52 protein-coding genes and 5 pseudogenes are annotated in these 56639 nt (G+C 67.4%); 32 read left to right on the top strand and 25 right to left on the bottom strand.

Annotated elements, in window-relative coordinates; all coding sequences use genetic code 11:
• Positions 1-110 precede the first annotated feature (110 nt).
• Both F1643_RS16515 and F1643_RS16510 read left to right on the top strand, forming a co-directional pair.
• Positions 111-3563, top strand: coding sequence for an ATP-binding protein (locus tag F1643_RS16515; protein ID WP_255542902.1), 3453 nt, complete (start codon positions 111-113; stop codon positions 3561-3563).
• Positions 3532-4470, top strand: coding sequence for a response regulator transcription factor (locus F1643_RS16510; RefSeq protein ID WP_194914310.1), 939 nt, complete (start codon positions 3532-3534; stop codon positions 4468-4470). The genes F1643_RS16515 and F1643_RS16510 overlap by 32 nt, the downstream gene beginning before the upstream one ends.
• A 285-nt stretch (positions 4471-4755) precedes the next feature.
• Here F1643_RS16510 and F1643_RS24995 read toward each other — a convergent pair.
• From F1643_RS24995 to F1643_RS16475, 7 genes and pseudogenes are all read right to left on the bottom strand, one after another.
• Positions 4756-4896: pseudogene (locus tag F1643_RS24995) on the bottom strand (MarR family transcriptional regulator); the annotation flags it as partial.
• 205 nt (positions 4897-5101) lie between these two features.
• Entirely contained in the window at positions 5102-5908 is an 807-nt protein-coding gene (locus tag F1643_RS16500; RefSeq protein ID WP_255542901.1) for a class II aldolase/adducin family protein, read from the bottom strand.
• Between the two features lie 26 nt (positions 5909-5934).
• Entirely contained in the window at positions 5935-6960 is a 1026-nt protein-coding gene (locus F1643_RS16495) for a ketopantoate reductase family protein (RefSeq protein WP_194914308.1), read from the bottom strand.
• Positions 6957-7706, bottom strand: a complete 750-nt coding sequence (locus tag F1643_RS16490) for an ABC transporter ATP-binding protein (RefSeq protein WP_194914307.1) — start codon at positions 7704-7706, stop codon at positions 6957-6959. Before F1643_RS16490 ends, F1643_RS16495 begins: the two co-directional genes overlap by 4 nt.
• Positions 7703-9577, bottom strand: a complete 1875-nt coding sequence (locus F1643_RS16485) for an ATP-binding cassette domain-containing protein (protein WP_206692530.1) — start codon at positions 9575-9577, stop codon at positions 7703-7705. Before F1643_RS16485 ends, F1643_RS16490 begins: the two co-directional genes overlap by 4 nt.
• Positions 9574-10611 (bottom strand): branched-chain amino acid ABC transporter permease, encoded by a 1038-nt coding sequence (locus tag F1643_RS16480; protein ID WP_194914306.1) that lies wholly within the window; start codon positions 10609-10611, stop codon positions 9574-9576. The genes F1643_RS16485 and F1643_RS16480 overlap by 4 nt, the downstream gene beginning before the upstream one ends.
• 103 nt (positions 10612-10714) lie before the next feature.
• Positions 10715-11869: an ABC transporter substrate-binding protein gene (locus F1643_RS16475; protein WP_370540648.1), complete on the bottom strand. Its 1155-nt coding sequence runs from the start codon at positions 11867-11869 to the stop codon at positions 10715-10717.
• An 828-nt stretch (positions 11870-12697) separates the two neighbouring features.
• On the opposite strand from F1643_RS16475, the gene F1643_RS16470 reads away from it, so the two are divergent.
• From F1643_RS16470 to F1643_RS16425, 13 genes and pseudogenes are all read left to right on the top strand, one after another.
• Positions 12698-13834: an amidase gene (locus F1643_RS16470; RefSeq protein WP_194914304.1), complete on the top strand. Its 1137-nt coding sequence runs from the start codon at positions 12698-12700 to the stop codon at positions 13832-13834.
• Between the two features lie 95 nt (positions 13835-13929).
• Entirely contained in the window at positions 13930-14340 is a 411-nt protein-coding gene (locus tag F1643_RS23585) for a hypothetical protein (RefSeq protein ID WP_255542900.1), read from the top strand.
• Positions 14250-15095, top strand: coding sequence for an acyl-CoA dehydrogenase family protein (locus F1643_RS16465; RefSeq protein WP_255542899.1), 846 nt, complete (start codon positions 14250-14252; stop codon positions 15093-15095). Before F1643_RS23585 ends, F1643_RS16465 begins: the two co-directional genes overlap by 91 nt.
• Before the next feature lie 21 nt (positions 15096-15116).
• Positions 15117-15476, top strand: coding sequence for an IacB protein (locus tag F1643_RS16460; protein WP_194914303.1), 360 nt, complete (start codon positions 15117-15119; stop codon positions 15474-15476).
• Positions 15473-16000: a nuclear transport factor 2 family protein gene (locus tag F1643_RS16455; RefSeq protein ID WP_194914302.1), complete on the top strand. Its 528-nt coding sequence runs from the start codon at positions 15473-15475 to the stop codon at positions 15998-16000. The genes F1643_RS16460 and F1643_RS16455 overlap by 4 nt, the downstream gene beginning before the upstream one ends.
• Positions 16001-16038: 38 nt before the next feature.
• A pseudogene (locus tag F1643_RS24990) lies at positions 16039-16674 on the top strand (aromatic ring-hydroxylating dioxygenase subunit alpha); the annotation flags it as partial.
• Positions 16560-17315 carry an SRPBCC family protein gene (locus tag F1643_RS16450; RefSeq protein WP_370540647.1) on the top strand — a complete coding sequence of 252 codons (756 nt, stop codon included), beginning with the start codon at positions 16560-16562 and terminating at the stop codon, positions 17313-17315. The pseudogene F1643_RS24990 and the gene F1643_RS16450, both read left to right, overlap by 115 nt.
• A 194-nt stretch (positions 17316-17509) precedes the next feature.
• Positions 17510-17986 (top strand): aromatic-ring-hydroxylating dioxygenase subunit beta, encoded by a 477-nt coding sequence (locus F1643_RS16445; protein WP_194914301.1) that lies wholly within the window; start codon positions 17510-17512, stop codon positions 17984-17986.
• 14 nt (positions 17987-18000) lie between these two features.
• Positions 18001-18741 (top strand): SDR family NAD(P)-dependent oxidoreductase, encoded by a 741-nt coding sequence (locus F1643_RS16440; protein ID WP_194914300.1) that lies wholly within the window; start codon positions 18001-18003, stop codon positions 18739-18741.
• Positions 18742-18753: 12 nt separating this feature from the next.
• Positions 18754-19095 (top strand): hypothetical protein, encoded by a 342-nt coding sequence (locus F1643_RS23580; protein ID WP_255542898.1) that lies wholly within the window; start codon positions 18754-18756, stop codon positions 19093-19095.
• Between the two features lie 26 nt (positions 19096-19121).
• Complete coding sequence (locus F1643_RS23575) at positions 19122-19715, top strand: flavin reductase family protein (protein WP_370540650.1); 594 nt, start codon at positions 19122-19124, stop codon at positions 19713-19715.
• A 19-nt stretch (positions 19716-19734) separates the two neighbouring features.
• Positions 19735-20247 carry a flavin reductase gene (locus F1643_RS16430; RefSeq protein WP_194914298.1) on the top strand — a complete coding sequence of 171 codons (513 nt, stop codon included), beginning with the start codon at positions 19735-19737 and terminating at the stop codon, positions 20245-20247.
• Between the two features lie 34 nt (positions 20248-20281).
• Positions 20282-20860 (top strand): hemerythrin domain-containing protein, encoded by a 579-nt coding sequence (locus F1643_RS16425; protein WP_194914297.1) that lies wholly within the window; start codon positions 20282-20284, stop codon positions 20858-20860.
• Positions 20861-20882: 22 nt separating this feature from the next.
• Here the strand turns inward: F1643_RS16425 and F1643_RS16420 are convergent, their stop codons facing one another.
• Positions 20883-22025 (bottom strand): LysR substrate-binding domain-containing protein, encoded by a 1143-nt coding sequence (locus F1643_RS16420; protein ID WP_255542897.1) that lies wholly within the window; start codon positions 22023-22025, stop codon positions 20883-20885.
• On the opposite strand from F1643_RS16420, the gene F1643_RS16415 reads away from it, so the two are divergent.
• From F1643_RS16415 to F1643_RS23565, 6 genes and pseudogenes are all read left to right on the top strand, one after another.
• Positions 21967-23049, top strand: coding sequence for a tripartite tricarboxylate transporter substrate binding protein (locus F1643_RS16415; protein WP_206692529.1), 1083 nt, complete (start codon positions 21967-21969; stop codon positions 23047-23049). The genes F1643_RS16420 and F1643_RS16415 overlap by 59 nt on opposite strands.
• Positions 22968-23453: a tripartite tricarboxylate transporter TctB family protein gene (locus F1643_RS16410; RefSeq protein ID WP_206692528.1), complete on the top strand. Its 486-nt coding sequence runs from the start codon at positions 22968-22970 to the stop codon at positions 23451-23453. The genes F1643_RS16415 and F1643_RS16410 overlap by 82 nt, the downstream gene beginning before the upstream one ends.
• 16 nt (positions 23454-23469) lie before the next feature.
• Positions 23470-24957: pseudogene (locus F1643_RS16405) on the top strand (tripartite tricarboxylate transporter permease); the annotation flags it as partial.
• 184 nt (positions 24958-25141) lie between these two features.
• The gene (locus tag F1643_RS16400) at positions 25142-25834 is read left to right on the top strand and encodes an HpcH/HpaI aldolase/citrate lyase family protein (RefSeq protein ID WP_255542895.1); all 693 of its coding nucleotides are present in this window, start codon (positions 25142-25144) and stop codon (positions 25832-25834) included.
• A 120-nt stretch (positions 25835-25954) separates the two neighbouring features.
• Positions 25955-26317: a tripartite tricarboxylate transporter substrate-binding protein gene (locus F1643_RS23570; protein ID WP_194914295.1), complete on the top strand. Its 363-nt coding sequence runs from the start codon at positions 25955-25957 to the stop codon at positions 26315-26317.
• A complete protein-coding gene (locus F1643_RS23565; RefSeq protein WP_255542894.1) occupies positions 26217-26861 on the top strand; it encodes a UxaA family hydrolase in 645 nt (214 codons plus the stop codon). The genes F1643_RS23570 and F1643_RS23565 overlap by 101 nt, the downstream gene beginning before the upstream one ends.
• 253 nt (positions 26862-27114) lie before the next feature.
• On the opposite strand, the gene F1643_RS23560 is transcribed toward F1643_RS23565, so the two are convergent.
• Positions 27115-27288 carry a hypothetical protein gene (locus F1643_RS23560; protein WP_255542893.1) on the bottom strand — a complete coding sequence of 58 codons (174 nt, stop codon included), beginning with the start codon at positions 27286-27288 and terminating at the stop codon, positions 27115-27117.
• Here F1643_RS23560 and F1643_RS24985 point away from each other — a divergent pair.
• The 8 genes and pseudogenes from F1643_RS24985 to F1643_RS16345 all read left to right on the top strand — a co-directional run.
• Positions 27251-27514: pseudogene (locus F1643_RS24985) on the top strand (MHYT domain-containing protein); the annotation flags it as partial. The gene F1643_RS23560 and the pseudogene F1643_RS24985 sit on opposite strands and share 38 nt — an antisense overlap.
• 173 nt (positions 27515-27687) lie before the next feature.
• Positions 27688-30597 (top strand): response regulator, encoded by a 2910-nt coding sequence (locus F1643_RS23550; RefSeq protein ID WP_255542891.1) that lies wholly within the window; start codon positions 27688-27690, stop codon positions 30595-30597.
• A gap of 53 nt (positions 30598-30650) precedes the next feature.
• Positions 30651-31760: an HD-GYP domain-containing protein gene (locus tag F1643_RS16370; protein WP_194914293.1), complete on the top strand. Its 1110-nt coding sequence runs from the start codon at positions 30651-30653 to the stop codon at positions 31758-31760.
• Positions 31681-32259, top strand: a complete 579-nt coding sequence (locus F1643_RS16365; protein ID WP_255542890.1) for an ATP-binding cassette domain-containing protein — start codon at positions 31681-31683, stop codon at positions 32257-32259. The genes F1643_RS16370 and F1643_RS16365 overlap by 80 nt, the downstream gene beginning before the upstream one ends.
• Positions 32259-32864 (top strand): annotated as a pseudogene (locus F1643_RS16360) (ABC transporter permease); the annotation flags it as partial. The gene F1643_RS16365 and the pseudogene F1643_RS16360, both read left to right, overlap by 1 nt.
• Before the next feature lie 247 nt (positions 32865-33111).
• Positions 33112-33780, top strand: a complete 669-nt coding sequence (locus F1643_RS23545) for a pyridoxal-phosphate dependent enzyme (RefSeq protein ID WP_370540646.1) — start codon at positions 33112-33114, stop codon at positions 33778-33780.
• Between the two features lie 923 nt (positions 33781-34703).
• On the top strand, positions 34704-35984 hold the full coding sequence (locus F1643_RS16350) for a hypothetical protein (RefSeq protein ID WP_194914292.1): 1281 nt from the start codon (positions 34704-34706) through the stop codon (positions 35982-35984).
• 11 nt (positions 35985-35995) lie between these two features.
• Positions 35996-37180, top strand: coding sequence for a hypothetical protein (locus F1643_RS16345; RefSeq protein WP_194914291.1), 1185 nt, complete (start codon positions 35996-35998; stop codon positions 37178-37180).
• Between the two features lie 58 nt (positions 37181-37238).
• Here the strand turns inward: F1643_RS16345 and F1643_RS16340 are convergent, their stop codons facing one another.
• Positions 37239-37874: an SGNH/GDSL hydrolase family protein gene (locus tag F1643_RS16340; protein WP_194914290.1), complete on the bottom strand. Its 636-nt coding sequence runs from the start codon at positions 37872-37874 to the stop codon at positions 37239-37241.
• A gap of 431 nt (positions 37875-38305) precedes the next feature.
• Here F1643_RS16340 and F1643_RS16335 point away from each other — a divergent pair, with 431 nt between their 5' ends.
• Positions 38306-39058 (top strand): DUF2279 domain-containing protein, encoded by a 753-nt coding sequence (locus tag F1643_RS16335; RefSeq protein WP_194914289.1) that lies wholly within the window; start codon positions 38306-38308, stop codon positions 39056-39058.
• A 28-nt stretch (positions 39059-39086) separates the two neighbouring features.
• Here F1643_RS16335 and F1643_RS16330 read toward each other — a convergent pair whose 3' ends face one another.
• Genes F1643_RS16330 through F1643_RS16285 form a run of 10 tightly spaced genes read right to left on the bottom strand, consistent with a single transcriptional unit; the run spans position 39087 to position 50358 of the window.
• A complete protein-coding gene (locus F1643_RS16330) occupies positions 39087-39794 on the bottom strand; it encodes an ABC transporter ATP-binding protein (protein WP_194914288.1) in 708 nt (235 codons plus the stop codon).
• A 5-nt stretch (positions 39795-39799) separates the two neighbouring features.
• Positions 39800-40582, bottom strand: a complete 783-nt coding sequence (locus F1643_RS16325; RefSeq protein WP_255542888.1) for an ABC transporter ATP-binding protein — start codon at positions 40580-40582, stop codon at positions 39800-39802.
• A 5-nt stretch (positions 40583-40587) separates the two neighbouring features.
• Positions 40588-41622, bottom strand: coding sequence for a branched-chain amino acid ABC transporter permease (locus F1643_RS16320; protein WP_194914286.1), 1035 nt, complete (start codon positions 41620-41622; stop codon positions 40588-40590).
• Complete coding sequence (locus F1643_RS16315; RefSeq protein WP_194914284.1) at positions 41615-42508, bottom strand: branched-chain amino acid ABC transporter permease; 894 nt, start codon at positions 42506-42508, stop codon at positions 41615-41617. The genes F1643_RS16320 and F1643_RS16315 overlap by 8 nt, the downstream gene beginning before the upstream one ends.
• A 27-nt stretch (positions 42509-42535) precedes the next feature.
• A complete protein-coding gene (locus tag F1643_RS16310; protein WP_194914283.1) occupies positions 42536-43720 on the bottom strand; it encodes an ABC transporter substrate-binding protein in 1185 nt (394 codons plus the stop codon).
• A 58-nt stretch (positions 43721-43778) separates the two neighbouring features.
• Positions 43779-44588, bottom strand: coding sequence for an enoyl-CoA hydratase/isomerase family protein (locus F1643_RS16305; RefSeq protein ID WP_370540645.1), 810 nt, complete (start codon positions 44586-44588; stop codon positions 43779-43781).
• Entirely contained in the window at positions 44585-46150 is a 1566-nt protein-coding gene (locus tag F1643_RS16300; protein ID WP_194914281.1) for an AMP-binding protein, read from the bottom strand. The genes F1643_RS16305 and F1643_RS16300 overlap by 4 nt, the downstream gene beginning before the upstream one ends.
• Positions 46143-46673, bottom strand: coding sequence for a (2Fe-2S)-binding protein (locus tag F1643_RS16295; RefSeq protein ID WP_194914279.1), 531 nt, complete (start codon positions 46671-46673; stop codon positions 46143-46145). The genes F1643_RS16300 and F1643_RS16295 overlap by 8 nt, the downstream gene beginning before the upstream one ends.
• On the bottom strand, positions 46661-47497 hold the full coding sequence (locus F1643_RS16290; RefSeq protein WP_194914278.1) for a xanthine dehydrogenase family protein subunit M: 837 nt from the start codon (positions 47495-47497) through the stop codon (positions 46661-46663). Before F1643_RS16290 ends, F1643_RS16295 begins: the two co-directional genes overlap by 13 nt.
• Positions 47494-50358 carry a molybdopterin cofactor-binding domain-containing protein gene (locus tag F1643_RS16285; RefSeq protein WP_370540644.1) on the bottom strand — a complete coding sequence of 955 codons (2865 nt, stop codon included), beginning with the start codon at positions 50356-50358 and terminating at the stop codon, positions 47494-47496. Before F1643_RS16285 ends, F1643_RS16290 begins: the two co-directional genes overlap by 4 nt.
• Before the next feature lie 23 nt (positions 50359-50381).
• On the opposite strand from F1643_RS16285, the gene F1643_RS16280 reads away from it, so the two are divergent.
• Positions 50382-51458, top strand: a complete 1077-nt coding sequence (locus F1643_RS16280) for an IS5 family transposase (RefSeq protein ID WP_194913242.1) — start codon at positions 50382-50384, stop codon at positions 51456-51458.
• Between the two features lie 95 nt (positions 51459-51553).
• Here the strand turns inward: F1643_RS16280 and F1643_RS16275 are convergent, their stop codons facing one another.
• The 4 genes from F1643_RS16275 to F1643_RS16260 all read right to left on the bottom strand — a co-directional run bounded on the left by F1643_RS16275 (position 51554) and on the right by F1643_RS16260 (position 54084).
• Positions 51554-51829: a hypothetical protein gene (locus tag F1643_RS16275; protein WP_206692527.1), complete on the bottom strand. Its 276-nt coding sequence runs from the start codon at positions 51827-51829 to the stop codon at positions 51554-51556.
• Positions 51830-51947: 118 nt separating this feature from the next.
• Complete coding sequence (locus tag F1643_RS16270; RefSeq protein WP_194914277.1) at positions 51948-52823, bottom strand: AraC family transcriptional regulator; 876 nt, start codon at positions 52821-52823, stop codon at positions 51948-51950.
• Between the two features lie 353 nt (positions 52824-53176).
• Positions 53177-53827, bottom strand: a complete 651-nt coding sequence (locus tag F1643_RS16265) for a DedA family protein (RefSeq protein WP_194914276.1) — start codon at positions 53825-53827, stop codon at positions 53177-53179.
• Positions 53821-54084 (bottom strand): hypothetical protein, encoded by a 264-nt coding sequence (locus F1643_RS16260; protein WP_194914275.1) that lies wholly within the window; start codon positions 54082-54084, stop codon positions 53821-53823. The genes F1643_RS16265 and F1643_RS16260 overlap by 7 nt, the downstream gene beginning before the upstream one ends.
• An 84-nt stretch (positions 54085-54168) precedes the next feature.
• Here F1643_RS16260 and F1643_RS16255 point away from each other — a divergent pair, with 84 nt between their 5' ends.
• On the top strand, positions 54169-55182 hold the full coding sequence (locus F1643_RS16255; RefSeq protein ID WP_194914274.1) for a hypothetical protein: 1014 nt from the start codon (positions 54169-54171) through the stop codon (positions 55180-55182).
• Positions 55183-55302: 120 nt separating this feature from the next.
• Here the strand turns inward: F1643_RS16255 and F1643_RS16250 are convergent, their stop codons facing one another.
• Positions 55303-56538 (bottom strand): hypothetical protein, encoded by a 1236-nt coding sequence (locus tag F1643_RS16250; RefSeq protein WP_194914273.1) that lies wholly within the window; start codon positions 56536-56538, stop codon positions 55303-55305.
• Positions 56539-56639: the final 101 nt, after the last annotated feature.

Here is a 56639-nt window from a genome sequence, read left to right as displayed (position 1 = left end):
CTACCGATTTATTTTTGCAAGACTGCGTACACTAGGAAATTCATTGCGAACAAGGCCCGGAGCAGCAGAAAGAAATAATCCGTCGAGCAAACAATCTGTCGGGAGGGTGAATGGGGCCGATGGCGGGGCGCCAGAGGGTGGTCGCGGTCCGGCGGACCTACAACAGGTGGGTCGCCAACCAGACTCTTGAGGATTACGCGCTGCGCTTCACCGCGCGCAAGGCGCGGCGCTGGTCGCCGTCGCGGGTCGCCAACACCGCGCTGGGCTCGATCTCCTTCCTGGCGCTGGAGGCCATCGGCGGATCGATCACGCTCGGCTACGGCTTCACCAACGCGGTGCTCGCCATCCTGGCCGGCGCCCTCCTGATCTTCGCCAGCGCGCTTCCCATCAGCTACTACGCCAGCAAATACGGCGTGGACATGGATCTGCTGACGCGCGGCGCCGGCTTCGGCTATATCGGTTCCACCATCACCTCGCTGATCTACGCCTCCTTCACCTTCATCTTCTTCGCCATCGAGGCGGCGATCATGGCGACCGCGCTGGAGATGGTGGTCGGCCTGCCGCTCGCCGCCGGCTATGTCGTCAGCTCGCTCGTGGTGATCCCGCTGGTCGCTTACGGCTTCACGGTCATCAGCCGCATCCAGCTGTGGACACAGCCGCTGTGGCTGGCGCTGCACGCCCTGCCCTTCCTGTTCATCGCGATTCAAGACGACGGTGCCTTCACCGCCTGGACCGGTTTCACCGGACGGTCCGCCGAGACGGGCGCCGGCGGTTTCGACCTGATGCTGTTCGGTGCCGCGGCGTCGGTGGTGTTCTCGCTGCTGGCGCAGATCGGCGAGCAGGTCGATTTCATCCGCTTCCTGCCCTACGACCCCGACGCCCGGGGACGCAGGAAACTGTACTGGTGGGCGGCGCTGGTGGCGGCCGGACCGGGCTGGATCGTCATCGGCACGATCAAGCTTCTGCTGGGATCCTTCCTGGTGGTGCTGGCGCTGCAGAACGCGGTGCCGCTTGAACTGGCCGCCGAGCCGACGCGGATGTACCTCGTCGCCTTCCAGTATGTGACGCCGTCGCCGCAGCTGGCGCTGGGCCTCACCGGCCTGTTCGTCGTGCTGTCGCAGTTGAAGATCAACGTCACCAACACCTATGCCGGCTCCATCGCCTGGTCGAACTTCTTCTCGCGCCTGACCCACAGCCATCCCGGCCGGGTGGTGTGGGTGGTGTTCAACGTCGTCATCGGCCTGATGCTGATGGAACTCGGCATCTACAAGACGCTGGAGCCGGTGCTGGGGCTCTATTCCAACGTCGCGGCCTCGTGGATCGGCGCTCTGGTCGCCGATCTGGTGGTGAACAAGCCGCTGGGCCTCAGTCCGCGCCATGTCGAGTTCAAGCGCGCCCACCTCTACGACATCAACCCGGTCGGCGTCGGCGCCATGCTGCTGGCGACGATCCTGTCGATGCTGGCTTTCCTCGGCGCGCTGGGGCCGACGCTGAAGGTCTGCGCGCCCTTCCTTGCCTTTGCCACCGCCTTCATCGCCGCACCCGCCATTGCCTGGGCGACGCGCGGCGAGTATTACATCGCCCGCCGTCCCTTCGACGACTGGAACGGGGAGGAGGCGATCCGCTGCCGCATCTGCCAGCATGCCTTCGAGCCGGACGACATGGCCTTCTGCCCGGTCTATGCCGGGGCGATCTGCTCGCTCTGCTGTTCGCTGGACGCACGCTGCGGCGACGGCTGCAAGCGCGACGCCCGGCTGGGCGTTCAGCTGCGCAACGCGCTGGATGCCGTGCTGCCGGCGAAGGCCGCGACGGCGCTCAAGGCGCGGTTCGGCCATTATCTGGCGGTGCTGCTGATGCTGGGGCTGGCGGTCGGCGCCGTGCTGTCGCTGGTCTATGTCGAGGTCGCGTCCGTGAACGCGGAGGCGCAGGCGCTGATCCGCAGCACGCTGTGGAAGGTCTTCTTCATCCTGATGATCGTGGCCGGCGTCGCCACCTGGCTGTTCGTGCTGGCCCGCGAAAGCCGCAAGGTGGCGCAGGAGGAAACGCGCAGGCAGACCGACCTGCTGATGCAGGAGATCGAAGCGCATGAGCGCACCGACGCCCAGCTTCAGAAGGCGAAGGAGGCGTCGGAGGCGGCGAACCTCGCCAAGAGCCGCTATCTGGTCGGCATCGGCCACGAATTCCGCACGCCCCTGAGCGCCATCTTCGGCTATTCGCAGATGCTGGAGCGCGATCCCGCCATGCCGCCGCACCGCATCGACGCCGTCCGCGTCATCCGGCGTAGCGCGGAGCATTTGTCCGGCCTGCTCGACGGGCTGCTGGACGTGTCGAAGATCGAAAGCGGCAGGCTGCAGTTGAACCGGGCGGAGGTCCGCTTCGGCGAACTGCTCGACCAGCTCGTCGGCATGTTCCGCCTTCAGGCGGAGGCCAAGGACATCGCCTTCCGCTTCGAGGCGCCTGAAGATCTGCCGCCGGTCGTCTTCACCGACGAAGGCCGCATCCGCCAGATCCTGATCAACCTGCTGTCCAACGCCATCAAATTCACCGATGTCGGCACCGTCTGCCTGCGCGTGCGCCACCGCAGCCAGATCGCCGAGTTCGAGGTGGAGGACACCGGCCCCGGCATCGTTCCCGAGGATCGCGAGCGCATCTTCCAGCCCTTCGAGCGCGGGTCGGCCGCCAACCCGATGGTGCCGGGCATGGGTCTCGGCCTGACCATCACCAAGCTGCTGACCGAGGTGATGGGCGGCGAGATCACCGTGACCAGCACCCCCGGCAAGGGCAGCCTGTTCCGGGTGCGGCTGATGATGTCGGCGGCGATGCTGTCCACCGCCGCCGCTCAGCCCGACCATCCGATCCGCGGCTATCGCGGGGCCCGTTTGAGCGTGCTGGTCACAGACGACGACCTCGCCCACCGCAACCTGCTGGCCGACCTGCTGACCGAGTTGGGCTTCACCGTGTTCAAGGCGACCGACGGTCCGAACTGCCTCGCCATGGCCGAACTGCACCGGCCGGACATCCTGCTGCTCGACATCTCGATGCCAGGCATGAACGGGCTGGACGTGGCCCGGCACCTGCGCGCCACCGGCCATGGCGACACCACCATCGTCCTGGTGTCGGCCGACACGCGGGAGGACCGCTCCGCCCCCGCTCCCGGCCAGCCGCATGACGGCTTCGTTGCCAAGCCGGTGTCCATACCGAAGCTGCTTGCCTGCATCGGCCGGCTGCGCGGCATCGAGTGGGAGTATGAGGCGGCGGCCGGCAGCGACGACGGCCCGCCGGTCTTCGTCGCGTCGGAACTGCCGCCGCAGCACCACATCGCCGAGCTGATCCATCTCGGCCGCATCGGCTATGTCCGGGGCATGCAGGCCAAGCTGGCCGAGATCGCCGCCGCCCATCCGGAACTGGATCGCTTCGTCGGCCGCATGCGCACGCTCGTCAGCAACTACGACCTGAACCAGTATATGGCCGCGCTGGAGGCGGTGTACCGCGATGACAGCCATGACGAACCCAGCCATGCCGAACCCGGCCATGACGATGAAATCCGCAACCAGACCGCGTGACGTCGTCCTCGTCGTCGACGATTCGCCCGAAGCCCTCAGCTTCCTGACCGATGCGCTGGAGGAGGCCGGCGTGACCGTTCTGGTGGCGCTGGACGGCCGCAAGGCCCTTGCCCTGCTGGAGCAGGTGACGCCCGACGTCATCCTGATGGACGCCATCATGCCGGGGCTGGACGGCTTTGAGACCTGCCGGCAGCTGAAGCGCAACAGCCAGGTCGCCCATGTTCCGGTCATCTTCATGACGGGCCTGACCGAGACCGAACATATCCTGAAGGGCTTCTCTGCCGGCGGGGTCGATTACGTCACCAAGCCCATCGTCGCCGAAACGCTGATCGCCCGCATGTACGCCCATCTCGCCAACGCCCGCGTGGCGCAGAGCACGCGGGCGGCGCTGGACGTCACCGGCAGCACCCTGCTGGCCGCCAACCACAAGGGGGAGGTGCTGTGGTGCACACCGCAGACCACCCGCATGTTGGAAGCCGCCTTCGGGGCCGATACGGGAAACGGGGTGTCGCTGCCGGAGGAGGCGCGGCGCTGGCTGGCCGAGCGGCAGGCAGGCGGATCAGGACGCAAGCCGGACAGCGTGGTGATCGCCACCGGGGCGGACGGCCGCAGCCTGCGCCTCAGCCCGGTCGGCCAGACCGGTCCCGACGAGATCCTGCTGCAATTGGTGGAGGAGAGCGGCGCCGGTGACGACGCCCTGCTGAAGGACAAGCTGTCCCTGACCGCGCGGGAGGCGGAGGTGCTGATGTGGATCGCCAACGGCAAGCCCAACCGCGACATCGCCGAGATCCTGGGCCTCAGCCCCCGCACGGTCGACAAGCACCTGGAACAGATCTACTCGAAACTGGGCGTAGAGAACCGCGCCGCCGCCGCTGCGATGGCGGTGCGCACGCTGAACGGGCGGTAGGCGTGCCGCCCCCATGAGTCCTGCCGGGAAACGCTCGGCTTTCAAACGCCGCGACGGGGAGCTCAATCCTCCGCCAGATTGCCGTAGAGCTGTTGCAGGGTCGCATTCAGCTTGCCGATCTGCGATTTCCGACATCCCGTCGAAGCTGCGGGCGAACAGCCTTTCCGTCGCGTCCTGGATGCGTTCGACCAGCGCATGGCCGGCCGGCGTCATCGTCACTTCGGTCACGCGGCCGTCGTCGGCGTTGGTGCCGGTGTCCACCAACCCTTCCGCCTTCATGCGGTAGACGATGCGGGTCATCGTCGACAGCTTGACGATGGCGTGGGTCGAGATCTCCGAGATGCTCGACGTGCCGTGCGTCTTCAGGATGAACAGCACCCGCCAGGTCGGAATGTCGGTGCCGATCCGCTTCAGCGCCGTTTCCATCTTCTGCGTGTAGATGCCCTGGACGCGGGCAAGCCAGTAGAAGGGGAATTCCTCGACCTTGAATTCGGGGTCCGACGGGATGTAGCGCCGAAGCTTCTTTGTGATGGCCATGATGCCCAATGTCTGTCCAGCGTTTGGCGAGGCCGGGACCCTGTTGTACCAATCGCCGGTTGGATTGCCAAACGCCTTGCGACGCCGCGACCGCTCACCAGCCCGGCCCGCGCTCCGCCCGCATCTTGCGGACCATGGCGTCGAAGAACTTCACGGCGAAGCCGCTGTCGCGGATCAGCATGGCGGTCAGGTCGCTGCATTTCTGGCGGACCTCGGTCGACAGCTCCACGTCCTCGCCGCGCATGCTGTCGGCCAGCGTCTGGATCTCGGCGGCGCGCTGGACCGTCCACAGCAGGAAGAAGGTCTTGGCGATGCTGGACTCACCCACCGCGATGCCGTGGTTGCGCAGCACCAGGATGTGCTTGTCCCCAAGGCTCTCCAGCATGCGGGGCTTCTCGTCGGCGAACAGGGTGATGCCCTCGAAGGTGTGGTAGCCGACGCGGCCATAGAGCTGGGCGCCGTAGAAGTCGTTGTGCGAGAAGGCCTGCTTCTTCTGCACGATCGCCGACACCTCGGTGGTGTGGGTGTGGATCACGCAATGGATGTCGGCGCGCGCCTCGTGGATGGCGCTGTGCAGGGCGAAGCCGGCGGGGTTGGCGTCATAGGGCGACGGTTCCAGCTTCTCGCCGTCCAGCCCGACCTTCAGCAGGTTGGCCGGCGTCACCTCGGTGTAGTTCAGGCCGAAGGGGTTCACCAGATAATGGTGCGCCGGCCCCGGCAGGCGGGCGGAGATGTGGTTGAAGATCGTCTCGGTCCAGCCCATGAAATCGACGAGGTGGTAGCAGTCGGCCAGCTGGCAGCGCAACGCCCACTCCTCCTCGCCGATGTGGGCGGGCTTCACGACGCTGTTGTGGCCGAGCTTCGGGGCAATGGAACTCGCGGTTGCGGTCGCAGTCATCATGGTTTGCGGTCCTCTTCGGATGGAGGTTACAGGCCCGCGGCGGCGCGCAGCGCGCTGTCGCTCTTGAAGCGGGCGAGGATGGCGATGTTGCGGGTCAGCGGCATGGACAGACCCTGCAGCTCGGCCAGTTCGATGACGGCCTCGCAGATGGCGGAGAGTTCCAGCGGCAGCCCCTTCTCGAAGTCCTGGAGCATGGAGGTCTTCACCGGCCCCATCCCGGCCCCCATCGCCAGCAGTGACGCCGGGTCCAACTCGATCCGCGCGCCATAGGCGGCGGCGGTCAGCAGCGCTTCGGACAGCATCTGGCGGGCGATGTGCGACAGCGACGGATCGCCGTAGATGTCCTGCAGCGTCGCCCCCGACACCACCGACAGCGGGTTGGAGGAAAGGTTGGCGATCACCTTGGTCCACAAGGGATCGCGCACCCGCCCGCTCGCCTGGGTGTGGATGCCGCAGGCGGTCAGCATGGCGGCGGCGCGGGCCAGCCGGTCGCTGGGGCGGTGGTCGATTTCGCCCAGGATCAGCTTCAGCGGGTTGAAGCTGCGGGCGACGCCGGGGGCCATCCGTTCCGCCGTGATGTAGGCGATGGCGCCGATCACGCGGTCGAGCGGCACCAGTTCCTTCAGCGCCCCATCGGGATCGACGGCACGGACGGCGCGGCCCTGGTGGCGCCCGCCCTCTCCCTCGAAATACCACCAGGGGATGCCGTTCACCACCGGGACGACCAGCGTGTCCGGCCCGATCATCGGCCGGGCGGCACGCACCAGCGGCAGCAGGTCCTGGGCCTTGGCGCAGAGGAACAGCAGGTCCGGCTGCCCGAGTTCCTCCGCCGGCCCGGCCGCCACCCGCACATGATGCTCGCCCTCGCGGTCGGTCAGGTGCAGCCCGTCCTGCCGGATGACATCCAGCGTCGCCCCGCGCGCCAACACGCCGACCCGGTGCCCGGCCCGCGCTATGCGCACCGCCAGCGTGGTGCCGATGGCCCCCGCCCCGGCGATCCCGACATGCCAGCGCCCGGCTTTTGAACCCTCTCGCCAGTCCGGCTCCGTCATGAGGCGAGCATTTCCTGATGCTTGCCGGCCATGCCGAGATAGGCTGCCACCACGCGCGGATCGTGGGCCAGTTGCGACGCCGGCCCCTCCATGGCGATGCGCCCCAGCTCCAGCACATAGGCGTAATCGGCGACGCGCAGGGCGGCGCGGGCGTTCTGCTCGATCAGCAGGATCGACACGCCCTTGCTGCGCAGTTCGGCGATGATGCGGAAGACCTCGCGCACGATCAGCGGCGCCAGTCCCAGCGACGGTTCGTCCAGCATCAGCAGCTTCGGCCCGCCCATGAGCGCGCGGGCCAGCGCCAGCATCTGCCGCTCGCCGCCCGACAGCGTCGCCGCCATCTGGCCGCGCCGCTCCTTCAGCCGCGGGAACAGGGCGTAGAGTTCCTCCATCGCCGCGTCCTGCTCGCGCTTCGACCGCGAATGGAAACGGAAGCCGCCGAGCCGCAGATTGTCCTCCACGCTCATGGTGGCGAACAAGGCGCGCTTTTCCGGCACGAGGCTCATGCCGCGCGCCACCATGTCCTGAATGGCTGGCGATTGCCCGTCATGGCCGAGGAAGCTGACCCGGCCGCGCGACGGCAACACGCCCATGATGGCGGACAGAAGCGTGGTCTTGCCGGCGCCGTTCGGGCCGATCACGGTGACGATCTGCCCCTCGCCGACCCGCAGGCTGGCGTTGCTCAGCGCCTCGATCTTGCCGTAGGAGACGCAGAGGTCGGTGACCTCCAGCAGCGGCGCACTCATTCGACACCTCCCAGATAGGCTTCGAGAACGGCCGGGTTGGTCTGGATCGTCTCGGGCGGTCCCTCGGCGATGCGCTCGCCGAACTCCATCACATAGACGCGGTCGACCAGCCCCATGACGAAGTCCATGTCATGTTCGACAAGCAGGATCGCCATTCCTTCCGACCGCAGCTTGACCAGCAGTTCGGCCAGCGCCTGCTTTTCGAGAAAGCGCAGGCCGGCGGCCGGTTCGTCCAGCAGCAGCAGGCAGGGATCGGCGCACAGCGCGCGGGCGATCTCCAGGATGCGCTGCTGGCCGAGCGCGAGGCTGCCCGCCTCGACATGCAGGTATTGGCCGAGCCCGACGCGGATCAGCTGGCGCCGCGCCTCGTCCAGCAGCCGCGCCTCCTCCGCCCGGTCCAGCCGCAATGCTGCGGCGGCAACGCCCTTGGAGCCGCGCAGATGGGCGCCGATGGCGACATTCTCCAGCACGGACATGGTGGGGAGCAGCTTGACGTGCTGGAAACTGCGGCTGAGGCCGGCGCCGGCCATGGCGCGGGCGGTGCGGCCGTCGATGCGCTCGCCGCGGAACAGAATCTCGCCAGAGGACGGATGGTCGACGCAGGAAAGCTGGTTGAACAGCGTGCTCTTGCCGGCGCCGTTCGGGCCGATCACCGCCAGGATCTCGCCGGCCCGCACGGTGAAGCTGATGTCGCGGTTGGCGACCAGCCCGCCGAAGCGCCGCGTCACGCCATTGGCCTCCAGCACCACCTCGCCCTTTTGCGGCATCGGCCGGCGCGGCAGCGGTTCGGCGGCGGGCAGGTCGATGCTCTCCAGCGCAGCCGGCCGATGCCGCCGCCGCTCGAAGGCCTTGGCGATCCAGCCGGCGATGCCGCCGGGCAGGCGCTGCATCAGCAGCACGATCAGCAGGCCAAAGACGATGGCTTCGAAGTTGCCGGTGCGGCCCAGCAGATGCGGCAGCAGATCCTGCAGCCATTGCTTGGCGAAGGTGACGCCGGCCGCGCCGATCACCGCACCCCAGACCTGCCCCACCCCGCCGATCAGCGCCATGAACAGGAAGTCGATGCCGGCCTGCAGGCTGAAGGGCGCCGGGCTGACGAAGCGCTGGGTGTAGGCGTAGAGCCAGCCGGCCAGCCCGGCATAAAGCGCCGCCACCAGGAAGGCGGTCATCTTGGCGCGGAAGCTGTCGACGCCCATCGATTCCGACATGCGCTGACCGCCGCGCAGCGCGCGGATGGCGCGGCCGACGCGGGAGTCCAGCAGGTTCAGCGTCGCCACCACCGCCAGCAGCAGGATCGCCCAGATCAGGTAGAACAGAGCCTCCGCCCGGTCGAAGGCGATGCCGAACAGGTTCAGCGCCGGGATGCCCGACAGGCCGGTGTGGCCGCCGAGGAACTCGAGATTGCCGAACAGGTAGAACAGCGACAGCCCCCAAGCAATGGTGCCGAGCGGCAGGTAATGCCCCGACAGCCGCAGCGTCACCGCCCCCAGCACCGTGGCGATGGCGAGCGTCAGCACCAGCCCGACCGCCAGCCCGGCCAGCGGCGACCCCGCCATCCAGGCGAGCGGCCCCGGCAGCTCGGCGGCGGACACCGTGGCGAGATAAGCGGTGGCGTAGGCGCTGACGCCGATGAAGGCCGCCTGTCCGAAGCTGGTCATCCCGGCGACGCCGGTCAGCAGGACGAGGCCCAGCGTCGCCAGCGCGAAGATGCCGATGTTGTTGGCCAGCGTGACCTGATAGGTCGGCAGAACCAGCGGGGAGACCGCCAGCACCGGCAGCAGCGCCAACAGGATCCAGGCGGACGGCGACAGTCTGGGCATCGACAGGGTCGGCTTTTCTGCGGGAGTCTTGGAAAGCACGCCGGGCTTCATTCGTCGTCCTCCGCGCCATGGTGGGAGAGGGAGCGCCAGACCAGCACCGGAAGGATCAGCGTGAAGACGATCACCTCCTTGTAGCTGCTGGCCCAGAAGGTGGAGAAGGATTCGGCCTGCCCGATCAGCAGGGCGCCAAGCGCGGCGACCGGGTAGCTCGCCAGACCGCCGATGATCGCGCCGACGAAGCCCTTCAGGCTGATGATGAAGCCGCTGTCGTAATAGATCGTGGTGATCGGCGCGATCAGGATGCCGGACAGGCTGCCGATCAGCGCCGCCAGCGCGAAGCTGGCCTTGCCCGCCAGTTCCGGCGAGATGCCGACCAGTTCGGCCCCCAGCCGGTTGACCGCGGCGGCGCGCAGCGCCTTGCCGTACAGGCTGCGCTCGAAGAACAGGTAGAGCCCCAGGATCAGCGCCAGCGACACGGCCACCACCCAGATGGTCTGGCTGTTCAGCATCACCATGCCGAGCCTCAGGCCGCCGTCGGAGAAGGGCTCCGTCCGCGCTCCCTCCGGCCCGAACATCAGCAGGCCGACGCCGACCAGCACGACATGCACGGCGATGGACACGATCAGCAGCACCAGCGGGTGCGCCGCGGCGATCGGCTGGTAGAAGACGCGGTAGAGCGCCAGCCCCAGCGGCACGATCAGCGCCATCGTCACCAGCGCCTGCAGCGCGACGCCGGCCTCGGCCAGCGGCAGCAGCGTCGTCAGCGCTGTCAGCCCCGCGGCATAGGCGAGGCCCAGCACCGGCCCGCGCCGAACCGCGATGCGGCCGTCGCGCCGCCATGCGGCATGGCTGTCCATGACCAGGGCGGCGGTAGACAGCGCCAGCAGCAGCCAGCCCAGCCGGACCGGGGTTCCGCCCTGCATTGCCGCCATGGTCAGGGCGGCGAAGGCGACGAATTCGCCCTGTGGAATCAGAAGGATTCGGGTCACCGTGAAGACCAGCAGGATCGACAGCGCCAACAGCGCATAGATGGCGCCGTTGGTGATCCCGTCCTGGCCCAGCAGCATGACGATCTGGAGATTCATGACCGGTATCCCTTCGCTCCGGCGGCGGCCCGGAAAATGGATTCTGGGTCGCCGCCGCCGGATCACTTCACGAGGTCATTTCACGGGCAGTGCGTCACACGGCTCACTTCACCAGCGTCCATTTGCCGCCGGACACGGTGATCAGCTCGCGGCCGCGCTCGTCGAAGCCGCTGTGGTCGGCGGCGGTCAGGTTGTAGACGCCCTGCGTCGCCGGCAGCTCCTTCACCTGTTCCAGCGCGTCGCGCAGCGCGCTACGGAAGGCGGCGGATCCCGGCTCCCCGCCCTTCAGGGCGACGGGGATGGCGCGCTCCAGCAGCAGGCCGGCGTCATAGACGTTGGCGCCGAAGGTGGCGGGCTTGGAGCCGTTCTGCTTCTCGTAGGCGGCGACATAGTCGGCGGCGATCTTCTTCGACGGATGGCTGTCCGACACCTGGTCCAGCACCAGCATCAGGCTGGCGGCCAGGATCGTGCCCTCCACCTTCTTGCCGCCGAGCTTCAGGAAGTCGGGCAGCGCCGCACCATGCGTCTGATAGATTTTGCCGCGATATCCCTGGTCGAACAGCGTCGTCTGCGGCAGCACCGAGGAACTGCCGGGGGCGGCGATCAGCACCGCGTCGGGCGAGGCCGACAGGATCTTCAGACCCTGCGCGGTCAGCGAGGTGTCCTGCCGCTGGAAGCGCTCGCTCGCCAGCAGCTTGATGCCGCGCTTGGCCGCACCCTCGCCGAACACCTTCTGCCAGTTGTCGCCATAGGGATCGGCGGTGCCGATGAAGCCGACCGACTTGATGCCGGCCTTCGCCATGTGCTCCAGCAGCGCCTCGGCGATCAGGTCGTCGTTCTGAGTGGTCTTGAACACCCATTTCTTCTGCTCGGTCATCGGCAGAACCACGGCGGCGGTGCCGACCGGGGCCAGCATCGGCACACCGGCCTCGGCCGCGAACTGGATCACGCCCATTGCGTTGGGCGAGCCGGACGGGCCGATGATGGCGTCCACCTTCTCCTCGGTGATCAGCTTCTTGAAGGCGGCGACGGTGGCCGTCGGGTCGCTGCCGTCATCGAGCGTGATGTACTGCACCGTCTGGCCGCCGACACTGGCCGGCAGCAGCGGCACGCTGTTCTTCTGCGGAATGCCGACCAGCGCGATGGGGCCGGTCGAGGAGGTCACCACGCCGACCTTCACCTGCGCATCGGCCGGCAGGGCGGCGCCCACCGCGAATGCCCCGAACAGCAGCGAAACCGCCAGTTTCTTTGCAATCACCACACCCTCCATTTCGTGTTGCCGCCATTTCGTGTTGCCGTCTGTCCAGGTCCGACAGGCTTTTCTCCGCCGGACCCGCCGGGCCGGTGCGGCCGGTTCCCGAAGGAGCCCCCTGCCGCCCAACCTCTTGTTCTGCTGAAAGGAACAAAGCAAAGACCGCGCCAATGAAAGCGGCAGCGCCGCCGCTCAATCACCCAATACAGCGACAATAGAAGACGCGAACATTTAACGAGGATCCCGCCGGTACGAAGACCGGAAGGACACGAGAAAGCAAAGACGCTTCCGCATCACGCCGGCCAATATTGCCCGGCAGCTTCGTTCTTCGGGAGTTCGATGGCGGCGACACCACGCACCACCGATGAAATCCTGTGGTGGTCACGTCTGGTGCCGGTCGCTCTTGCCGTCCATTAAGCCAGAGTTCCGTGAATCCGCAATCGAATTTTCAAGAAAAACTGCCCATTTTTTGGCACTCGAATGCATGCTTTGCAGGCGAACTCCCACCAAGCGCGCCGATCAGGTACTTTGGAATGAGGCCGTATCCGGAAAGTACGAAGGTCCTGGAAAATTCTTTTTTATCAGAATGATGAATACTAGCAGGCCTCGATCTCGTTCCGCTTCTCCGCCCGCGTCGCCGCCAAAGCACTGCTCGGATTTTGTGCTTCGCTGCCAAAAATTATTTTTCCAAAGTCAATTGACTATTCACGTTTCTCGCCATTAGGCTTCGGTCATCCCATCCACCCCGAACGGCTCCGATCCCGGCGGCGTATGATAAGCCCGGTGTCGTGTGGGTACTCGGGGAGTCCGGTTCGACCGGGGAAGGCATTGCCCATGACAATCTTCGTTCAATCGCTCGACCTCGCCGGCGACGCCACCCACCGCGACGCGGCGCCCACGGTGGCGATCAAGGACAGCATCGACATCGCCGGAACGCCGACACGCGCCGGCAGCCGGTCTCTGGACGACGCTCCGCCGGCCGCGGAAAACGCTGAAATCGTGGGCAATCTGCTCGCCGCCGGCTGGCGGATCACCGGCAAGACCACGATGCACGAGCTGGCCTTCGGTACCACCGGCATCAACCGCTGGGCCGGCACCGCACCGAACCCGAAATACCCCGACTTCGTGCCTGGCGGTTCGTCCAGCGGGTCGGCCGCCGCGGTCACCGCGGGATTGGCCGATGCCGCCATCGGCACCGACACCGGCGGTTCCGTACGCATCCCCGCCGCCTGCTGCGGCGTGTTCGGGCTGAAGCCGACCTTCGGGCGGGTCAGCCGCCGCGGCGTGATGCCGGCCCGGAGCACGCTGGACTGCGTCGGCCCCTTCGCCCCGGATATGGACCGGCTGATCGCCTGCATGGCGGGCATCGATCCGACCTTCGGACCGCTGCCGCCCATTGATGGCGTAGCCATCGGCCTGCTGGAAACCGACGCCGACGACGCCATCGCCGCCGCCGTGCGGGCCACGGTCGAAGCCGCCGGTCTCCCGGTGGAATCCTTCGCCCTGACCGGCATGCACGCCGCCTTCGAGGCCGGGCTTTCGGTCATCAATGTCGAAACCTGGGCGGCCTGCGCGGCACTGGTGGAAACCGGTCTGGTCGGCGAGGACGTGGCGGTCCGCCTGCGCAATGCCGCCCGCACCACGGCGGAGGATCTGGCCCGCGCAGAGGCGGTGCGCGACGCCTTCACCGCGGAGGTCGATGCGCTGCTGTCACGGGTGGCGGTCATCGCGCTGCCGACCATGGCCGGCCCGCCGCCGCTGGTGGCGGATGCCGGCGACACCAGCCGGCTGGTCCGCATGACCACGCTGGTCCGCCCCTTCAACCTGTCCGGCCACCCGGCCATCGCCATCCCGCTCGCCCCCGTCGGCGGCGCACCGGCCAGCCTGCAGCTGGTCGCCGCCAAGGGCGCGGACGAGTTGCTGTGCGCGGTCGCGGCCTACATCGCCGAGCGATTGCCCGGTCCAACCTGAGCCTCTTCAGCCCCCCATTCCCCGATGCCATGGATGGAGCCGCTCTCCGAATGCGGACGCGCGCCTTCCCTCCATCACCCGCTATGGAGATCCCCATGTTGGTGACTCTGCCCGCGCAGACACAGGACGGCGGCCGGAGCTTCGACGACGCTCTGCTTGCGGAGCTTCTGACCGAGATCCGCGGCCGACGCGCCGAATTCGAACAGCAACAGTTCATCTCCCAGGACATCGTCGAACGCTACCGCGCGCTCGGTGTCTACCGCGCGCTGGTCGCCCGGCGCTTCGGCGGTGACGAACGCTCCCCGGCTGAGTTCTGCCGGCTGGTGGAGCGCATCGCCGAGGCCGACGGATCGGCCGGCTGGGTCGCCAGCTTCGGCATCGGGGCGGTCTATCTGTCGGCCCTGCGCTCGACACGTTGCGCAGCCTCTATGCCCGCGGACCAGACCTCGTTTTCGCCGGCGGCATCTTCCCGCCGCAGCCGGCGGTCTTCGTCGATGGCGGCCTGAAGGTGAAGGGCCGGTGGAGTTGGGCCAGCGGCTGCATGGGCGCCGACATCGTCGGCGTCGGCATCGCGCCGAAGAACAGCGACGGCACCGGCGGTCTGCCGCGCATGGCGGTGATGCCGCGTAGCGCCGTCACGATCGAACGCAACTGGGATGTCGTCGGACTGCTCGGCACCGGCAGCCACGATCTCGTGGTCGACGACGTGGTGGTGCCGGAGGAATGGACCTTCGTACGCGGCGGCAAATCGGCGCTGGACGAACCGCTCTACCGCTATCCCACGCTGGCCTTCGCGGCGCAGGTTCTGTCCGTCGTCTCGCTCGGCATCGCCCGCGCCGCTTTGGACGAACTCCGCTCCATGGGCTCCCGAACGTCGGTCACCGGCGCTCCGAAGCTGGGCGAGCGCGTCGCCTCGCAGCTGGAGACCGCGAGGCTGGAGGCAGAGCTGCGCGCCGCCCGCTCCTGGTTCTACGACGCCATCGACGAGGTGTGGCAATGCCTGCTGGCCGGCGACGATCCGGCGCCGGAACAGGTCAGCATGCTGCGCCTGTCGGCCACCCACGCCACCCGCACCGCCGCCGACGTGACGCGCCGGGCGCAGATGCTGACCGGCATGGCCGGCGTCTATGAGCGCTGCCCGATCGCGCGGCAGGTCCGCGACGTCCAGATGATCACCCAGCACGCCTTCCTCGGCGACGTCACCTACCAGAACGCCGGCGCCATGCTGTTCGGCCTGTCCCCCCTGCCCGGCTATCTCTGACCCCCACCCCGGAGACCTTCCATGAGCGACAAGAAGCCCCTGCGCGTTCTGTTCTGCATCGGCGTCAACCAGAACTTCTTCGACGCGACGGCGGAGGAGGCCAAGCAGGTCTGGGGCGCCTTCTCCGCCATGATGCGCGGCATCGGCGAGCTGCCGGGCGTCACGGTGCTGGGCAACATGGACGACGACCGGATCATGGTCGGCCCCTCCACCAACTGGCCCTGGACCACCTATGTGCTGGCCGACGTGCCGGACATCGAGACGGTGACCGCCGCCTGCAACCTGTTCCGCGTCACGCCCGTCGGCGACGGCACCTTCAAGCTGTGGAAATACTGCCGCGTCGAGACCCGCGTCGGCCGCGAGCTGGTGATCCCGCAATGACCGCAACCCTCCCAGCCGATTCCGGTGTACTGGCCGCACGCCTCGCCCGCTTCGAGGCGGAGGCCGCCGTCCGCGCCTGCATGGTCCGCTACATGGCGCTGTGCGACGCACTGACCCCGGCGACGCCGCTGGACGAGCTTGCCGGCCTGTTCACGCGCGACGCGGTGTGGGAGGGCATCGGCGAAAAATACGCGAAGACCTTCGGCCGGATCACCGGCCGCGCGGCCCTGCGGGAGATGTTCGCCGGATACATGGTCGAACCCTCCCACTTCGCGCTGAACGTCCATTTCCTGACCTCCGAGCTGATCCGGACAACAGGTCCGGACACGGCGGAGGGCTGCTGGATCATGCTGCAGACATCCACCTTCGCCGCCGGCGGATCGCACCTGAACGCCGCCCGGCTGGCGGTGGACTTCCGCCTGGAGGAGGGCGCCTGGCGCATGAGCCATTTCCGCACCGAAAACCTGTTCAGCCGCCCGGTCGACAGCTGGAACCGCCCCGACCCGGTTCCGGTCCCGGAGTAATCCCCCTTCTCCGCCCCCAAGACGGAAAGACCATAGCCATGGCTATCGATCTCAAAGCCCCGCCGACTGCAAGCCGCGACCTTGCCGACCTCGTCCGCGCCGACCGCGCCCACACCTCTCTCTACACCGACCCCGCGATCTTCGAGCAGGAGATGGACCGCATCTTCGCCAACTGCTGGGTCTGGGTCGCCCATGTCAGCGAAGTGAAGGAGGCGGGCGACTACAAGTCCACCTATGTCGGCCGCCAGCCGGTGGTGGTGGTGCGCGACCGCAAGCAGAAGATCCATGTCCTGCTGAACCGCTGCCGCCACCGCGCCGCCACGGTCTGCGAGGAGAAGAAGGGCCGGACCAACAGTTTCGTCTGCCCCTACCACGGCTGGAGCTACGGCCTGGACGGCAGTTTGCGCGGCGTGCCGCACCCGGAAAGCTATGGCCAATGCCTCGACAAGGGCGAATATCCGCTGAAGAGCCTGCGGGTCGAGGAATATGCCGGCATGGTCTTCGCGACCTTCCGCGAGGACATCGAACCTTTGGCCGACTGGCTCGGCCCGGCGAAGAAGTGGATGGACCTGTTCATGAAGCAGGGCGGCGGCTACCCGATCAAGGTGGCCGGCGAGCACCGCTTCCGCTTCCCCGGCAACTGGAAGATTCAGCTGGAGAACACCACCGACGGCTATCACTTCCCGGTCGTCCACAAATCCTTCCTGTCCTCGGTCGACGAGCAGACCGAACGCATGCTGGACTTCGTCAACGGCCCCGGCTTCGTCGAGGATCTCGGCAACGGCCACAGCGTCATGGTGATGATCCCCGAGTTGGTGGATCTGGAGGAAAACCTCGACGCCCCCATCCCGCCCGCTTCGAGGAACTGGCCGGGGAACTGCGCAAGGAGGGGCATGACGAGGCCAAGGTGCGCCGCATCGTCCGCGCCGTCGGCGGGTCGGGCTTCAACCTGAACCTGTTCCCCAACATCGCCTGTTCGATGGCCTTCTTCCGCGTGCTTCGCCCGGTGTCGGTGAACGAGACGGAGATCCACCACGCCGTCATCACCATGGATGGCGGCCCCGCCGCCGCCAACCGCGCCCGCCTTCGCCTGCACGAGCATTTCCAGGGTCCGATGGGCTTCGGCACCCCGGATGACTCCGAAGCGTGGGAGCGGGTGCAGAAGGGCGCCCAGGCCGGCACCGATTTGTGGATCCTGCTGAACCGCGGCCTGCCCGGCGAGCGCATCACCGAAGACGGCCGCGCCGGCGACGTCAGCGCCGAGACCGGCATGCGCGCCGCCTACCAGCAGTGGAAGAAGCTGATGACGGCGTGAGGGAAGCGCGGGGGGTGAATTGCCCCCACCCTAACCCTCCCCCGCTCTCGGCCGACCGAAGGTCGGTCCGATCGCGGGGGAGGGAACTGCCGCCACTCTCCCACATCAGCACCTACTCCCTCCCCCGCCCAGCGGGGGAGGGTCGGGGTGGGGGCATCACTGCCACCCCCTGACACCCCCCGGAGACACCACCCATGAACACCCAACTCCTCACCGAGGTCAGCGCCTTCCTCTGGCAGGAGGCCGACATGCTCGACCACCGCGAGTATCAGGACTGGCTGGCGCAATGGACCGCCGACGGCCTCTACATCGTGCCGATCGACCCCGACGCAACCGACCTCGCCGACCGGCTGAACTACGCCTATGACGACGCCGACATGCGGGCCAAGCGCGTCGCCCGCCTGACCAGCGGCGAATCCGTCTCCACCCAGCCGGCCTCGCGCACCGTGCGCTCGCTGTCGCGCTTCCGCGTCCTGGCCGACGACGGCGCCGCCATCACCGTGCGCGCCGCCCAGCATCTGCGCGAGTTCCGCAAGGAGACGCTGCGCGACTACACCGCCGACGTCACCTACGAGCTGGCCCGCAGCGGCGACGGCTTCCGGCTGAAGAGCAAGATCGTCCGGCTGGTGAACTCCACCGACGCGCTGCACAGCATCGGCTACATCCTCTGACAGGAGCCCACGGGATGGCACAGGTCGCACTCGTCACCGGCGCGGCCCAGGGATTGGGCCGGGTCATCGCCGATCAGTTCCTCATCGCCGGCTACCGCGTCGTCCTGACCGACGTCGCCGAGGACGCGGTGAATGATGCGGCGGCAGCCCTCGACCCGTCGGGCGAGGCGGTTCTTCCGCTGGTGCTCGACGTCACCCGCAAGGCGGATTTCACCGCGGCGCTCGACGCCGTGCTGGCCCGCTGGGGGGCGCTGCATGTGGCAGTCAACAACGCGGCGATGACGCCGATGACCCCGGTCATGCAGATCACGCCGGAGGAATTCGACGCGGTGCTGACCGTCAATCTGCGCGGCACCTTCCTCGGCTGTCAGGTCTTCGGCGCGCATCAGGCGAAGGTCGGTTATGGCCGCATCGTCAACATCGCCTCGCTGGCCGGGCAGAATGGCGGCACGGCGTCGGGCGCACATTACGCCTCCTCCAAGGCCGGCATCCTGACGCTGACCAAGATCTTCGCCCGCGAACTGGCAGCCTCCAACGTCACCGTCAACGCCATCGCACCCGGCCCGATGGAGCTTCCCTCCGTCCGCGCGTCGGTCCCGCCGGAGCGGCTGGAAACGCTGATCGGCATGATCCCGGTGAAACGGCTGGGCAACCCGGCCTTCGTCGCCCGGATGGCGGTGGAGCTGGCATCGCCGGATGCGGATTTCACCACCGGTGCGGCCTGGGACATCAACGGCGGCATCTTCATGCGCTGAGGAAAGACGGTCATGACGACGCAAGACACGCTGACGCTGACGGTGGCCCGCCGCCGGGTCGAAGGGAACGGGGTGCTACTGCTCGACCTCATCGACAGGACCGGCAACGCGCTGCCGCCCTTCGAGGCCGGGGCGCATGTCGACCTGCATCTGGCGCCGGGGCTGGTCCGGCAATATTCGCTGTGCGGCGACCCGGCCGACCGCAGCCGCTACCGGCTGGGATCCTGCGCGATCCCGCTTCCCGCGGCGGCTCGGTCGCGGCGCATGACCGGCTGCAGGAGGGGACGGAGGTCGCGGTCGGGCTGCCGCGCAACCTGTTCCCGCTGGCGGCCGATGCCGCCCATTCCATCCTGATCGGCGGCGGCATCGGCATCACCCCGATGATCGCCATGGCCCATGCCCTGGCGGCGGCGGGCGGCAGTTTCGAACTGCATTACTGCGGCCGCAGCCGCGACGCCTGCGCCTTCCTGGGCGAGCTGGCCGAAGCCGCGTTCCGCGACCGCACCGCTCTGCATCTGGACGACGGCCAGCCCGGCCAGCGCCTCGACCTGCCCGCCCTGCTCGGCAGCGCGCCCGCCGGCACGCACCTCTATGTCTGCGGCCCGACCGGCTTCATGGACTGGGTGATCGGCGAGGCGATGCGCCTCGGCCTGCCCGCCGACCGCATCCACCGCGAATACTTCCAGGCGGAGGTCGCCACCGGCGGCGGCGCCTTCGAGGTGGTGGCGAAGCGCAGCGGCAAGTCCGTGCGGGTGGCGGAGGACGAGACCATCGTCCAGGCGCTCGGCCGCATCGGCATCAAGGTGCAGATGTCCTGCGAACAGGGCGTCTGCGGCACCTGCCTGTGCACCGTGCTGGAAGGCACGCCGGACCACCGCGACGTCTTCCTGACCGACGAGGAGAAGGCCGACAACGACCAGATCCTGCTCTGCTGTTCGCGCGCCCGCACCGACACCCTCGTCCTCGACATCTGAGACTTTAAGGACTTCCCCAATGGTTGAGGTTTCCCGCTTCCGCAACGGCATGTCGATGCTGACCGGTGCCGTGAACATCATCACCACCGCCGGTCCCGGCGGCCGGGCCGGCTTCACCGCCACCGCAGTGTGCAGCGTGACCGACCAGCCGCCGACCCTGCTGGTCTGCCTGAACCAGTCCTCCTTCGTGCATCGGGCCTTCACGGAGAACGGCGTGCTGTGCGTCAACCCGCTTTGCGGCGAGCAGCAGTCTTTGTCGGAGGTCTTTTCCAACCGCAGCCTGTCGGCCGACGAACGCTTCTCCCATGCCGACTGGACCAGCCTGGAGACCGGCAGCCCGGCGCTGGCCGGCGCGCTGGTCAATTTCGACTGCCGCATCGTCGACACCCACAGCGTCGGCACCCACAGCGTCTTCTACTGTCAGGTCGTCGATATCCGCCAGCGCGAAGCAAGCGGCAATGATCGTCTCGGCCTCGTCTACTTCAACCGCGCCTACCACCGGCTGGGCGACGCCTCGCGCGCGCTGCCCTGATCCTCACCACCCAGATCGGGGAGACCGACCCAGCATGGACGCCATCCGCATCATCAAGGACGAGCATTTCGCCATCGCCGCGGTGCTGCACGCCCTGCGCCACCAGATCCGCGCCATCCGCGGCGGGGCATCCCCCGACTTCCCCCTGCTGCGCGCCATCCTCGACTACATCGTCAGCTATCCCGATCACTGGCACCATCCGAAGGAGGACCGCTTCCTCTTCGCCGCGGTCCGCCGCCGCGCGCCGGAAGCCGAAGCCCTGCTGGGCAAGCTGGAACGCGAGCACGCGCTGGGCTATCCGATGATCGAGACGCTGAAGCGCCAGCTGGTCTGTTTCGAGGCCGACGACGACGGCGCGGCGGAGGATTTCTTCGCCACGGCCGAACGCTATGCCACGCTGGAATACGCCCATCTCCAGACAGAGGAAGAGCAGCTTCTCCCCCTGGCCGAACGGGTCCTGACGGAGGAGGATTGGCGGGAGATCGACGCCGCCTTCCGCGAGAACGACAACCCGCTGTTCGGCATCAAGCCGAAGGAGGAGGCGGAGCGGCTCTACCAGCGCATTCTGGAACTGGCCCCGCCGCCGATCGGCTATGGGCGCCAGGACGGTTAGACTGGAATTTGAACTGGCGACCTCATCCGGTGGCCGATGGTGTGCAAACGGGCGATTGTCCGCGCGTCCGGCGTTCGCCGGCGATCTCGCGCAGGACCGCCTGCACCGTCGTCATGGCGGGGTTGGCGTTTCTCGGGCGCCAGACCGCGTGCAGTTCCACGATCGGATGCGCATCGCCCGCAAGCGGCCGCAGTACCACCCCCTGGAAGCCCAGATTGAGCGCCGCGCGCGGCACCAGCGCCAGCCCGATGCCCGCCTTCACCAGCCCCAGGATCGTGTGGATCTGGCTGATGTGCTGCGCATAGCGCGGGCGGACCCCGGCGCTGGTGAAGAGGGTGGCGAGCAGGTCGTAGAAGTAACGCGCCTCGTAGGGCGAATAGGCCACCATCGGCTGGTGGTCGAGGTCGGTGATCGAAACCTCCGGAAGCGTAGCCAGAGGATGGCCTTCCGGGGCGGCAAGAACCAGTGGTTCGCGCACCACGCACAGCGAGTCGACTTCACGACGGTTGTAGGACGGACGAATCAGGCCGATGTCGATCCGCCCGGCCGTCAGCGAGTCCAGTTGGTCGGCCGACATCATCTCCTTCAGATCCAGATCGATTCCCGGCGCCGTCTCCCGCAGCGTCTGGATCAGCCGCGGCAGGAATTCATATCCGGAGGCCGCGGTGAAGCCGAGCGTCACCGTGCCCTCCTCGCCGATCGCCGTCCGCCGGGCGGCCAGGGCGGCGCCCTCCGCCAACCGAAGAAGCCGACGCGCTTCCGGCAGGAAGTTATGCCCCGCCCGCGTCAAGGTGACGGACCGGCTGGTGCGGTCCAGAAGGCGGACATCCAGCGCATGTTCCAGCAGCTGTATCTGACGGCTGAGCGGCGACTGCGTGAGATTCAGACGCGCAACGGCGCGGCCGAAATGCAGTTCCTCGGCAACCGCGACGAAGCATCGGAGATGGCTGAGCTCGAACATCGATCCAAAAATGGCATCGATCGATGCGCAGAACAACTCATTAAGCAACAACCATCCGTATAACATACCATCCACGCTGCGAACAAAAATGTGCCGCCGACCACAGGCACGACACGCGCGAATCCGCCAAGTGGAGGAAATGCCGATGAAGTTTCGTCGTCTGGGGGCGGCCGTCGCCGCCCTGGCGTTGTGCGGCGCCATCATTCCCACCCTCGTGCAGGCACAGTCGTTCGACCGCCCGGTGCGCATCGTCGTCCCCTTCGCCCCCGGCGGCACGTCCGACATTCTCGCCCGCCTGATCGGCCCCAAGCTGTCCGAAGCGGTCGGCCAGCCGGTGGTGGTGGAGAACAAGCCGGGTGCCGCGGGCAACATCGGCGCCGATGCCGTGGCCAAGGCCCGGCCTGACGGCCACACGCTTCTGCTGATGGACATCGGCTCGCTGGCAGTCGCCCCCAGACTGTTCCCGGACCTGTCCTACGATGTGCAGAAGGATCTGGCTCCGGTCGGCATGGTGATGTTCGGCCCCTATGTGCTGGCGGTCCATCCCTCCGTGCCGGCCAAGACCATTCCCGAACTGGTCGCCTATGCCAAGGCCAACCCAGGCAAGCTGGCCGTCGCCAATTCCGGCGTCGGCGCGCTCAACCACATCACGTCCGTCGCCCTTGCCCGCGATCTGGGCATCGACTGGAAGGCCGTGCCCTACAAGGGCGGTGCGGCGGCGTCGCGCGCGCTCGTGTCCGGCGAATGCACAGTCATCATCAACGGCGCCACGGCAACCCTGCCCTTCGTGATATCCAAGCAGCTCGTCGGCATCGCCGTCACTGGCGACGGCCGGCTGCCCACCCTGCCGGACGCGCAGACCTTCAAGGAGGCCGGGCTCCCGCTGGCCGATGCCGGGACGTGGCAGGCCATCCTGACCACCGGCAAGACGCCGCCGGAGGTGATCGCAAGGCTGAACGCCGAGCTTCAGAAGATCCTGGCCATGCCGGAGATCAGGGAAAGGGTCGCGGAACAGGGCGGCATGGTGCGCCCCGGCACGCCGGACGAGGTGAAGGCGTGGCTCGCCACCAACATCGAGTCCTGGGGGCGGCATCGTCCGCGCCGCCGAGATCAAGACCAACTGACCAGCTTCCCCGGACATTCGCCATGCCCCAATTCGACATGTCCCAGCGCCGGCCGGCGGGGCAGCGGCTCGACTGGCCCGACCTTCTGTTCGGCGTTTTCCTGATCGCGATGTCGGCAGGCGCCTTCGCCGCGACATCAAGGCTCTCCGGCGGCTCCGCGGCCGATATGGGGCCCGGCTACGTGCCGCGCGCCATCGCGCTGATCCTGCTCGGCTTCGGCCTGTTCTTCGCCGGCCGCGGGCTGGCACGGGGACATGCCGGTATCGAGCGGGTGCAGGCGCGGCCGATGCTGGGAATCGCCGTCGCCGTCGGGGCCTTCGCGCTCCTGATCGAGGACGCCGGTCTGGTGGCGGCCTCCTTCTCGGCGGTCCTGCTGGCCGCCGCCGCCAGCCGCGAAAGCCGCCTGTTCGAAGTCGTCCTGTTCGGCCTGTGCGTCACCGCCGGGGCGGTCCTTCTGTTCGTGAAGGCCCTCGCCCTGCCGGTGCCCATCTGGCCCTGGTCCCTCTAGCTCTGGAAGGCGCGCCATGGAGTTGTTCGACAATCTCCTGCTCGGCCTGTCCACGGCCCTGCAATTCAACAACCTGCTCTATTGCCTGATCGGCGTCGTCATCGGCACGGCTATCGGCGTTCTGCCCGGCATCGGTCCTATCCCGACGGTGGCCCTGCTGCTGCCCTTCACCTTCGGACTGCCGCCGGAATCGGCACTGATCATGCTCGCCGGCATCTTCTACGGCGCGCAGTATGGCGGTTCCACCACGGCCATCCTGGTGAATGTGCCGGGAGAGACGTCCTCGGTCGTCACCTGCCTGGACGGGCACGCCATGGCCCGCCAGGGGCGGGCGGGTCCGGCGCTGGCGATCGCCGCCGTGTCGTCCTTCTTCGCGGGCACCGTCGCGACCATCGTCATCGCACTGCTCAGCCTGCCGCTGGCAGCATTGGCGCTGAAATTCACCGCGGTGGAGTATTTCAGCCTGCTGGTCCTCGGCCTGCTCGCCGCCGTCATTCTGGCCCATGGTTCGGTGTCGAAGTCGCTGGCGATGGTGTTCCTCGGGCTGCTGCTGGGAACCATCGGGATCGACGTGAATTCCGGTGCCGCCCGCATGACCTTCGGCATCCCGGCCCTGTCCGACGGGCTCGATTTCGTTCCGGTGGCGATGGGCATGTTCGGGTTGGCCGAGATCATGGCCAACCTGGAGCGCAACGAGGTCCGGCAGGTGGTCAGCCAGAAGCTGCGCGACCTCGTGCCGACGCGGACCGACCTCAAGGCGGCCTTCCCCGCGATGGTTCGCGGCACCGCCATCGGCTCGGCGCTGGGCGTGCTGCCGGGCGGGGGTGCGGCCTTGCCGCCCTTCACCGCCTATGCCCTGGAGAAGAAGATCGCCCGCGATCCCCAGCGCTTCGGCAAGGGCGCCATCGAAGGCGTCGCCGGGCCGGAGGCGGCCAACAACGCCGGGGCGCAGACCAGCTTCATCCCGCTGCTGACCCTCGGCATTCCCGCCAACGCGCTGATGGCGCTGATGACGCTGATGATCGGTGCCTTGATGATGCAGGGCATCCAGCCCGACCCGCAGGTGATGACCGAACAGCCGGCCCTGGTCTGGGGCGTCATCGCCAGCATGTGGACCGGCAACCTGATGCTGCTGATCATCAACCTGCCGCTGGTCGGGCTGTGGGTCTCGATGCTGAAGATCCCCTACCGCCTGCTGTTCCCGGCCATCGTCCTGTTCTGCTGCATCGGCACCTACGGCATCTCCAACAGCGTCTTCAATGTCTGGCTCATGCTGGGCTGCGCCGTGGTCGGCTACTTCTTCATCAAGGTGGGGGTGGAGCCCGCGCCGCTGCTGCTCGGCCTCGTGCTCGGCCCGCAGCTGGAGGAGAATTTCCGCCGCGCCATGCAGCTGTCCGACGCCGACCCGTCGGTCTTCCTCACCCGCCCGATCAGCGCCGTCCTGCTCGCCGTCGTCGCGGTCCTGCTGCTCGCCATGCTGTCTCCCGCCGTCCTGCGCAAACGCCACCGAAGCGCTGGCGGAATAGGTAGGCAAACCCGTCAACCTCCATCGACCTCAACCCCCATCGACCTCAACCCCCATCGACCTCAACCCCCATCGAAAGGCACGCCGTCCCGTGGACCTCCGCACCAATTCCTTCAAGCGCGCCATCCAGGCAGGCCGCAAGCAGATCGGTTTCTGGAACAGCATGGCGAGCCCCACCGCCACCGAGATCCTGGCCGGTTCCGGCTTCGACTGGCTGCTGCTCGACGCCGAACACGCGCCGAACGACGTGCCGGGCATCCTGGCCCAGCTGCAGGCGATGATGGAGAACGCAACGCATCCGGTCGTCCGCATTCCGGACAACGATCCGATCGTCATCAAGCGCCCATCTCGATATCGGCGTGCAGTCCTTCCTGATCCCGATGATGGAGACGGTCGAGGAGGCCGAGACCGCGGTCGCCGCCACGCGCTTTCCCCCGACGGCATCCGCGGCTTCGCCGGGGCCAGCCGGGCCTCGCGCTTCGGCCGGGTGAAGGACTATCACCGCCGCGCCCACGAGGAAATCTGCATCCTTGTGCAGATCGAGACGCGCAAGGGCCTGGACAATCTGGAGGCCATCGCCGCGGTGCCGGGCATCGACGGGTTGTTCATCGGTCCGGGCGACCTGTCGTCCGACCTCGGCCATCTCGGCGACCAGGGCAACCCGGAGATCGTCGAGCTGATCGAGAAGACCATCGGCCGGATCGTCGCCGCCGGCAGCCGGGCCGGCATCCTCACCGCCGACGAGACGCTGGCACGCCGTTACATGGCCGCCGGCTGCGTCTACACCGCCGTCGCATCGACACCGGCCTGCTCGCCCGCACCACAGAGGCGATCGCAAGGAAAGTTCAGGGACTGAGGATCGCCCGTTCCCGAATGTCGGACACAACCGGCACGTCAAGGCGGTAACCACCAAACAAAGCAGGCAGATACAGACAACAAAACAGGGAGGACTCATGAAGACCTTGCCGTTTCTGACATGGCCGCGCTCGCCGCGATGCTGTCCATGCCGGCCTTCACCGAATATCCGGACAAGGCGCTGACGATGATCGTGCCCTTCCCGCCGGGGGGCGCGTCGGACACCGCGGCACGGCTGATCGGACCGAAGCTCACCGAAGCTCTCGGCCAGCCGGTCGTCATCGAGAACCGGTCCGGCGCCAACGGTTCGATCGGCGTCTATGCCATCGATCCGGTGCTCTACAAAGGGCTGAACGGCCGGCATCCTGTCGGCCGACGAGGCGTTGGCGAAGCGCTACACCAAGCTGGGCTGCAACTTCGTCGCCGTCGGCTCCGACCTCGAGCATCCTCGCCCGCACCTCCGAACAGCTCGCCGCAAAGTTGAAGACGAACGTCTGGGAGGACACCGTCCGCTGTCCGACACTCCGCTCTACATCAAGGTGCATGGCGACGGCAATGTCGCCATCATCGTCAACAATCTGGGCGGACAGGTGATGGTGGTCGGGCCGAGCTCCATCGCCAAGTTGGGCAGCAGCCCGATCGTCGGCGTGCTGTCACCCGGCCAGCGGGCCGACCGCAAGGGACTGATCTATGCCGCGACCCCCGCCAGCGATTTCGTCTGCGGCACGCTGCAGCTGGCGTCGGGCTGCAACATGGAGGTGTTCACCGCCGGGCGCGGCACTCCCTACGGTCTTGCCATGGTGCCGGTCATCAAGGTCTCGACCCGCACGGCGCTGGCCGAGCGCTGGCACGACCTGATCGACGTGGATGCCGGACGCATCGCCACCGGTCAGGCCACCATCGAAGACATCGGCTGGGAGATCTTCCGCATGATCCTGGATGTCGCCAGCGGTCGGAGGAAGACCCGGGCCGACCATCGGGAAATCCGCAACGCGATGACGCTGTTCAACCCGGCGCCGGTCACCTGACCGGACCGGCTCCCCTGCACAGTGTCACAGGATTGGTTGCCGGACGCAAAAATTTGTTTCAGATCGTTGCAATCAAAAGGGTTGGATTGACACTGCACGTATGGCCTATTCCAGGCGCATGCGGGACGTGGAGCGCTTCCATGCCGTGACCGGGCATCGCATGGAAAGACACGGTACGCAGCATGATCATATGGCTCGATTCCCTGTTCCGTCCCGCCGCGCCCGGCCCCTTGGACGCCGTGTTGGTCGGGTCCTACACCCCCTGGTTGGTGGGGCTGTCCTTCCTGGTCGCAGCTTTCGCTTCCCTGGCTGCCCTGATGATCGCGCAGCGGCTGTCCACCGCCGCGCCGTTGGCCCGCGCGGTATGGCTGGCCGCCGGTTCGGCCAGCATGGGCGGCGGAATCTGGGCCATGCATTTCATCGGCATGCTGGCCTTCGCGCTGCCCTGCGGAGTCGACTACAGCGCCGTCCTGACGCTGCTGTCGCTCCTGCCCGGAATGATGGCCAGCGCCGTCGCCCTGCAAGTGATCGGACGGACGGACGAGATCGGGCGGAAGCGGCTGGCGCTCAGCGCCGTGCTGATGGGTGCCGGCATCGGCGCCATGCACTACACCGGCATGGCCGCCATGGATATCGACGCGGTGCTGCGTTATGATGCACGGCTGGTGGTGCTGTCGGTCGTGGTTGCAGTGGTGCTCGCCTTCGTCTCGCTGAGGCATCCGCGGCCTGACACGCCGGGCCAAGGCAGCCGGCGGCCGGCTTCTGGCGATGTCGGCGGCGGCCGCCGTGATGGGCGGCGCCGTCACCGGCATGGCACTACACCGCCATGCATGCCGCGGTCTTCTTCCCCGCCGATCAGCCGGAGGCGCTCGTCGCCACGCTGCCGCCGACGACACTCGCGCTGCTGGTCGTCGTCTTCGCGGTGTCGCTCGCCACCGCCACCATGGCCGCCGCCGTCGCCGGTCGTCAGGTCGAGACCGCCCAGGCGCTGCGCGAGGAGATCGCCCGCCGCGCCGCGCTGGAGCGGGACGCCAAGGCCGGCGAGGCACGGTTGCAGGCGATCTTCGATACGGTGGTCGACGGCATCATCACCATCAACGAGCGCGGCACCATCCTGCGGTGGAGCCCGGCCGCCGCCCGCATCTTCGGCTACGGCGCCGAGGAGACCGTCGGCAACAACGTCTCCCTCCTGATGCCCGAGCCGCACCATTCGGCGCATGACGGCTATCTGCGCCGTTTCTCGACACCGGCGAGGCGAAGATCATCGGAATCGGGCGCGAGACCGTCGGCCGCCGCAAGACCGGAGAGCTTTTTCCCGCTGGAGCTGTCGATCAGTCAGGTCCGGCTGGGCGGGGAGGTGCTGTTCACCGGCATCGTCCGTGACGTCACCGAACGCAAGCGCGTGCAGCGGGAGCTTGAGGAGGCCGTGCGCGGTGCCGACGCCGCCAACCGTGCCAAATCGGCCTTCATCGCCAATGTCAGCCACGAGGTTCGCACGCCGCTGAACGCCATCATCGGCATGGCGCATATTCTCATGCGTGCCGGCATGGAACGGTCCCAGCATGACCAGGCGGCCAAGATCCTCAATGCCGGCCGCTCGCTGCTGTCCATCATCAACGACATCCTCGACTTCTCGAAGGTCGAGGCCGGACAGCTCACCATCGAGGCGATCGAGCTGGACCTGGAGCGGGTGCTCCAGGACGTCGCCGACATGGTGGTGGAGAAGGTGGCAGCGAAGGGGCTCGAACTGGTCGTCGACATCGGCGCCGACGTGCCGCTGCGCCTTGTCGGCGACCCGCTGCGGCTCGGCCAGATCCTGCTGAACTACGTCAGCAACGCCGTCAAGTTCACCCAGTCCGGCGAGATCAAGGTCACGGTGCGGCGCGACGATGGCGCGGGCGAACCGGCGGAAGGGCGCGTGCGCCTGCATTTCGCCGTCAGCGACACCGGCATCGGTCTGTCGGAGGATGAACGGGGCCGCCTGTTCCAGCCCTTCCAGCAGGCCGACGCATCGACCACCCGGCGCTTCGGCGGCACCGGGCTTGGCCTCGTCATCAGCAAGCGGCTGGCCGAGATGATGGGCGGCAGCGTCGGCGTGGAGAGCCGCCCCGGCGAGGGCAGCACCTTCTGGTTCACCGCCGCCCTGGGCGTCGCCGCCAGCAGCGCGGACCGGAAGGCCGCCACGCCTGTCGGGCTGCGCGGCCGCCGCGCCCTGGTGGTCGAGGACAACGACAGCACCCGCACCGTGATCTGCGACATGCTGCGCTCGATGACCTTCGAGGTGCAGGGGGCCGCGGGCGGCAACGAGGCCGTCGCGGCGACCCGCGCGGCGCTCGCCGCCGGCAAGCCCTTCGACATCGTCTTCGTAGACTGGCGGATGCCGGGCATGGACGGAATCGACGCGGTGCGCGCGATCCGCACTCTGCACGCCAAGGATCCGGCTTCCGCCGCCGACCCGGCCTTCGTGCTGGTCACGGCCTATGGCGGGGCGGAGATCATGCACCGTGCCGCGCGTGCCGGCGTCGACGAGATCCTGGTCAAGCCGGTGAATCCCAGCATCCTGCTCGACGCGGCATCGCGCGCGCTCGGCATCGTCGGCGCCGACGTGGTTCCGCCCGACGCGCCGGATGCCGCGATCGGTGCGCAGTTGGCCGGGCTGCGCATCCTGGTCGCCGAGGACAATCCGCTCAACCAGGACGTCGCCCGCGAGCTGCTGACCAGCGTCGGCACCCTGCCCGACATCGCCGACAACGGCGTCATCGCTCTGGAGCGGCTGGCGGCACGGCGCTACGACCTCGTCCTGATGGACATGCAGATGCCGGTGATGGACGGGTTGACCGCCGTCCGCCTCCTCCGCGAGCGGCCGGAACTGACGACGCTGCCGGTGGTCGCGATGACGGCCAACGCCATGGCGGCCGACCGCCGGGCTTGCCTGGACGCCGGCATGAACGACCACCTCTCCAAGCCGATCGACCCGGACGAGCTGTACGCGATGGTCGCCCTCTGGGCCGGACGTGCGGCGGAGGCGCCGGGCGGGTCGGCGGAATGCTCCCCGTACGGTGCCGCGCCCGGCGTCCGTCGTACCGAGGCCGGCGTGCCGTCGCCCTTCGACGCCGTCGGGCCGGAGATCGACGCGGCGGCCGGCCTGCACCGGGTTCTGAACCGGCCGCAGCTCTATCGCTCCCTGCTTGACCGCTTCCGGGCCGAACAGGAAGGCTCGGACGCACTGATCGCCGATGCGCTTGCCGATGGCAACCTCACCCTAGCGGAGATCACCGCACACACCGCCAAGGGCCTGTCGGCGCAGATCGGGGCCGGTGCGCTCGCCGAAGCGGCGTCGGCCTTAGAAGCTGCCGTGCACGCCGGCGTGACCGGGGCCGAAACGGATGGACTCGTCGCGGTCTACGCGCAGGCGCTGCGCCGGACGCTGGCCGCCATCGACCGCGCGATCCCGCAGCGGGCGACGGCTCCCGCCGGATCGCCGGCGGCTTTTGCCCCTCTCCCCCCGCTGAGCGCCGCGCAGGAGGATCTGCTGCGCCGGCTCGACGCACTTCTGGCCGACGACGATGCCGAGGCCCACGATCTGGTTCAGCGGGAGGAGGAGGCTCTGCGCGCTACGCTTGGCTCCGAAGCCTACGGGACTTTGGCGACGGCGGTCGGACATTTCAATTTCGACCAGGGGTTGGCGATCACGCGCCGCCGCCTGGATGCCAACACCACTGCCGCCGCCAGCTGATCCTGCTCATTCCCATGTCCACAGCCGCCTTGCCGATCGAAAGACCGCTTGAGATGACCGACTCCGAAGCCCGCCGCCCCCTGGTGCTCGTGGTGGACGATACACCGGACAACCTGATGTTGATGGCCGGCCTGCTGAAGGAGAGCTACCGCGTCAAGGTGGCGAGCGGCGGTGAGAAGGCGTTGCGAATCGCACAGACCGCTCCGGCTCCCGACCTGATCCTGCTCGACATCATGATGCCGGAGATGGACGGCTACGCCGTGTGCCGCCGGCTGAAGGCCGATGCCGCCACTCGGGACATCCCGGTGGTCTTCCTGACCGCCCTGTCGGAGCAGGCGGACGAGCAGGCCGGGCTGGAGCTGGGTGCGGTGGACTACATCACCAAGCCGATCAGCGCGCCCATTCTGCTGGCCCGCGTGCGCAATCACATCCGCCTCAAGGAGGCGGCCGACTACATCCGCGACAAGAACCTGTTCCTGGAAGCCGAAGTGGAGCGCCGCACCGCGGATATGCGGGCGATCCAGGACGTGACGATCATGGCGTTGGCCTCTCTGGCGGAGACGCGGGACAACGAGACCGGCAGCCATATCCTGCGGACCCAGCATTACGTCCGCGCCCTGGCCGAAGAGCTGCGCCACCACCCGCGCTTCGCCGCCTTCCTGACCGATGGCGTCATCGACCTGCTCTACAAATCCGCGCCGCTGCACGACATCGGCAAGGTCGGCATCCCCGACGCCATCCTGCTGAAGCCGGGCAAGCTGACGGCGGAGGAGTGGGACATCATGAGGACCCACGCCACGCTGGGCAGCGATTCCCTGGCGCGGGCGGAGGACCGGCTGGAAGGCGACACGCCATCCTTCCTGCGCTTCGCCCGCGAGATCGCCGAGGCGCATCACGAGAAGTGGGACGGCTCCGGCTACCCGCGCGGCCTGAAAGGGGAGGACATTCCCGTATCGGCCCGGCTGATGGCGCTGGCCGACGTCTACGATGCCCTGATCTCCAGGCGCGTCTACAAGGAGCCGATGAGCCACGAGCAGGCCGTGGCGATCATCCTGGACGGGCGGGGCCGCCACTTCGATCCGGATGTCGCCGACGCGTTCCTGCGGCTTGCCGGACGCTTCCAGGAAATCGCCGAGCGCTACGCCGACCAAAACATGTCGTGAGAATCGAACTGGACCGCACCGGGCTTGCCGGAGGCTGACAGCGGCTTGGCCAAGACGATCGACGGCCTCTTCGCCTCTACAAGACCGAGGCGATCCGGCGCGGCTCAGTATTCGGGAGTTCTCTCCTCAATCGGCCCTTTTGAAATCCATGCGGCGCGAGGCGGAGGAAAAGGCGCTCGACTGCATCGCCCGCGTGAACCTGACGAAGTTCGCCGACGTGCACCCCCACATGCTGTCCGGCGGCATGAAGCAGCGCGTCGCCATCGCCCGCGCCATGGCGATGGAGCCCGACATCCTGCTGATGGACGAGCCCTTCGCCGCGCTCGACGCGCTGACCCGCCGCACGATGCAGGAGGAGCTGCTGCAGCTGTGGGACGATCTGCGCTTCACCGTGCTGTTCGTCACCCATTCCATCGAGGAGGCGCTGGTCGTCGGCTCGCGCATCCTGGTGCTGTCGCGCTGTGGCAGGCGGCGGCGGTCTGGCAGAACAATCCGCTGATGTTCCCGACCTTCACCGACACCACGGCGGCGCTGTGGGACGGCATCCGGCGCGACGATCTGCTGTCGATGGCCTGGACCTCGCTGTCGGTGCTGCTGAAGGGCTATGCGGTGGCGGTGGTGCTGGCCGTGCTGCTGACCACGGTTGCCGTGTCCACCCGGATCGGCAACGACCTGCTGTCGACGCTGACCTCCATGTTCAACCCGCTGCCGGCCATCGCCCTGCTGCCCATCGCCATGCTGTGGTTCGGGCTGGGCGAGGTCAGCCTGATCTTCGTGCTGGTCCATGCCGTGCTGTGGCCGCTGGCGCTGAACACCCATGCCGGCATCACCTCGGTGTCGGAGACGCTGCGGATGGCCGGGCGCAATTACGGGCTGGGCGGCCTGCGCTATGTCGTGACGCTGCTGATCCTCGCCGCCTTCCCGGCGATCCTGACCGGGCTGAAGGTCGGCTGGGCCTTCACCTGGCGCACGCTGATCGCGGCGGAGCTGGTGTTCGGCGTGTCGTCCGGCAAGGGCGGGCTCGGCTGGTTCATCTTCCAGAACCGCAACGAGCTTTACATCGACAAGGTCTTCGCCGGCCTCGTCACCGTCATCCGGATCGGCCTCCTGGTCGAGAACGTCGTCTTCCGCTGGATCGAGGTCCACACGGTCCGCAAATGGGGCATGGTCCGCCAAATGGCTTTCCAAGACATCAATCCCGTGCGCTTCGATTCCAACCTCTCGGTCGAGCGCCCCAACTTCGTCACCCATCTGGAATGCGCCTACACCGGCGAACGGTACGAGGCCGTACACCGTCCACAACCTGTCGCGCTCCGGCAAGCCGCTGCTGGTCCGCTACGACCTGAACGGCGTGAAGCAGGCGCTGACCAAGAGCTCGCTGTCCGAACGCCCGCAGGATCTGTGGCGCTACCGCGAGCTTCTGCCCGTCCGCCGGGTGGAGGACATCGTCAGCCTGGGCGAGGCGGTGACCTCGCTGGTCGCGCTGTCCCGGCCGGCGAAGCGGCTGGGCGCGGCAGAGTTGCTGGTGAAGGACGAGGGACGGCTTCCCACCGGTTCCTTCAAGGCGCGCGGGCTGGTGATGGCGGTGTCGATGGCGAAGTCCTTCGGCATCACGCATATGGCGATGCCGACCAACGGCAATGCCGGGGCGGCGCTGGCCGCCTACGCCACCGGCGCCGGCATCCGCACCACCATCTTCTGCCCGGCCGACACGCCGGAGGTGAAGGTGTCGGAGATCGAGCTGCAGGTCTTCCAGCCGGCGGACGCGGCGGCCCCTGAACCGACCGCTACCCTCCCGTCGCGCTCTCCGGACACGGACCTGCCCGAGCCGCTGATCGACATCATCGAAGCGGCAGACTCGCGTTCGTCATCAACCGCTCCGCAACCTCGCGCAGATGGTCGAGAAAGGCCCGCACCGCGGGGTTGGAGTGCCGGCTGGCAAGCCACAGCGCGGCTATGGTGTTGCGGCCCCACGGCGAGGTCGGCGAGCACGGGAACCAGTTCGCCACGCTTCACATGAGGGGCGGCGCAGCACCTTCCCGCTCGCCGAGGCGGGCAAGGCCCACTGGCGCGCTGCCGCCGGGCATCTGCAGGGCAAAATCGTGCTCACGCTCGACGGGTAAACAGCGATCCGATCCCTTCGGCAAGCCGACGTCTGAAGGCGGAGCTTCAAAGCTGGAAGGTATGAAGGCGGTTGGAACTCGTACTCGCCCTGCTCCAGGCCGCAGCCATCTTCTTCATCGCAAACCGAGCACCGAGTGCTGAAGGCCGTATCCTGTCATCTTGGCCAGCAAAAATGCGGGAGCCACGCGGTTCCGGCGGCAAATTGGCATGACGCCGGGCACCCATATGTTTGCTGCCGCAACCAGATGCTCATTCCGGCCACTCATGACGGAATTGGATGCTCCCGGCAGACCAGACATTTGCCGGTGCCGTAGCGCCAGCCTCATTCGAATGCGCAGCATCAATGGAAATTGATGCGCAAAACAGGGCAAGCGGCTGCATCCAAATAGAAAAATCCAGCATTATCACCGAAGAACAACCAAATTTTATCTGATTTTCTTTAATATAGGACTCGGCGCCTCCGTCAAGAACACACTGGTGGACGAGATGTCAGTGCGGGTTGCGAGAAAAATATCTTTAACAAGCGCTGTGCCACACGCCCCTGACGACAGGAAGACAGGCGCCGTTATCGACAGACTGGGACTTATCGTAACGTCGTTATTATTACTTTATTCGGCACTGAGCTACTTTCTTGCAGCGTCGGATGCACGAGACGGGGAAGTCGGCCTGCCCAATCAAGCCGCTTTCTTCGCTCGGTTCGCAGCATCCATCGCAGACTTTCCGGTCCCGCTGGCGCATGCACTCACCGACGGCAACGTCTTCACCCATGATGGTCTTTACTTCCTGTCTTATTGCTTCCCGCTGGCCCTTCAGATCGCCGTGGCGGCATGGCTGTTCCGCTGGCTGTCCGATTTCGGCGGCCCGGTCACCAAGGCGATGACGGACCGCCTCTTCTTCTGGCCGGTTCTTTTCACCGTCGCCTGCATTCCGTCGGTTCCGGTGATGACGCAGGACCTCTGGTTTTCCGCGCTATGGGGCGAAAAAATCATCGATGGCCTCAACCCTTATTATGTTCCCTTCACGCCGGAACAGGCCAGATTCTACCCCTTCGACGAGGTGTCGGCGAAGATGACCTACGGCCCCCTGTGGGCGGTCATCTCGGCCGGTATCATGGCTCTCAGCGACGGAAACGTCTGGGTGACCGGGCTTCTGTTCAAGCTGGTCCTGGGGGGCGCCTGGATCGCCGCGCTCGCCATCGTCCGGTGGATCGGCCGGACCCATGACGAGGCGACCGCCGCAGCCGGACTCGTCGCGTTCGGCTGGCTGCCCATCGGCCACATCTATTCGGCCGGCGAAGGACACAACGACATGGCGATGGTCGTCTTCATGCTGCTGTGGCTGATGCGTCTTCCCTCCGGCGACCGTGCGGGCCCGCTGGCGCTGGCGGCGTCGGCCGCCTGCAAATACACCAGCGCAGCCCTGGTCTCCGTCGATCTGCTGTACAGGGTCGGCAAATCCGGGCGCATGGATTTCAGGAGCATCCTGGTTCCATATCTTCTGCGCGGAATTCCGGCAGCCGCCTTCTTCCTTGCCGTCCTGTTCCTCTTTTTCCGCTCTCCCACCTTCTTCGATGGAGCCCGCGGCATGTCCGGCTGGCAGTGGCTTCAACCGGTCGACGTCGTCCGCGTGGCGGAGAGGCTGATGGACATGGACCTCGCTCCCCTGCGCTGGCTCGTGCGCGGTTCCTTCGCCGCCTTCGCCATATGGACCCTGGCCACTCTTTACCGTCGGCCCACCACGGAAAATGCCTGGAAGGCCGCCACTGCGGTGATGGCGGCGGTGGTGTTCAGCATATCGACCCACATGTGGCCCTGGTTCATGCTGTGGATCCTGGCGCTGGCCGCCCTCGTCCCCGCCTGGTGGTTCTCACGCTGGATCTTCGGCGTCGCGGCGCTGGCCCCTTTCTCGATCGTCCCCTTCTGGCGTTACGAAGTGGGGTTCGACCCCTTCTACACCAAGACGCTTCCGGCCCTGCCCCTCTATCTGGGTGCAACCCTCTTCATGGTCTGGATGCTGGACCGCAAGGACCGCGCCGCAGTCACCGCATGGGCGGCGGCAATGCCGAGACGCCTGGGCATCACCCGTCCGCACCGGTCATGAGGGAGCGCAAGATGACTGCCGGCCCGGCCGAAACACTCGTCATGACAAACCGGGCCTCTGCTCGGCCCGTCCTTGGGAGTGAGCACGTGCCACTGCCGACCCCACCGGCAGCCAGAGACAGAAGTCTGGACATCATCCGCGTCTCCGCCCTTGCGTTCATGGTGGCGGGCCATTGGGGGCGCGCGATGCCGGACGCCTACCATCTCGTCAACATCCTGCAATTCGTCTTCGAACTGGCGCCCGTGCTGTTCTTCTTTGCCTTCGGAATGACGCTCGATCGCTTCCTGGCGAAGCCGCTCGGCCGGCGGATCGAGGATCATCTGAAGCTGTTCATCCTGGCGGCCATCCACAGCCTGTATCAACAGAACAACCCCTTCGCCAGCGACTTCTTCATGTTTCTCTTTGCCGCCCGGCTGCTGTTCGATATCGCCGCCAGGGTCGGCGCCGCCAACCGGATGCTGATCGGCCTTTTCCTTCTGGCGCTCTGCGGCGCTTGGGTCGCCTTGCCGCTTCCCTTCATCTACGGCCTGTTCGTGCCATCCTTTCCCGGCTGGTTCCCTGTCTTCCCGTGGATCCTCTTCGTCGTTGCGGGGCGGGTGTTCGCCCACCACCGGCACTCCCACCGTATTGCGATCGTCGCCCTGCTGGGCCTCTCGGTGGCGTTGTTCGACATCCTGGTCCTCGGTCACGGGGTGTCGAAATGGCCGCTGTCGCCCGATTATGCGCTGCTCTTCGGCAGCGGGACTGCGGCGAGCATCCTCGTCCTCGACCGTATCCGTTGGCCCACCTTCCTGCCCTGGCGAACCGTGGAGCTGCTGTCCGTCAATCTGCTGCTGGCGACGGCACTGCATTACATCGCCGTCATCGGGGTAATGGCGGCGCATGGCGCATTGGCTCCGATCCTCACCGGATCGGTTCCCGCCGGGTATCTGCCGGCGGTGTTCACCCTGGAATATGTCCTGATGGCCGGCATCGCCCTCCTCATCCTGATCGCGCTGGTTCGCGTGGCCTTGGCGGCCGGCGCCTGGCTTGACGGCCGCGGCATACTCGGGCTCGCCGACACCCTGTTGCCGGCCATCGCCACGATCGGCATCGTTCTCTATGCCGCCATCCTCCACATCGATTTCCAAATGCGCGACATCGGACTTCCCCTGCTCTGCACCGTGGCCTTCCTGATGGCCTACAAGCGGGCATAGGAAGCTGGGCACAAGGCCAAGAACCCTCATCGTGCATGGCGGATGATTGGAAACCACCCTAACGGGCGAACACGGTGGAGCGGGGCTGCGACCAGTCATGGCCGGCGATGAGGGCGGCAATCGCCCGGGCGATCTTGCCGCCGCCCTGGACCGACGGCTCGATCGGGTTGGCATAGTCCGCCGCCTCGTCGCAGATCAGGCGGAGGTCGATCAGCGGCAGCCCGCGCGCGAAGGCGGCCCGCGTGATGACGTCGTTGAAGATGGTCAGGACGGTGACGACCAGCCGCTGCCGCAGCGGGTCGGGGTAGTTCGCATCATAGATGGTGCAGACCACCGTCGGCAGGCGCCGGGCCGTCACGGCGTCGAGCATCGCCCGATAGTCGCGCTGGAATTGCTCCCGCACCTCGCCCAGCGCATTGACGGCGCCGGCGACCGACCGCGCCCCCTCGTCGAGTACACTGGAATGCCGAAGGGCGTCGTTGCCGCCGACACTCACCACGAGATGGCTGGCATCCGGGGGGAGTTGCCCGACCTGAGCGGCAACGCTTCCGGTGACGCCGCCGTCCACCGCCCGCAAGGTCGCCTGCCAACCCTGCGGCAGAAGCGGGCGAAGCTGCGTCACCATGTCGGGACCGCCGCCCACATAGGCGGCATTGTCGAAGATCGAATCTCCGAGAAGGACAACGTTCGACATGGAGGCAATCCCCCTTGCATCCGGGTTCCCGACATTCGACCGTGGCGGCCGGTGCCGGTGCATGAAATGGCCCTGTCCAGGCAGGACGAACAGCGCCCTGTCGCCTTATGCCGACCGGGCCGCACCGCCGGTGCCGGTGTGCTGCACGCCATCCCCAAGGAGGCATCTCGGAATACACTGTACTAAGTGATGCCTCTTTTCGCTCCCATCCGAACACAAATGAGCAATGGCCTGCCAGGGCCATTCAGACAATTCTGTTATTACACAATGTCGCGGTAGCCGGGATCAAACATCCGGCATTCGTGGCAATCCTCTTTGACCTGCTCCCGGAACTCGGCCCTCTTTTCGTGTGAGGCTGAATGAGACATCTGGCTCGATTTCTATTCACGCTTGCCCTCGTTTGCCAATCCGGATGGGCTTCGTCTGCGGAAATGACCCGCGCGGACAAGGCTCTCTGGTTGAACCTGGGGGTCGGCGCGGTGGCATTGGGCTGGGGCACGTGGTCATGGGATTGGGGCTCGGGCGGCCCCAGATTTCAGGACGAGGGCTGGTTCGGCCGCACCACCGGCGAGGGCGGCGCCGACAAGCTGGGTCATGCCTGGTCGGGCTATGCGCTGAGCCACCTGTTCGCCCACAGCTACGAGCGGTTCGGCTATGGGCGGTCGGACGCGGCCCGCTACGGAGCTTTCTCGTCTCTCGGCGTCATGACGGCGATCGAGATCGGAGACGCTTTCAGCGACGATTACGGCTTCTCCTACCAGGACATGCTGTTCAACACCGCCGGGGCGGCGCTCGGCTATGCGTTGTGGGAGTATCCCGAGATCAAGCGGAAATTCGACTTCCGCGCAGAATACGATCCATTTCCCAGCGGCAAGCGACAGCTCGACGTCACCACCGACTACCAGCGCCTGAAGTACCTTATCGCCGTCAAGGCCGATGGGTTCGAAGCGGTCACCGACCCGGTGCTGCGCCATCTGGAGTTCCACGTCGGCTACTATGCCCGCAACTATGACAGCTATTCCGGCACGGAGGCCTCCGACCGGCGCGAACGGCACTTCTACATCGGTGTCGGGCTCAATCTGACCAAACTCCTGTCTCCCTATGTCGACACCGGTGGCATTTTGAACTACGTCCAGGCGCCATACAGCTATGTCGCCGTGGATCGCAACTTCGACCGCCGTTGATCGTGGCTGATGACCATCGGCGGCCGGATCATACGGCAACCATCTCCATCAGCCGGGCACGGTCGGCGGAAGAGGCCGCTTCGCCCCGAAGCGTGATGCGTCCCCGTTCCACCGCGTAGAACCGGTCGGCGACGTCCAGCGCACGGTGGATGTTCTGCTCCACCAGCAGGATGGTCAGCCCCGCCCGCTTCAGCTCGGTGATGATCGCGAAGATCTCGTCGACGATCATCGGCGCCAGCCCTTCCGTCGGCTCGTCGATCAGCAGCAGCTTTGCGGTCCCCACCATCACGCGGGCCATCGCCAGCATCTGCTGTTCGCCGCCGGACAGGGTGGTGCCGAGCTGCCGCCGCCGCTCGGCCAGCCGCGGAAAGCGGGCGAAGGCCTGTCCGATCGCCCGCTCGTTGTCCTGACGGACGCGGCCGGGACATTGGTGCAGCCCCAGCCGCAAATTCTCCTCGACGCTGAGACCGGGGAAGATGCGGCGATCCTCCGGCACCAGCCCGAGCCCAAGGCGGGCGATCGCGTCGGGCATCTGCCCGGCCAGATCGACGCCGCCGAACCGGATCGTCCCGGAACTGGCCGGCACCCAGCCGGCAATGGATTTCAGGATGGTGGTCTTGCCGACGCCGTTGCGGCCGAACAGCCCGACCACCTCGCCCGGACCGGCCTGCAGGGACACCCCCTGCAGGACGTGGCTGAGGCCGTAATGCGCGTGCAGGTTCTCGATGGATAGCATGGGTTTCATCCGTGTCCGAAATAGGCGGCCTGTACGGCGGGATCGGCGCGCACCGCGGCCGGCGGGCCCTCGGCGATCTTCCGCCCCTGGGCCATCACGACGACATGGTCCGACAGGCTCATCACCAGGCCGATGTCATGCTCGATCAGCAGCACGGTCAGATCGCCGGCCAGCGAGCGGATCAGCGCGCCGGTGTCGGCCGTGTCGCCGTGGCTCATGCCCTGGGTCGGCTCGTCCAGCAGCAGCACCCTCGGTTCGGCGGCCAGCGCCACCGCGATCTCCAGCCGCCGCTGCTCGCCATGCGACAGGTTGCCGGCAAGCTCCCCCGCCTTCGCCGACAGGCCGAACCGCTCCAGCAGCGCGTCGGCCTTGGCCAGCGCCCGGCGGCTGTGGCCGACCGGACGCAGCGCGTGCCAGGGCCTCTCCAGCACCTGCGCGGCGATCCGCAGGTTTTCCAGGACCGGCAGCTCGAAGAACAGGTTGGTGATCTGGAAGGACCGCGCCAGCCCGGCGGCGAGCAGCCGGTCGGGCGAGCGCCCGGTGACGTCGGCGCCGTCCAGCGTCACCCGGCCGCCGGTGGGGCGGATGGCGCCGCTGATCAGGTTGAACAGCGTGCTCTTGCCCGCCCCGTTGGGGCCGATGACCGAGGTGATCCGTCCGGCGGCGGCATCGAAGCCGACGCCCGCCACCGCCTGGAGCCCGCCGAAATTCACCGACAGGTCGCGCACGCCGAGCGCGCAGGCTCCGCCCGCACCGGCCGCCGCGGTCTTGAGGGAGGATGCCATCATGGCGTCTACCTCCCCTGCCCGTTGCGGCGGCTGAGGCGGGCCAGCAGGGCGCCGACCAGCCCCTTGCGCAGGAAGATGACGGACAGCATGAAGATGACCCCCACGACGATCAGGTGATGCTCGGTCCAGGAACCGACGACGGAGCGAAGGGCGGTCAGCAGCAGGCTGCCCACCACCGGCCCGACCAACGTGCCGACGCCGCCGACGATCACGGTGATGACGGCGTTGCCGGAGGTCTCGAAGAACATCAGTTCCGGCGAGACGAAGCCGCGCAGCATCGGGTAGAGCGCCCCCGCCAGCGCCGCGACGCAGGCGGCCAGCACATAGACCGCCAACTTGTAGCGCCAGGCGTTGAAACCCAGGAACGGCACGCGCCTCTCGTTGGCGCGGATGGCGGCCAGCGTCCGGCCGAAGGGCGCGTCCATCAGATAGGCCAGTCCGGCATAGGCCGCGACGGTGAGGGCCAGCACCAACAGGAAGAAGGACAGCGGGTCGGCGGTGTCGAGGCTGAACGGTCCGAAGCCGACCTGGATCTGCGGGATGCCGATCAGCCCGTCCGAGGCGCCCAGCGCACGGGTGTTGTAGACGGTCTTGGCCGCGACCTGGGCCAGCCCGAAGGTGATGAGGGCGAAATAGACGCCCTTCACCCGGTTGGCGATGACGCCGCCGATCAGGCCCGCCAGAATGCCCGACAGCAGGGCCGCCCCCATCGCCAGCCAGAAGCTGGGAGCGACGTCGCGCAGGACGAGTGCGGAGACATAGGCCCCCAGCCCGAAATACAGCGCCTGCCCCAGCGACAGCAGGCCGGTATAGCCCAACAACAGGTCGACGCTCATCGCCAGACCCGCGAAGATCAGCGCCTCGGTCGCCAGCCGCAGGTAGAAGCCGTTGCCGGTCGCCCAGGCGGCGGCGGCGAAACCCAGCGCCGCCGCCAGGAAGGCGAACGCCAGCCAATGGACGGGGGCCAAACGGGAAAGACGGGAAACCGGCCCGACGTGGCCGGGGTCGGACAGGGTGCGCAACGTGGTGGCCTCAGGCATGTCCCAGCCTCCCGAACAGGCCCTGCGGCCGGACCATCAGCACCAGCACCATGATTCCGAACACCAGCGGGTCCGACCAGACCGGCGAGATGTAGAGGCTGGACAGCGCCTGCACCTGGGTCAGCAGCAGGCCGGCGATCACCGCCCCCTGGATCGAGCCCATGCCGCCGACGATCACCACGGTGAAGGCCATCAGGATGAAGTCGCGCCCCATGGTCGGGAACACGGAGTAGATCGGCGCCAGCAGCACGCCGGACAGAGCGGCCAGGGCCACGCCGAAGGCGAAGGTGCCGGCATAGACCCGGCGCACCGGCACGCCCAGCGACGAGGCCATGTCCTTGTCGAAGGCGGCCGCCCGCACCATGGCGCCCAGCCCGGTGCGGAAGACCACCAGCCAGACCGCGGCGATCAGCGCGAGGCCGAAGCCGATCAGGAACAGCCGGTAGTTCGGCAGGAACATGCCGAGGATCTCGGTGCCGCCCTCGATCGGGTTCTCCGGCCGCAGGGTGTTGGGGCCGTAGACCAGCTTCAGCAGGTCCTCCAGGATCATCCCCAGCCCGAAGGTCAGCAGCAGGGTCAGGATGTGGCGGTCGCGGCTGTGGAAGACCCGCGCGATCAGCCAGCGCTCGGCCAGCCAGCCGATGGGCAGCATCAGCAGCGGCACCAGCACCAGCAGCGCCCAGAACCCGACCCCCAGCCCGGCCAGGGTCAGCGCCAGGAAGGCGCCCATGGCATAGAACTCGCCATGGGCCATGTTGATGACGTCCAGCAGCCCGAAGATGATGGTCAGGCCCAGCGCCATCAGGACGACGGCGACTCCGAGCGACAGGCCGTTCAGCGCCTGCGGCGCCAGCACGAATTGCAGATAGTCGATGAGTTCGGCCATGGCCGTCGGCTCCCTGGAAGCGGTTCCTCAGAAGCGGGTGCACTGGTCCGGCCCGATGGCCGCGTCGCCCGGAACGGTGCCGACCACGTCGAAGCGGGTGCTGCCGCCGTCCGCCGCGATGCGCACGGCATACATGTCCTGGACCGCCTGATGGTCGCCGGCCCGCATGGTCTTGGTGCCCTGCGGCGTGCTCCAGCTCAGGCCCTCCATAGCCTTGCGCAGCGGCTCGGTATCGGTGCCGCCGGCCTTCTCGACCGCGGCCTTGAAGAAGCCGATCAGGCCGTAGCTGTCGGCGCCGTAGAGGTCGGGTGCGGTGTCGTAGGCCTTGCGGAAGGCGGCGACGAAGGCCTTGTTCTCGGGCGTGTCGAGTTCCGCAGAATAGCCGACGCCGGTGACGAAGCCGTCGGCCGCCTTGCCGATGGCGCCGATGTTCTGGGCGGTCACGGTGCCCGACGCGCCGACGATGGTCAGGTTGCGCAGCAGCCCGTATTCGCTCATCTGCGTCAGCAGGCGCACGGTGTCGTTGCCGGCGGTGGAGGTGTAGAGCACGCTGGGCCGCGCGGCGCGGAGCTGGCCGAAATACTGGGAGTAATCCTTGCTGCCGAGCGGCGCGAAGACCTCGCCGGTCGATTGCGCGCCGGTCTTCTCCGCCGCCGCCTTGAAGGCCGCGACTGTGGACCGCCCCATCTCGTAGTCGGGGCCGAGATAATAGACCTTGGCCTTCGGCTTGTCCTTGGCCAGCCATTCCGCCAGCGCCGCCGACTGCTGCCCCGCCCGCGCGTTCACCCGGAAGACGTTGGGCGAGCATTTGTCGGTGGTGATGGCGTCGGAGAAGGAGACGGTGGTGGCGATCAGCCTGCCGTTGCGCTCCGCCAGCTGCCCGACCGCCAGGGTGGAGCCGGAATTGACCGTGCCGGTCAGGAAATCGACCTTGTTGACCTGGAACAGCTTCTCCGCCTTCTGGGTGGCGACGGCGGGATTGGCCTCCTCGTCCTCGAACAGCAGCTCGATCTGACGCCCCATGATGCCGCCGGCGGCGTTGACCTCCTTCGTCGCCAGTTCCAGCCCCCAACGGACCTGCTGGCCGATCGGCGCGTAGGTGCCCGACAGCGGGGTCACCACCCCGATGCGGATCGGATCGGCGGCGGACGCGCCGCCGGCCAGACCGAGCAGGACGACCGCGGCGGTGCCGAGAAGCGTGGTCTTGGTCATGATTTTTGGTTCCTCCCTATGGTGTCCGTGCTTTGTTGCCCGTGCTTGGAAGCGTCGGTCAGATCCCCTTGAAGACGGGCTTGCGCTTCTCGTGGAAGGAGGCAACGCCCTCCTTGAAATCCTCCGAACCGCGCAGGCGGCCGTAGGCCTGCCCCTCGATCTCGATGGCGCCGTCGACCGACACGTTGTTGCCGCTGTTCAGCACGCCCTTGATGGTGCGCTGGGCCAGCGGCGAGAAGCCGCGCAGCTCGTCCACCAGGGCGCCGACCATCGCTTCCAGTTCCGCGTCGGCGACGCAGTCGGTGACGAATCCCCAGTCGGCGGCCTGCCGGCCGGAGATGCGTCTGGCCCGCATCACCATGTCCTTGGTGCGGCAGATGCCGATCATGTGCAGCAGGCGGGCCGACCCGCCGGAGCCGGGGATCATGCCGATGCGCATCTCCGGCAGGGCGAACTGCGCGGTTTCCGATGCGATGCGGAAATCGCAGGCCAGCGACAGCTCGAAGCCGACGCCGAAGCAATAGCCGCGGACCTGGGCGATCACCGGCTTGCGGCAGCGTTCCGGGGCGGCGATGTTGACGGCCAGCTCCGACACATGCTCCGCCGGCATCTCCATGAATCCGGCGATGTTGCCGCCGGACGAGAAGTTCTCGCCCTCGGCGCGCAGGACGATCACCCGCACCCTGTGATCGCGGTCGAGCGCCGCGAACGCGGCGGCGAACTGGTCGCGCTGGAGCATGCTGACGATGTTGAAGGGCGGGCGGTGCAGCACGATGTCGGCGCGCTCCTTGGTCTCGTCGATCTCCACGCGGAAGCCATCGAGGTTGGCGAGCAGGCGGTCGGTGCTGTCGAAACGGTAGGGGGTCACGGTCGGAAACTCCATGGCTGAAGGCTTTGTTCGGTTGGGCTTTGTTCGAGCGCGAATTCGCCGGCCTGGAGCTTGCGGCGCAGGATCTTGCCGACCGGCGATTTCGGGATTTCGTCGAGGAAGACGTACTCGCGCGGGCGCTTGAAGTTGGCGAGGCCGGAGGTGCGGCAATGGTCGTCGAGATCCGCCGCCTCGACACCGCGGGCGCGCCTGACGAAGGCGACGACCCGCTGGCCCCAGCGCTCGTCGGGCAGGCCGGCGACCGCGACCTCCAGCACGCCGTCATGCAGCGACAGCACGCTTTCGATCTCGACCGGCGAGACGTTCTCGCCGCCGGTGATGATCATGTCGTCGACCCGACCGGTGACGAAGAGGTCGCCGTCGCCGTCGAAGAAGCCGATGTCGCCGGTGAAGTACCAGCCGGCATGCAGCGCCTTGGCGTCGGCGTCCGGTCGCTTCCAATAGCCCTCGAAGGACTCGTCGCCCGACAGGTCGGCGACGATCTGCCCCTCCTCCCCGGCGGCGGTCCGCTCGTCGGGATCGAAGCTGCCGAGGCGGACGATGCGGATGCGCTGGTTCAGCGCCGCCTTGCCGGCAGACCCCGGCTTGGCAGGCGCGTTCTGGTCGATGGTGAAGGTGTAGATCTCGGACGAGCCGTAATGGTTGACGAACAGCTCGGGCCGGAAGGCGGCGTCGAGCCGCTTCAACAGGCCATCGGTCATCGACGCCCCGGCGAAGCCCAGCTTGCGCACCGAGGACACGTCGGCTTGCGCGAATTTCGGGGCGGCCAGCAGGTCGTGGTAGAGCGTCGGCACGAGATAGAGGCAGGTCAGGCGTTCCGCCGCGATCAGTTCCAGCGCGCGGGCCGTATCGAAGCGCGGCAGGCAGACGAAGCAGCCGTCGATCAGCGCCATCGCCAGAAGGGAGCGCACCCCCATCGTGTGGTAGAGCGGCATCACCCCCAGCGTGCGCTCGCCCCGGCGGTAGCAGTTCTGCGCGACATGGGCGACGGCGGCGGCCCGCTCCGTCCGGTGGCGGCGCGGCACGCCCTTGGGCTTGCCGGTGGTGCCGGAGGTGTAGAGAAACAGCGAGACATCCTCCGCCGTGGCGCGGGGGTGCGCTTGAGCCGGCTCGCTTTCCAGCAGGTCGGCAAAGCGGCGGTCGGTGTCGTCGCCACCTCCAACAGCGATGCGGGGCAAAGCCCGGGCCGCGGCGGAGTCCCGGACGGCGTCGGCCGACACCTCCTGATAGAACAGGGCGCGCACGTCGGCGTTGGGCAGGCAATAGTCCAGCTCGTCGGCCTTCACCCGCCAGTTCAGCGGCACGACCGCGATGCCGGCCAGCTGGCAGGCCCAATGGAGGGTCGCCATCTCCCAGCTGTTCTGCAACGCGGTGGCGATGCGGTCGCCGGGACGCAGGCCAAGCCGGTCGAAGGCGCCGACCAGCCGACGAATGCGCTCCAGCCATTGCGCGTAGGTCAGCCGCAGGTCGCCGTCGACGATGGCGACCGCGCCGGGGCTGCGCTCCGCGCTGGCCAGGATGCTGCGGCCGAGATCAAACATGGGCGGCCTCCGTCCTCGTCCGACCGGTGACGTCCATCACGGCCCGGACGATGCCGGCATAGCCGGTGCAGCGGCAAAGATGGCCGCTCAGCATGTCGCGTAGCTCCTCTTCGGTCGGCTTGGGGTTGCGGCCCAGGTAGTCGGTCAGCGACATCAGGATGCCGGCCGTGCAGAAGCCGCATTGCAGGGCGTGATGGCGGCGGAACGCCTCCTGGAGCGCAGTCATGCATCCCCCGTTGGCCCGTGTCAGTCCCTCGATGGTGTCGATGCGGCGGCCCTCGGCCTGGACCGCCAGCGTCAGGCAGGCGCGGGCGGCCACACCGTCGATGCGGACGGTGCAGGCGCCGCAGACGCCATGCTCGCAGCCGACGCGGGTGCCGTGGGCGCCCAGCTCATGGCGCAGGAAATCGCTCAGCAGCAGGCGCGGGTGTGCGTGGCCGGTGCGCGGTGCGCCGTTCAGGACGATGGAGACGGCGTGTCGCGTCTCCGCCGTCAGCGGCGATGTGGAGGTCAGCGGCGGCATGACAGGGCTTCCTCAAGGACGGTGCGGCCGATCCGGCGGACCAGGTCGCGGCGGTAGCGGGCGGTGGCGTGCTGGTCGTCGTCACCGCCGAAATCCCAGGCGAAAGCGTTCAGCGCCTCGTCGAGATCCGGCGGCAGCCCGCCGGCAACGAGCGGCCAGGACCGCAGCGTCGGCCGGTCCGCAACCCCGCCGACGGCGAGGCTGGCGGAGTGGTCGTCCACGGTGGCGGCGCAGGCGGCGATGGCGAAATCGCCGCGCCGCATCGACTGCTCGCGGAAGGCATGGCCGCTGCCCCGCCGGGCGAGCGGGAAGCGGACGCATTCGACGATCTCGTCTGCCGCCTTCGCCGTGGTCAGCGGCCCCAGGAAGAAATCGGCGGCGGCGACGGTCCGGCGGCGGCGCAGGTTGCGCAGCACCACCTCGCCACCGGTGGCGACCAGACAGAGCGGCGTCTCGGCGCTGGGGTCGGCATGGGCGACGGAGCCGCAGAGCGTGCCGCGGTTGCGGGTCTGGAAATGGCCGACCCACGGCAGGGCGGCGGCGAGCAGCGGCACCTCCTGCGCCAGGGTCGGGCGGGCCAGCACCTCGGCCTGGGTGACGGCGGCGCCGACGCTCAGCCAGCCGTCCTCGGCCCGCAGCATGCGCAGTTCCTCCAGCCGGCCGAGGTCGATCAGCAGGCGCGGCTGGACCAGCCGCATGTTCAGCATCGGCATCAGCGACTGGCCGCCGGCGATCACGCGGGCGTCCTCGCCCCCGGACGCCAGCGCCGCCAGCGCGTCGGCGACGGTCGCCGGCCGCAGATAGTCGAAGGACGCGGGTTTCATCGGGCGATCCCCAGAAGACGCAGCAGGCGCGCCACAAGTGACGGGCGTTCGGCGGGGGCCTCGGCCCCACCGGCCCGGGCGACCAGCTTTTCGAAAAACTGGCCGATCAGCAGGCGCGACGCGCTGTCGAGCATCCGGCCGCCGACCGCGGCGACCTTGCCGCCGACCGACGCGCCGTAGCGGTAGGTGACGCGCGTGCCGGTGGCCGTGCGCTCCAGCGTGAGATGTCCCGTGCCGCTGCCCGACCCCAGCGCGCTGGTGCCGCTGCCGGTCAAGGTCAGCGCGTTGGGCGGGTCGAGGTCGGACAAGGCAACCTCCGCGGTGTAACGGCCGCGCACCGGGCCGATGCCGACCACCACCTCCGCCCGGTAGGCATTGGGACCGACAAGGTTCAGCGCCTCGCAGCCGGGCAGCAGCGCCGCCAACTCCTTCGGATCGAACAAGATGGCCCAGACCTGTTCCGGCGTCGCCGGCACTTCACGGCTGCCTTCACCGGTCAGGCCGCGCCCGGCCGGAGTGGTGATCGGCGGCGGATTTTCTCCGGAACCGGCGGTAGAAGCCGGACGCGGCGGCTCCGGCGGATGGATCAGCGCCGCCAGCTTGGATGGGGTGATGGGCAGGGACGGCACCTCATCAACAGCTATGCCGGACAGGGCGTCCGCCACCGCGTTGGCGAGGCAGACCGGCGTGCTCATGCAATTCCCCTCCCCCACCCCCTTGGCGCCGAGCGGTGTCACCGGCGACGGACTTTCGCGGTGGAGGATGACGGGAAGCGGCACCTCGCAGGCGGTCGGCACCAGATAGTCGGCGAAGGTGCCGGACAGGAACCGGCCGTCCTCGCCATAGGCGTATTCCTCGTACAGCGCGGTGCCAACGGCATGGGCGAAGCCGCCCAGGATCTGCCCCTCGACCAGCAGCGGGTTCAGCAGCCGGCCGGCGTCGTGCATGGTGACGTAGCGGTCGATCCGCAGCGCCCCCGTCGTCCGGTCGATCTCGACCCCGCAGAAATCGAAGATGAAGCCGTAGCAGGCGGAGCTATTGATGTGGTCGGCGTCGGTCGGCGCCTTCAGCGGATCCGGCGTCCAGAAGGCGGTCTCGCGCAGAGCCGCCTCCTGCCCGTCCGGCAGCATGCCGGGCGCCCAATGGCCGGCGGCGGCGACGCGGGAGAAGGACAGGCCGTTGTCCAGGTTGGCGTCGGAGTAGACCCGGCCACCGGCAAACCGCACATCGTCGGCCCGGCAATTCAGCTGCCCGGCGACCAGCGCCGCCATGCGGCCACGCAGACGGGTCGCCGCCACCTGGGCCGCTCCCGCCACCGCCCCGGCGAAGCGGCTGGAATAGTTGCCTGACGCGATCGACCAGGCATCCTTGCCGGTGTCGAGGTCGGTGTTGACCCGGATGTCCTCGAAGCGCAGGCCGAAGACGTCGGCCACCACCTGGGCCAGCACGGTGCGGTGCCCCTGCCCCTGGGGGGCGGAGGCCACCGTCACCGACACGCCGCCGGTGGGATCGACGGCGACGCTGGCTGTCGCCTGCGCGCCGTTCTTCGGTCCGGCCTTGCGCCGCTCCTCGGCGGTCAGGACGGTGGTGATGTAACCCATGTTGGAGATCGACGGCTCGACCACCGCGGCGTAGCCAATGCCGTAGAGCCGCCCCTCCGCCCGCAGCGCATCGCGCCGGGCCTTCAGCGCGTCGAGCGCCCCTTCGCGCACCGCCTGCTCCAGCGTCGCGCGGTAATCGCCGCTGTCGAGCGTCCCGCCCGACGCGGTGCTGTAGGGCATCGCTTCGGCCGCCACGAGGTTGCGGCGGATGACGTCAAGCGGGTCCAGCCCCAGCTCCGCCGCCACCAGGTTCATCAGCCGCTCCAACCCGTAATAGAGCTGTCCGCCGCCGAAGCCGCGGTTGAGGCCGGTCGGCGTCTTGTTGGTGACGACGATGCGGTTGGTCACCGTCAGGTTCGGGATGTCGTAGGCGCCTGTCAGGTTGCCTTGGTTGCGGTAGAGCGATGCCGGTTCCGGCGCCCGCAGATAGGCGCCGCAATCCTCGGTCTGCTCCATCCGCAGCGCCAGCACCCGGCCGTCCGGCTCCACCGCCGCCTCGATCCGCATGCAGCGCGCGGTGGCGGAGGTGGCGGCCATCAGATGCTCCAGCCGGTCCTCCACCCACTTCACCGGCCGCCCGGCGACGCGGGCGCACAGCCCCATCAGCACGACATAGGGGAACACCGCCTGCTTGTTGCCGAAGCTGCCGCCGGAATGGGGTGGCGTCTTCAGCCGCAACCGCGATCCCGGCACGTTCAGCGCGCGCGCCATCACCGGATGGACGGCGAAGGGGCCGGAGAAGTTCGACAGCACCTCGTAGGAATCCTCGGCGGCGTCGTAATCGGCCAGGACGACGAAGCACTCCATCGGGGTGCAGGAGTTGCGGGGATACTCGACCTCGACCGACACGGTGCGGGCGGCGCGGGCGAAGGCGGCGTCAGGGTCGCCATAGCGGAAGCCGCGGCTGTTGACGAGGTTGGACCCCACCGCCGGATGCAGCGGCTCCGATTCCTCGTCCAAAGCCTGAACGATCGAGGTCACCGGCGGCAGCAGGCGATAGCTCACCTCGATGCGGTCGAGCGCGTCCTCCGCAACATAGCGGCTGTCGGCCAGCACCACCGCCACCGGTTCGCCGACATGGCGCACGCGGTCGATGGCGAGGCACCAATGCTCCATCGGCGCGCGGATGCCGACCAGGAAGGCGCTGGCATGTCGCTTGGCGTCCGCCCCGGTCACCACTGCGGCGACGCCGGGAACCGTTAGCAGGATGCGGAAAAAGGCTGTGCTGCGGCGGGCTCTCGTGATTCTCTCTGCTGGCACAGGGTGCGGTCGGAGAGGGGATGATGCGCGGATCGGACGAACGCAGCGAGGGTCTTTTCAGCTACGTGAGCTGTGAGGCGCGGGTTCCGGCCAATCACCCGCTGCGGCCGATCCGGGCCATCGTGGATGAAGCGCTGGAGGTGATGTCGCCCGCCTTCGAAGGCCTGTACTCGAAGATCGGGCGGCCGTCGATCCCGCCGGAGAAGCTGCTGCGGGCTCTGCTGCTCCAGGCCTTCTACTCGGTGCGCTCGGAACGCCAGCTGATGGAACAGCTCGATTACAACCTGCTGTTCCGCTGGTTCGTCGGCCTGTCGATGGACGCCCCGGTATGGGACGTTACGGTGTTCACCAAGAACCGTGAGCGTCTGCTGGCCGGGGATGTGGCGGCCACGTTCCTGGCCACCGTGCTGGGTCAGCCGAAGGTCAAGGCGCTGCTGTCGGACGAGCACTTCTCGGTGGACGGCACGCTGATCGAAGCCTGGGCCAGCGTGAAGAGCTTTCGGCCCAAGGACGGCAGCGGCGAGCCGCCGGGGCCGGGGCGCAACGGCGACCGCGACTTTCATGGCGAGAAGCGGTCCAACGAGACCCATGCCTCGACCAGCGATCCCGAGGCGCGGTTGTACCGCAAGGGCAACGGGCAGCCGGCGAAGCTGGCCTTCATGGGCCATGCGTTGATGGAGAACCGTCACGCCCTGGTGGTGAATGTCCGGCTCACCGCGGCCACCGGTCTGGCTGAACGCGAAGCGGCGGTGTCCATGATTGAGGCCATCCCCGGCCGCCACCGCATCACAGTCGGCGCCGACAAGGCTTACGACACCAAGGATTTCGTGGCGAACATGCGCAGCTTGGGCGCCGCTGCGCATGTTGCGCAGAACACGAGCAACCGCCGCTCGGCGATCGACGGCCGGACCACCCGCCACCCCGGCTACGCCGTCAGCCTGAGAGTCCGCAAACGGATCGAGGAGGTGTTCGGCTGGATCAAGGGAGCCGGCTTGCGCAAGACGCGTCATCGCGGCACGGCCCGCGTCGGTTGGATGTTCACCCTGACCGCTACCGCCTACAACCTGATCCGATTGCCCAAGCTGCTGGCGGCGGCATAATCACGCCCGGAATCCGCCTGAATGGCGGTTCCGGGAGCCGCAGAGCGCGAAAAGGCGCTCTATTCTGATGAAAACGGGCGTCAGAACTCCCATTCTCAAGCCGCAGCGGGGGAAAAAGGCCCGAATATGTTCGTTTTTCCGCGCCCTGTTAGGGCGGCGGCTGTGTCGATGCCCAGCAGATCGGCATGGGCGTGCGGCGAACGCAGGATCGCCGCGTGCAGGGTGCCGGGCTTCACCGGCAGATCGTCGGCATAGCGGGCGACGCCGGTCAGCAGCGCCGCATCCTCCACCCGCGGCATCGCGCGGCCGACGAATGGCGCCGGACTCTCTTTTATTTCAATGGTCTGCGTGGCGGTCTGCGTGGCCGTCATCGTCATCCTCCCGTTACCGGAGGAGACTAGACCGTTCGCCGAGCAAAGCTTTTACCGTGGAGTGTCGCTATTTACCCTAGCGTCTCATTTTTGGGTGTCATTTTTGAGCGTCTCGTTTTCACGCATGCCCGGCCTCGGGCGGCCTCCCCGCGGGCTGGTCCACCAGATTGACGACGCGCCGGTATTCGGTGGGCGTCACGCCCTGGTGGTTGCGGAAGAAGCGGCTGAAATGACTGGGCGCCGAAAAGCCGAGCCGGCCGGACACCTCGGTCGCGCTTTCCAGCCCGGCGGCCATGGCGTCGATCGCCGCCTCCATCCGCAGCACGTTGAAATAGAGCGCCGGGGTGATCGCCATCGTCTGCTGGAACAGCCGGAACATGTGGGCGCGCGACAGGCCGGCGGCGGCGGCGACGCGGCCGGCGTCGAACTCCTCCCCCAAGGTCCCCCGCATGAAGCGGATGGCCTGACGGATACGGAAGTCGCCGGCCGCCGGGACGGCACAGCGGGCGCCGCCCAGCCTCCGCCATTCGGAAAAGCGGTCGATGATGGCGATCATCAGGTCGAACAGCGCCTCCTCCATCCGTTCGCCCGACGGGTCGTCATACAGCAGTTCCGCCGCCATGCGGTCGGCCAGCCGGCGGATGTACGGCGTCAGCTCGCCACAGGACTGCGCGAAGAAGCCGGGATTGCCGCTGGCGTTGAGTTCCCGCTGCATGGCGCCGAGCCAACGCGGCTCGATGTACAGCGCCAGGATCACGGTGCGCGGGGCGCCCGGCTGATGGGCGTAGGAATGGGCCTCCCAGCTGTTGACCAGCACCGCGGTGTCGTCGCGAAGCGGGTAGAGCCGGTCCCCCACCGCAAAGCGCGTGTCGGCGCCGGACGCCTTGATCAGCACATGGCAATGGGGATGCGCGTGATGGATCAGCGCATTGTCCATGTCCAGCAGGGCGACGCGGCCGAAGCTTCCCTGATGGATGCGCATCGCTTTCGACATGGCCGCCCGTCCCTTTCCACTCGCCCGCAGCCACCGGCTATCGGGACGCTCTATGACCATTTGTTTGACAAGCTAATCGTCAATGCGCGCCTTTACCAGATCCATCGGACAGGAACCGTTGGACTTGCGGCTGTCGGCAGCGCCACAAAGGGCAGCATCATATCATCACGAGGGCGCCCCGCCGTATGAGGGACCTTCAACAAGCTACGGACACGCTTGCCGAACATCACCAGGAACGGCGGGACACGCCAAAGTAGCCCACGCCCCCGGACTGCGCGATTAGGGGTTACCCTGCGTCAGAATGCCCGGCGGAGTGAACCGGACGGACGTCGTCGTGAGGCTGGGGACTGGGGTCAACAACCCGTTCTTTCCGGCAGCCCGGCGACGGGTGGAGCGGGCGCACAGGATTTTGCCGCGCCTTGTCCCGCAGCGCCGTTGGCGGGCGGTGCGGTGCGGATGCCCATTCCGCTCAAGTCGTAACCGGTCCAGGCAAGATGGCCCGGCGACATCAGCAGCGGCGCCCAGATCACCGCCGACAGGACATTGAACGTCTGAAATTTCCGATGGGGCATGGCCATCATGCCGGCCGTCGTCGGCACCACCGCGCGCAACGGGCCGATGAAGCGCGCCAGGAACACGCTCTTGCTTCCATGACGCTGGAAGAAGGCCTCGCCACGGCGGCGCAGTTCGGGCTGCCTGCTCAACGGCCACTTCCGGAACATGCGCTCGCCATAGCGGCGGCCCAGCCAGTAGGAGGTGGCGTCCCCCAGGATGGCGCCGCCCGCGATCGCCAGATAGACCGACCAGAAATCGAGAACGCCCGCTCCCACGAGTGCGCCGACCGCGGTCAGCATGATGACGCCGGGAATGAGGAGCCCGACGAGTGTCAGCCCCTCCGCAAACGCCATCAGGAAGATGATCGCTTCCGCCCAGTCCGCATGCGCTTCGATGAAGGCGGCGAGAGCGGTTCCCTGGGCTGCGAAATCCGGCAGTCCCGTCAGCAAGGCGTTTGCGCCCGCGTCGTCTCGATCCTCGCAGAACGCTGGCTGACGACGAGCCGTCGATGCAGGTCGGTCATGAAAAGCGCCAAGTCCTTTTCCAAGTCGGTGAAGCCGCCGAAATCCCGAAACACGATCATGCCCTTCGGCGAAGCCCGCCGCGCCCGGTTTATCGCATGCGGGGCAATCGAAGCAAGCGGCGCCCGCGCATCGCCCTCAATCCGGCGGGTCCAGCCGTCGTAGCGCAGGGTCTCACCCGGCAATATTCCTCATTTTACCGTCCAAGCCGGCGGATTGCCGGATACCGCCCGTCGCACGGCCGGTACAGGCTGATGGACGGACTGTAGGTGAAACGCACGGAAGGGAAAGACGCAGGCATGTACCATGACCATGTGCGCCGGGACAGATTGACGAACAAGGCGTGGTTCCTGGGCGTGCTGGCGCTCGCCATCACGGCGGCCGGCATCGTCGGCGGCATCGGGCACACCGGCCTCGCCGCCGCCGTCGCGCCGGTCACTGCGGCCCTGCCGGGCGGCGAGTCGCTGGTGACCGTCTGGGCCGCTCTCGGCCTAACGCTGATCCTCACGCTGAACGTCCATCTTCTCGGCCGGCTCAGCCTTCGGCTGCAGGTCGCCGCCGTCTGGCTGGAAGTGCTCAGCCTGTTCCTGGCCTTCTTCTACAGTTTCGACCTGTCCTACAGCTTCATCCCGGGCAAGCTGTCGTTCCTGATCACCCAGGGCGTCGCCACGACGCTGTATATCTCGGCGATTTCCATCGGTCAGGTTCTGCCAACCGAAGTTGAAGCCGAAGGAAGCGCCGAGCTGGTACTGGCTGGGGTTGAGCAGGAAGGTGATGCTGTCCCCGCTCCAGGTGCCGCAGCCACCGGCGGGATTGCCCTCCTGCACCGCGTAGTCCAGCTGGAACTGGTTGTCGGTGGTGGCAAGGGCGTAGAGGTGGTCCTCCACCACGTCCAGGAACTTCAGGTACACGGACGAGTAGAAGCGGACGGGCTGACCGTTGTTGACGCCCGGCAACACGGTTGGCCGTTCGCAAGGGCCGCCCGGTTCGCCGGCGTCCAGTCCAGAAGCTGCGGCCATGCCGCCTGCAATGGCCATTGCAGGCTGTTCCCCATTGTGGTGTCGAGGGTCAGCGCCATGCCCCCGTCAACGTCGCTGAAGGTCAGCACCACCTGGGCGCCGCTGCACTTCATGCTGACCAGCGTCAGGGTGGCTCCGCTGGCCGTGGCCTGCAGGTCGATGCTGGCGGTTCCAACCAGGGCTTGCAGTTCGAGCTGCCGGGTGGACGGGTCTACCTTCAGGGTCGCCTCGCTGCCCAGTTGCAGCGTGATGCCGTTCAGGTAGTCGCCGATCGCGGTCTGGACCGGGCCGGGGAATTGGTCATAGGCAAGTTGGAGGGCCTGGGTGCCGGCGCTGGTGTGAAGCAGGCATTGGAGGGTCGCGTAGATGTTCGAGGCCATGGTCTCACTTCCCCAGATTGTTCAGCGCGTTCTGCGCGAACTGCGTCGCAGCCTGCCTGATCTGGCCCAGGTTCTGGCCGATGTAGTCGTTGATGGCGCCGATGATGGCCTGGATCAGCGCGTCCTGCCCCAGGAAGGCGTTGATGAAGATTTGGTACTGCCGGTCTTCCGAAGGCAGCGTTATGGTCAGGGTCACGTCGCCGGAGCCGGCCACCAGGGTGACCTGCGTGTAGGTCAGCGACAGTTGCTGGGGGTTGTCGCCGTCGGAGTAGAGCGTGGTCGTCACACCGAGGGTACCGCTGGTGTTTACCAGACTGAGGTTCAGCGTGCCTCTGATCGGGATCGGCTGGTTCTGGTTCACCTGGATGTCGAGGCTGAACGGCGTCGTGGCCGTGACCGGCGGCGACGGCACGGCAACCTGCTGGCCGTTCACGTTCACCTTGGTCGCCGCCGGGACCTCGCCCAGCAGCAGGGTCGCGGTGGCCTGCTGGTTGGCGCCGAAGATGGTGCTGTTCGGCGGGGCGATCACGTTGGACAGGCCGTCGATCACCAGATTGGCCAAGGAGATGTTGCTCAGTTGGACCGACTGGCCCAGGACGGACGTGCTGAACGGGCCGTCGATGGATAGATTAGTCGCCGTGAGGGGGGCCAGCTGCGGCGACCTGGAGCCCAGGATCACGGTGGGGACATAGACATAGCCGCTGGGGTCGTTCAGCGCGCCCCGCGCCCGGTTGAAGATGTACTTGTCGACGTCGTTGGCGTCCGTGTCCACCGTGCTGTCGGCGACCTGCGTACTGCCGAAAACGGTGTCGAGGGCGCTGGTGATTTGGCTGGTGAGCAGGTTCGCGACCTGCGCCATGTTGCCCGGGGACATCAGCGCGCCGTTGATCTGGCTCGTCAGCATCTGCGCCGCGTCGTTCGTGGCGATGAGTTGCTGGAAGAACGCGGTCCAGGACGGATAGAAGGCCTTTGCGGAGATCGCCTGCGGGAAGGGGACGGGCGACAGGCTCTGGTAGTCCAGATTCTGCAGGGAGAAGGTCGGGACCGACCCCTGCACCGCCGCCAGGTTGAGGGAGTTGAGCGCGAATTGCAGTGCCGGCGGGGAAGCGACGGTGACCGTGCCGTTGGCCACCGCCTGGGCGTTCGTCAGCGTCAGCAGCGCGATGCCGGAGGCGCTGCAATCGAAGCCGTTCGGGTTCGCCGCGGACGGGGTCAGCCCCAGGCTTGGCGGGAGCGTCACCAAGTTGCCGGACTTGTCCGGTATTCGGTAGCAAACACACCCACGGCTGAACGCACGTACACATACAAATAATCGCTCGTATTCAAACGGAACACTAAGGT

The sequence above is a fragment of the Azospirillum sp. INR13 genome (assembly GCF_015390205.1).
GTDB lineage: Bacteria > Pseudomonadota > Alphaproteobacteria > Azospirillales > Azospirillaceae > Azospirillum.
The sequence above is the reverse complement of the archived record's forward strand: the minus strand, read 5'-3'. Positions and strand labels throughout refer to the sequence as shown.

What these genes read in the sequence shown, in the direction of transcription:
- F1643_RS16515 (WP_255542902.1), top strand. Translation starts at nt 111, where the DNA reads ATGGGGCCGATGGCGGGGCGCCAGAGGGTGGTCGCGGTCCGGCGGACC.
- F1643_RS16510 (WP_194914310.1), top strand. Translation starts at nt 3,532, where the DNA reads ATGACGATGAAATCCGCAACCAGACCGCGTGACGTCGTCCTCGTCGTC.
- F1643_RS16500 (WP_255542901.1), bottom strand. Translation starts at nt 5,908, where the DNA reads ATGATGACTGCGACCGCAACCGCGAGTTCCATTGCCCCGAAGCTCGGC.
- F1643_RS16495 (WP_194914308.1), bottom strand. Translation starts at nt 6,960, where the DNA reads ATGACGGAGCCGGACTGGCGAGAGGGTTCAAAAGCCGGGCGCTGGCAT.
- F1643_RS16490 (WP_194914307.1), bottom strand. Translation starts at nt 7,706, where the DNA reads ATGAGTGCGCCGCTGCTGGAGGTCACCGACCTCTGCGTCTCCTACGGC.
- F1643_RS16485 (WP_206692530.1), bottom strand. Translation starts at nt 9,577, where the DNA reads ATGAAGCCCGGCGTGCTTTCCAAGACTCCCGCAGAAAAGCCGACCCTG.
- F1643_RS16480 (WP_194914306.1), bottom strand. Translation starts at nt 10,611, where the DNA reads ATGAATCTCCAGATCGTCATGCTGCTGGGCCAGGACGGGATCACCAAC.
- F1643_RS16470 (WP_194914304.1), top strand. Translation starts at nt 12,698, where the DNA reads ATGACAATCTTCGTTCAATCGCTCGACCTCGCCGGCGACGCCACCCAC.
- F1643_RS23585 (WP_255542900.1), top strand. Translation starts at nt 13,930, where the DNA reads ATGTTGGTGACTCTGCCCGCGCAGACACAGGACGGCGGCCGGAGCTTC.
- F1643_RS16460 (WP_194914303.1), top strand. Translation starts at nt 15,117, where the DNA reads ATGAGCGACAAGAAGCCCCTGCGCGTTCTGTTCTGCATCGGCGTCAAC.
- F1643_RS16455 (WP_194914302.1), top strand. Translation starts at nt 15,473, where the DNA reads ATGACCGCAACCCTCCCAGCCGATTCCGGTGTACTGGCCGCACGCCTC.
- F1643_RS16445 (WP_194914301.1), top strand. Translation starts at nt 17,510, where the DNA reads ATGAACACCCAACTCCTCACCGAGGTCAGCGCCTTCCTCTGGCAGGAG.
- F1643_RS16440 (WP_194914300.1), top strand. Translation starts at nt 18,001, where the DNA reads ATGGCACAGGTCGCACTCGTCACCGGCGCGGCCCAGGGATTGGGCCGG.
- F1643_RS23580 (WP_255542898.1), top strand. Translation starts at nt 18,754, where the DNA reads ATGACGACGCAAGACACGCTGACGCTGACGGTGGCCCGCCGCCGGGTC.
- F1643_RS23575 (WP_370540650.1), top strand. Translation starts at nt 19,122, where the DNA reads ATGATCGCCATGGCCCATGCCCTGGCGGCGGCGGGCGGCAGTTTCGAA.
- F1643_RS16430 (WP_194914298.1), top strand. Translation starts at nt 19,735, where the DNA reads ATGGTTGAGGTTTCCCGCTTCCGCAACGGCATGTCGATGCTGACCGGT.
- F1643_RS16425 (WP_194914297.1), top strand. Translation starts at nt 20,282, where the DNA reads ATGGACGCCATCCGCATCATCAAGGACGAGCATTTCGCCATCGCCGCG.
- F1643_RS16415 (WP_206692529.1), top strand. Translation starts at nt 21,967, where the DNA reads ATGAAGTTTCGTCGTCTGGGGGCGGCCGTCGCCGCCCTGGCGTTGTGC.
- F1643_RS16420 (WP_255542897.1), bottom strand. Translation starts at nt 22,025, where the DNA reads ATGATGGCGCCGCACAACGCCAGGGCGGCGACGGCCGCCCCCAGACGA.
- F1643_RS16410 (WP_206692528.1), top strand. Translation starts at nt 22,968, where the DNA reads ATGCCCCAATTCGACATGTCCCAGCGCCGGCCGGCGGGGCAGCGGCTC.
- F1643_RS16400 (WP_255542895.1), top strand. Translation starts at nt 25,142, where the DNA reads ATGGCGAGCCCCACCGCCACCGAGATCCTGGCCGGTTCCGGCTTCGAC.
- F1643_RS23570 (WP_194914295.1), top strand. Translation starts at nt 25,955, where the DNA reads ATGGCCGCGCTCGCCGCGATGCTGTCCATGCCGGCCTTCACCGAATAT.
- F1643_RS23560 (WP_255542893.1), bottom strand. Translation starts at nt 27,288, where the DNA reads ATGCCGATGAAATGCATGGCCCAGATTCCGCCGCCCATGCTGGCCGAA.
- F1643_RS23550 (WP_255542891.1), top strand. Translation starts at nt 27,688, where the DNA reads ATGCATGCCGCGGTCTTCTTCCCCGCCGATCAGCCGGAGGCGCTCGTC.
- F1643_RS16370 (WP_194914293.1), top strand. Translation starts at nt 30,651, where the DNA reads ATGACCGACTCCGAAGCCCGCCGCCCCCTGGTGCTCGTGGTGGACGAT.
- F1643_RS16365 (WP_255542890.1), top strand. Translation starts at nt 31,681, where the DNA reads ATGTCGCCGACGCGTTCCTGCGGCTTGCCGGACGCTTCCAGGAAATCG.
- F1643_RS16345 (WP_194914291.1), top strand. Translation starts at nt 35,996, where the DNA reads ATGACTGCCGGCCCGGCCGAAACACTCGTCATGACAAACCGGGCCTCT.
- F1643_RS16340 (WP_194914290.1), bottom strand. Translation starts at nt 37,874, where the DNA reads ATGTCGAACGTTGTCCTTCTCGGAGATTCGATCTTCGACAATGCCGCC.
- F1643_RS16335 (WP_194914289.1), top strand. Translation starts at nt 38,306, where the DNA reads ATGACCCGCGCGGACAAGGCTCTCTGGTTGAACCTGGGGGTCGGCGCG.
- F1643_RS16330 (WP_194914288.1), bottom strand. Translation starts at nt 39,794, where the DNA reads ATGCTATCCATCGAGAACCTGCACGCGCATTACGGCCTCAGCCACGTC.
- F1643_RS16325 (WP_255542888.1), bottom strand. Translation starts at nt 40,582, where the DNA reads ATGATGGCATCCTCCCTCAAGACCGCGGCGGCCGGTGCGGGCGGAGCC.
- F1643_RS16320 (WP_194914286.1), bottom strand. Translation starts at nt 41,622, where the DNA reads ATGCCTGAGGCCACCACGTTGCGCACCCTGTCCGACCCCGGCCACGTC.
- F1643_RS16315 (WP_194914284.1), bottom strand. Translation starts at nt 42,508, where the DNA reads ATGGCCGAACTCATCGACTATCTGCAATTCGTGCTGGCGCCGCAGGCG.
- F1643_RS16310 (WP_194914283.1), bottom strand. Translation starts at nt 43,720, where the DNA reads ATGACCAAGACCACGCTTCTCGGCACCGCCGCGGTCGTCCTGCTCGGT.
- F1643_RS16300 (WP_194914281.1), bottom strand. Translation starts at nt 46,150, where the DNA reads ATGTTTGATCTCGGCCGCAGCATCCTGGCCAGCGCGGAGCGCAGCCCC.
- F1643_RS16295 (WP_194914279.1), bottom strand. Translation starts at nt 46,673, where the DNA reads ATGCCGCCGCTGACCTCCACATCGCCGCTGACGGCGGAGACGCGACAC.
- F1643_RS16290 (WP_194914278.1), bottom strand. Translation starts at nt 47,497, where the DNA reads ATGAAACCCGCGTCCTTCGACTATCTGCGGCCGGCGACCGTCGCCGAC.
- F1643_RS16280 (WP_194913242.1), top strand. Translation starts at nt 50,382, where the DNA reads ATGCGCGGATCGGACGAACGCAGCGAGGGTCTTTTCAGCTACGTGAGC.
- F1643_RS16275 (WP_206692527.1), bottom strand. Translation starts at nt 51,829, where the DNA reads ATGACGGCCACGCAGACCGCCACGCAGACCATTGAAATAAAAGAGAGT.
- F1643_RS16270 (WP_194914277.1), bottom strand. Translation starts at nt 52,823, where the DNA reads ATGTCGAAAGCGATGCGCATCCATCAGGGAAGCTTCGGCCGCGTCGCC.